A 57,671-nucleotide genomic window follows, 5' to 3' on the forward strand; every position below is an offset into this window, starting at 1 on the left:
CATGTTGTTCGGGAAGTTGCCTGCGCTGAACCACGGCTGCGCCGCTACGCCCGGACCATAGTCATGCGTCGAGTAGACAACCTGATTCGGTACGTTCAGCACGACCGGGTAGTTTTGCACACCTTTCAGGTTGCCGCCCCACCAATAGTTGCTGGTCATGCCCTGCACGTTCGTTTCTACGCCCTCGACAATGATCAGCCAGTTCGGATTGACCGCGAGAATCGCGTTGCCTGCCCGCTGTGCGGCCAAGCGCCAGTCGGTGTTCACGTTGCCGGTGCCCCAGCTTGCCGGGCCGTGCGGCTCGTTGTGCAAATCTCCGCCGATAACGGTGTCATTGCCCTTGTAGCGATTGGCGAGCATCGTCCAGTCATTGATCCAGCGCGACTCGGGATACGCCGATGTGTACCACAGCTCCGACTGCGCATTGCCGTCCGGACGGTGCTGGTCAAGGAAAATTTTGAAGCCTTTGGCTCCTGCCTTTTGAATCAATTTATCCATGACCTGAATCGGGCTCAGCCCTTGCAGATCCGGGTTTTTGCTGAAGTCGATGCCGGTTGTCTGCGAGCCGGAATCAAACATCTGGTTGCAGTACGGCAGACGGATCAGGTTGTAGCCGTTCGCCTTCATCTGATCCAGCACGCTGTCCATTGAACGCGACCACAAGCCGTGCGGGGCGAAGTTGGTCGTTTCGAAGCCAAACCAGTTAATGCCGTTAAATACCGCTTGGTTACCGCTCGAATCGACGATTTTATTGCCAGACGTATGGTAATAGTTAGGTGCTGCCTCAGCGCCTGCCGCTGCCAGTCCCAAAGAGGACACGGTCAGCGACAGGGCGGCCAGCACTTGAAAAATCCGATTTTTTTTCAAAGCTCTCCATCCCTTTCTTTATTTAAAATTAAGGCGCGATGCCCCATTGCAAGGAACCGGAGATGTAGCCGGTCACCTTGTTCCAGTCCACGAAATTCGTAGCGCTGGCGTTAAAGGAGTAGTCATTCGATTGGTTGTAGTTCGACCAGTCGGATTTGTTCACGCGGGTCTGCACCTCAAGGGTTGCTCCCGGCGCCAAGGTGCCTGCGCTGCTGCTGAAGCTCAGCTCCACGTACGTATCGGTGTTCGTGCCCGATGCGGAGACGAAGCTGCCGCTTACGCTGCTGGTTGGAATCGCATTATTGCCATTGGCTGCCCAGTCAACGCTAAATGCCTGCGATTGCGAGCCGTCTTTCGTATAGTAATAGCGTACCTTCAGGTCCGTCAGATTGATGCTGCTTGTGCCGGTGTTGATCACGCGGAACTTCGGATACAACTGGTTGGACGAAGCGGCCGTGCTGCCGTTGACAAGCTGTACCTTAATCGAGCCAGAGCCCGGTGTTGGCGTTGGTGTTGCTGTCGGAGTTGGCGTTGGCGTCGGCGTTACAGTTGGTGTTGGTGTTGGTGTTGGTGTTGGTGTTGGTGTTGGTGTTGGTGTTGGTGTTGGTGTTGGCGTTGCCGTAGGCGTCGGTGTTGGCGTAGGTGTCGAAGTGCCGTTACCGTACACCTGGAACTCATACAACGAGTAGCCCCACTGTGTACCGCGTTGGGTGCCGTTCATTTTCACATAACGAGCGTTAATATCTGCAAACGAAAGCGTATCGGTGCCGCCGGTGCCATTGGTTTTCGTGGCGACCGTCGTCCAGCTGCTGCCGTCCGTCGACGTTTGAATTTGATAGTTTTTGCCGTAAGCCGTTTCCCAATAGAGCACAGCCTTGTTCACGCTCTGTACCGAGCCCAAATCGACCGTAATCGATTCTTGGTCCGTGTACGCCGAACTCCAGCGAGACGTCATATTGCCATCTACAGCCGCATAACCCGGGTTGCTGGCCATATCGGTGGAGCTGACGGTGACCGACTTGTTCAATGCCAGGTTCGTTCCGCTCGGCGGCGTCGATGTTGGTGTTGGCGTAGGTGTCGAGCCGATGTTGATTTCCCCGCGGTTAACCGTCCAGGAATCGTTCATCAGGTTGTTGGCGCCTTGCGAATTTTGTGTCGGCGACCAGCTGTCATTCCAGGCGAAGAAGTAAACGGTTTGCGGGAACTGCGATTTGATCGCGTTGATCCATTTTGTGTAGTCGAAGTTGCCCGTAGTCCGCGGGCCGATTTCAGTAAAAGCAAACGGCTTGCCAAGTCCCGTCACTTCCGAATAGCCGCTGATCGAGCTTGGGTCGTCGCTGTAAGCGTCAAGGCCCACAATGTCGACATAGCTGCCGCCCGGATAGTACGCGGTTTTGTTGCCGCGGCTGATGTCCGGTCCGTACACCCAGATCAGATTGTTCAAGCCCTTCGTATTTTTAAAATAGTTGAACATGTCGATCCAGACGTTTTTGAACGTGTTGGCATCTTGATTGCCCCACCAGAACCAATCGCCGTTCATTTCGTGGAACGGACGGAACAGAACCGTAACGCCAGCCGACTGGAGATCGGCAAGACCCGCTGCCGTTTTATCCAGATAAGCTCTCCATCTTTGACCCGTAGATGTGCTCGTATTCAACAGGTCGGAGAAATTGCCGAGCTTCGTGTTCAGGTTGCCGCCGTTGGACGGGCCCGGGCTCGGATAGTGGATGTCGATGGTCACCAGACCGCCGTTATTCCAGTACGTCTTCAAGGCGCTGTTGCAGTTGTAGTCGATCAGCGTCGTCGGATCATTCGCTGTCGCCCAGCCGGAGCCGTAGTCGCAGCCGAAGATGCCCGGATACTGGCCTGTCATCGACTTCAGCGATTCCATTTGCGATGTGCTGAAACCGCTGTTGCTGTAGCCGCCGAAGAAGCCGGAGACAACGCGATTGCTGGAGTTGTTCGGCAAGTTGCCGAGCCAATTGTAAACATCCTTAGTTTTTTGATTCGCATTGGAGTTGGCTGTCGAATACGTAGCGGCGTAACCGCTTACATTAAGCATCGATAAAAGCATGGCGCTCAGCAACAAACCGATTAGCGATTTTTTCACTTTCATATCAGTTCACCTCATTTAGTTTAGGTAGCGCTTACAAATATGCGGGATCAAGCTGACTTGCATGGTCAAATAAAACCGGCAACCGCCTCCTTCCGGAACGTTGTGCGGGCTCACCTCCTTATAGAGTTTACTAGATTTAATATAACTAATATTACAATTAAACCACTTATTTTTCAAGTTGATTATATGATATATTTTTTAGAAATAAAAAAACCGCAGTCTCTCTGGACCACGGTTCCTTCGCTTCTCATAAAGTGCGAATCGAATTGCGCAAAATCAGGGTCGTTGGAATTACGATCCGCTGCTTCTCTCCTTCAGGATCGCCGATTTGCCGCAGCAGCTGCTCGGCAGCCGCTCGCCCGACGGCAACCGCGTCCTGAGTGACGACCGACGGCGGCACCTTGGAAAACTCGGCAAAATCGTAATCGTCAAAAAACAGCAGCGACAAGTCGCCGGGAATCGAAATCCCGAGCTGCTCTGCCGCATCCATCACCAGCTTACCGGCAAAGTTCACCGCTCCGAAAATCGCCGTAATCCCCTTGTTCGCCAGCAGAAACTCCCGGATACTGGCAGCATCGAAATCCATCAGCACATGCTGATTCCTGTAGGGAATTCCGTGGTCGGCCAGCGCCTTCTCATAACCGGCCAGCCGTTCCTCCAGACTGGTCGTGCCGTTAAGCTTGGACGAGATGAATCCGATTTCCCTGTGCCCCTGCCGGATCAAATACGTCACCGCTTCATACGCCCCGCCGATATTGTCGGACACGACCAGGTTGGTCTGACAGCCGCGCAAATAACGGTCGATCAGCACGAGCGGATACTGCCGCAGCGAAAGCTCCAGCAGCTTCTCGTTGTACGTCGTTCCTTCCGTCGGATAGATGATCACGCCTTGAATCCGCTTATTCTCAAAAACCTCCTGCAGCCGCATCTTCTCATTGTTGATATCAAATTGCGTGGCAATGAACATCAATTTATAGCCGCTGGCGGACACGACCTGCTCGATGCCGGTCAACGCCTTCAAAGCGAACATGTTGTCCAGACTCGGTAGCAGGCAAGCCACCCAATTGGCCCGGTCGCTGGCCGGAGCTTCGGCAGCGTTTAACAAATACGTGCCGCTGCCGCGCATGCGGGAAACGACACCGTCGCGGACCAGCGTTTCCAGCGCTTTTTTGACAATGATCCGGCTGACCTGGAATTGCTGCGCCAATTCGTTCTCGGACGGGAAGCGATCCTCGGCCCGCCATTCGCCCGAATGGATTTTTTCCGAAATATACGCGCGCAGTTGTTGATAAAAAGGGACCCGTTTCGTACTCATCGGCTTTCCCCCCTTGTAGGCGTATGCAAATCCAGCACCGAATCTCCCTCTTGAAAGCGCGTCGCCAGCTTCAGCTGCGCTTTGCTTTCCTGTCCGTTTATCGCCTTCATCAGCAGCTCCACCGCTTGCAGGCCAATCTGCTCCGCATCCTGCACGATTAAAGCCGGCTTCACCCGCGTCAGGTCGGAATACTCGTAATCATCGAAAAAAATCACCGATAACCGCTCGGGAATCGCGATATCCAGCTCCGCCGCGGCCTTCATGACCCGGTGTCCGATGCCGTTATGCGCCGCTAGCACAGCAAAACGCCCCTGTCTGGCCGCCAAAAACCGGCTGATCTCATCTTCATCTGCCTGAAACAGCTGGTAGTCGTAATTCAGCGGCAGCCCATGCTGCAGCAGCGCCTGACGGTAGCCCTCAAAGCGCTCCTCCAAACTGGTCGTCCCCTTCACCTCCGACGAAACGAAGCCGATCTCGCTGTGGCCGCGAGCAATCAAATACGTCACTGCGTCATAAGCAGCCTGAAAATTGTCCGTGCCGACAAAATTCGTATTGATGCCGGGCAAATACCTGTCGATCAGCACAATCGGAAAATTGTGCAGCGAAAGCTTGAGAATCTCCTCATTGTAGTTCTCGCCTTCGGCCGGATAAATGATCAAGCCTTTAACGCCATCAGCCGCCATTTCCTGAAGCACCTTGCGCTCCAGATCCTGATGGTCCTGCGTGGTCATAAATAACATCCGGTACTGGTAGCGGGCCAGCCGGCTTTCAAGACCAATCAACACATTCCCGATGAACAGATTGTCCAGCCGCGGGACGATCACCGCTACAACCGGCAGACTGGCGCTTGTTTGAGTGCCTTCATATAGAGCCGTTTCCTTCTTCTCCGCGCCGGATACGAACGTACCGCGGCCCTGAATACGGTAAATAACCCCTTCCTCGGCCAAATCCTTCAGGGCGTTTTTCACCGTAATGCGACTCACCTTGAACTGCTCGGACAGCTCCTGTTCGGTCGGCAGCTTGTCGTGCGGCTTGAGAACCTGCTGTTGAATCTGATCTGAAATATAAGCGCGCAGTTGCATATATAAGGGAACACGTTTATCGGATTTCACCAGATACATCTCCATGCATTTTATAATAAATATACAACTTTGCAGAGGACGAGTAAACAACCGTTTTCTTACAGTCTTCATGAACAAGAAAAAACCGCCAACAAGCCCAAGGCTCGCTGACGGTTTCTCGGTTTACACGGCTGGATCGACTTCTTGAATCGATTTGACCATTTGGGCAAAGCCCCGGTCGGTTTCTTGCGCGGGGTCCGGCGGCGTAATGCGCGGAACATCCTTTTTTCTCACCACATAAGTACTCGCGGCCATATCGCCGAGACGTTGACGTTTTTTGGTCAAAAGCACAATGACCGCCGCTACCAAACCGCTGAACAGCATCGGATTGGCTTCGATGATTTTAATCAGGTTTCGGACGAACGCCCTCAGCAAGCCCGGTGGTTTACCTTCGCGGTTGACCACCCGAATGCCAAATAGCCATTTGCCCAGCGTCCAGCCCAGCAGCCCTTCCATAACAAAAAGATAGGAGAAGAGGCAAAACACCCAAAGAATAATTGTTTGTTGATACAAGTCCTGTCCTAACGTAAACACCGGGATCGCGGGCAACGCCCACAAAATAGCGCCGTCCACCCACAAAGCCCCCCAACGTCGAGCCACGATGCCGAAGCGGTATTGGGATACGATTTGTTCGATTTGCATGATGATCTCATACCTATCTATAAAATTTTAATATAGAGCTTTTAAGTTATGAAGTAACTATTTTATTTCTGCTCTATCGAAAATTCTATATTCCCTTCGATGCGTAATTGTACAGATATAATTCCAAACTTAGGCTGCACCTCATCATGTTTATCCCAAATCCAAAATTGAAAATATGGTTTTTGGATTATTTTGGAATACTGGATAGTATTACTCCCTAAAAATGTGAGATCCATTTTATAGATTGCACTGAAATCTAATTGCTGGTCATAAAAGCTAACCACATCTTCAAAAATCAAATTGGCTTCACTCTTCTGTCTTTCATTTCCACTTAAATTTATCATAAAACATCCTTGATTGTAGCTAATTTGTGAAATATAGGTTTGGCTCTCAAACTTCAATTCATAGGTTTCATTTCCCTTTAGAGAAGATATATCAAGAGGATTCTGTCCTAAAGGTAATATATTTACATCAAAAATAATATTTTTCATTATTCACCCTTCTAAAAAGTTTTTACGTGGACAATGTAATTTTGTAAGTATCTTACATTATTCACGCGTATTCTATTCTAATTTGATTTGATCTAATACCTCTTTAAGCGGCCTTACTGTCCCTTCCTTGTAAAAGACGGTCTTCAAAGCAAATGCAAGATTTTGCTTAATTAGCTTTAATTCAAAGTTGGTAATATCTTTGGAGGTGGGTAATGTATCTTTGGTTATTCTGGTAAAATCAATATCATCAACGATAAATCTAATCGTTGGCACATCTTCCATAGCTGCTTTAAGCCCAATTTCATCTACAGAAAAGCTCGTTTGTCCAATAATCTTCCCACCAAAATCCATTCTGGCTTTTAATGTAATGATTTTGCAGCCCCATTACCAAATCATCACCAAATCGATCAAGCCCGGCTACAAGTCTATATCCTGGCTTAGAGTTGGACACCAACTGTTATGCGTCAAGATTTTTAGATTTGAAACATAATAGGTATGAAAATCGGCAACGGCAAAATTATACACGATTGCATGTTGAGTTTTAACTTCAATCTTATCAACCGCGAGATATGAACCATCACTAGTCTCAACCATATCTCCAACAGATAAATCTTCAGCAATTACCCAACCTTTGCCCTTAATTCAGAACGGATGCTGAGCCGTTGTGGTTATTGTTTCATTACCTACAACGGCATTCCAAGATTCAAAAATCTCCTTATTAAACAACTGAATAACTGCTTTGTACGCCATCTCGCCTGTATCTGGATTTTTGGCAAGCACCATGTCTCCAAGCGCTACTCGTTCAATTGTTTTTTCCCCGTGGTCCGTCAATACACTTGTCCCGCAGTAAAGCAATTGCAAGCAAGGACATCAATATCTTTACTGACATTTTTGGTATCACTAACTACTTTTTTCAATGAAGATAGTGTACTCCCTGCCACTGAAGTCAATGCTTTTATGGTGGCATTACCAAGCACATTTCCAATTATCTTCCCGATTTGCTCAGTTACCTTATTAGGATCATGCATATTTATTCCAAAGTTCTTGAATTTGTTCACCTAGTCCATCTGCCAACAAATCTAAAATGTCCTTCCAACCCGCCTTCCCTTGAACCAAATCGACAAATGGCTGGATGAATTGCTTCAGAGCATCGTATGCTTCGGACCAGTTTTTCAACATGTTCCATAACGCTTTTATTGCGTCCCATGCTCCTGTGAAAACACCCTTAAATCCGTTCAACAAACCTTCAAGGAAATGCGCAGTCAACGACGAAAGATCCCAATCGGTGCCAGGTGTTGATACACTATCAAGAGTTGCCACTACGCCACTTAACGTAGCTGCACGTTCGGATGTTGTATACTCCGTTTGCTGCTTATTCAATGCCTGATCAGCATCAGCAAATGCAGGAGCAAAGAATGTCTCACATTCCTGCCTTGGAGGCGATCCCGGTACTCCTGCTCTTTCACAAATTTTCTGCGGAGGTTCCGTTGTATTCACAAACTGGTTAAAAGCCGCATCTCCGACCGCATCAACAGCCTGGCGACACGCACTACTTGTACAGCCACCATCGCTGAAATCCCATTGTTCACTGACCGGAGCCGGCAAGGAACCCAGCGTTAAGACGTAAGCATCCTCTGGTGCGGTTCCGAAGTAACGTCCGCCGCTTCCTTTAAGCGATAACAATCCACATCGCCTTGGGTGAAGATATAGGAGCGAATCGTCCGCCCGCCATCGATCGGAACAGCTGTGTCTTCCGTATCATTAACTTCAAAAGAGTCAATAGCATTAGGGGCCGGGCCGGTCGGACTTTCCCCGTATTGGTCAGTTCCTACGGACAAGGTATACGGGTCGTTGTAGCTGAATTGAATCGGCAAGCTTTTGCCGAGCGCCCCGTAAATTTTCATAACGTAGGTCGTGTTTGGCTTGACCTGCATATTGGCGACTTCCAATTGCCCAGAAGCGTTACACGAACCCTTCATCTCCGAAGTATCGTATTCCCTTCCGGATAGACCTGCAACTCGTAGTCAAGACCTACGGGCGACTTCAGGACAAACACGCGATTTCCGGATTCCAGCGCTCCTGTTTTGTACTTCCAGTACAAGTTCGTAAAAACTATGCTACTTAACCACCAATAAGAATAGGGTTGTCCAAAAATCCGCGTGAACGGATTTTGGGAACAACCCTTTCTTTACAACATGGTTATCGCTGTAACTTGCGCTTAATCATTCAGTGAACAGTAGCCTTAGCTGCTTGTGCCTCAAGGCCCGTCCACCCATTTCTCACTGCCATCGGCTTGAACGGTAAAGCTGTGAGCCACAGACGCTTCGACGATATCGTCATACGCCCAATTGCTGGCATCCACATCTTTCCACGGCGCTGTCACAGCGCCACCAGACGGCTTGCGTCCGAGCGTTTTGTTGATGATCGCTACAGCCTCGGCACGTGTGATCGCTTGCTCCGGCTGGAAGCTGCCGTCCGGATAACCTTCGATCAGTCCGGCGCCTTGCGCTTTGAGAATAGCCGCTTGCGCCCAATGTCCGGCTATATCGCTAAAGCCTGCTCCGTCACTGTTAGCTGTCGCCAGCAGCGATACGAGGCTGGCCATCTCAGCGCGAGTAATCGGGCGGTCCGGTCCGAACGTGCCGTCCGGGTAACCGCTCATCAGCTTCATCGTGGTCGCTTTGGAAATCGCTGCAGCCGCCCAATGTCCGGCCGGCACATCACTGTAGGCGATGTCAGTCGCCGTGCTTTCTTGTTCCACAACACGCGTCAGAATCGTCGCCATCTCGGCGCGAGTGATGGCACGCTCCGGACGGAACGTACCGTCTTCGTAGCCGTTCACATACGCGCTATGCGTTTGCGTTACCGGCTCCATGTGAACAAGCGTAAAGGTACTGAATTTGTTGACCGAGAATTGCAGCCCTTGACCGCCGTCGCCATAGTCGACCAGCTTGCCGTGCAGCAGTTCCTTCGTGCCGTCGCTATGCTCCACGAATACGGCCAGATTCGCCAATTCCTCCTGGCTCAGCTGCACATCTTTAAGCGGCATGGTCAAATCGACCTTGCGGCTTTGCAGATTCGTTTCAATCGTCATCGGGCGTCCTACGACCGTAACGCCTTGACCGCCGGAAGCCTTTTGCACGATCTGCTCCTGATCGGCCCGCACCTTCACCTGCTGCTTTTCCGAGTCCGTTTTGATCGGTACAAAGTGGAAATACAGGTCTTCGTCAAAATTTTGCAGCGAATCGTTCGGAATGCTGACTTTCACATTGTCGGTCACAATGCCGATATCGATTTGGGCATCCTTGATCAGCTTCGTGGAGTCCTTGGGCACCGAAACATTCACTTCGGAAACCTCATCTTGGGTATCCGGGATGACAATATCAGCCGATTTGGATTTGGAAGCGAGAATCAAATCGACGGCTTGTTTCGTCTGATCGGACGTCAGGACAACCTTATCGCTTTTCGTACCGTCCGGCTTGCTCGTTCTTTCAATTTCAGCTTTGGAAACCGCGTCTGCCGAATTGCCGTCGCGATTCTTGACCGGAACGGTGATTTTCTCGACATTGCTTGGCGCTGACGCCTTTGGCGTTTTGATAATCACACGTCCGGCTTGCAGCGTTTTGACCATTTCCACTGCCTCAACGTCGGTCAGCGTAAACTGCTGAATGTTCGTTGTATCTTCTACTGTCAGCGGGACAATTCCATCCTGCGCTTTCGGCGCCAGACTGAAGGTGACCTTGAACATCTCCTGTCCCTTCTGGATCAGACTGTCGCCGCCGCTCAAATCGGCCCAGGCCACTTGCAGATAGCCGTCTGTGTTGTTGTAGGTGCTGTCGAACATACTGCCAGTGGAGCCGCTGATCGAATCCACCTGCAGCACGGCAGGATCAAACTTGATGCGCATGCCGTAGGAGCCGACACCTGCAGTTGCATCTGTCAATGTGACCGGCACCGTCACCTTCGAGCCCGGACGTCCTTCGCGCGCCGCGATGGACACAGAAGCCGATTTCGGTGCGCTCAGCACCGTCACCTTGCCGGAAACAAGTGAAGTCGCCAGCATCTCCGTTGGATCTGTATCGATCGTATACGAACCGCCTGCCAGCGTGATATCTGTATCACCTGCCGGCGCATTCGGTTTGATTGTAAATTGCAGGGTCATTAATTTTTGCCCGTGGTCAATGAACACACCGCTGTCAAACGTATCGGCCGTGACGTAAACACTGCCCGTCACCGATTCCGACGTGTCAAAATGAGCGGCATTCGCGTTATCAGTTGGCGTGCCTGCCAGTGTCAGCACGTTTGAGTCGTAATTCAACTTCATTGTATATTTCCAAAAGCTATCATCGACCATAGATTCATGTCCTGGCGTCATGTAAACCGATACAGACACCGTCTCGCCTGCATGACCGGAAGCGCCGTTAACCTCGACTTTCAACGCGGAAGCCGGTCTGGCCTGCGCCAGCGGCAGCAGAGCAAACATCATACACACTGCCAGCAGCATGGAAACCGCGCGGCGCAGCGAACGCTTTGTCAACAAAAAATGGCTATTGTTCAAGGTTTTCACACTCCTTTTCCAAGATAGATATTCAGAATCAGCTGCGCGTCGACTGCATCGACATAGCCGTCATTGTTCATGTCCAGCGCTTTTTTCTGCTCATCAGTCAACGTGATTTTTCCTTGCGTATATTTGGTGACCATCAGCGCATCTGCAGGCGTAACGAGTCCGTCGCCGTTAGCGTCGCCTTTCAACACGCCAACCGTGCCGTATGCCAGGCTGGAGACCGCATTACCCGGCGTTGTGCCGCTAGCTGCATGCGGTGTGACTTCAAAAATAATAAATTTGCCGAACTGCGCCGCTTTGAGCGTCAGCGTAGTTGTCGTCGCGCCGGAAATGGCCGTTTTGTTCGTTCCGTTGGCATCATCGGCTGTATACCATTGGAAGGTTGTACCAGATTGAGCTTCGCCTTCCTCATCGTAATAATCATAGTGGCCGGTCAACGTGATATTCAGCATGAGCGCACCCGAAATCGACACATTGCTTGCTAACGGTGCGGCGTTGGCTGCTACTGCCGTCGAACTTGTCGAGGTTGCCGGCGTTCCGTTCAACGTACCTTGCGTCGCCACAGGAGTGACTTCAAAGATGATGTACTTGCCCACTTCCGCGCTCGTCAGGGTGAACGTAGACGAGGTTGCGCCGGAAATTGCCGTTTTACCTGTTCCCGCGTTATCGTTCGCCGTATACCATTGGAACGTCGTCGTGCCTTCCGGATTGCTTTCTTCGTCGGCATACGTATAAGTTCCTGTCAGGGTATTACCTTCCTTCAATATACCCGTGAAGCTGACTGGGGCCGCCGTCGGCCCAAAGTTGGAGACCACAGCGCTTGCGCTCGTATAGGTCACCGGCGTACCGGACAAGGTGCCAGACGTTGCCACAGGCGTGACTTCAAAAATGATGTATTTGCCCACTTCCGCGCTCGTCAGGGTGAACGTAGACGAGGTTGCGCCGGAAATTGCCGTTTTACCTGTTCCCGCAGCATCATTCGCCGTATACCACTTGAATGTCGTCGTACCTTCCAGGTCGCTCTCCGTGTCGCCATACGTGTACGTGCCTGTCAATACAGCGTTCTCCTTCAGCAAACCTGTATTCGAGCTGAAGCTGACGTTCGATGCCGTCGGCGCCGCGTTGTCCGGTCCCATCTGCGCGACGCGCACCTGATTGGATCCGTTATTTTCCAAAAAGATATTATACAAGCCGTCATCAAACACGGCCAAAAATCCGAAGATCGCGTTGGCCGTAGCGCTCTTATTCAATCCTTGCGCCCCGCCACTGTCGGCAGACGTCCAGGAAGCGCCGTCGTATTTTTTGACGCGAATTTGCTTGTAAGGATTGCCTTCGGACCAGGTAGCATATAAATTCCCGTCATATTCGGCAATTCTGACTGTGGAAGCGGCTTTTGTCGTGCTGTAATTAATGCCATTAACCGAGTCTCCACCATCGACTGACGTCCAGGAAGTGCCGTTATACATTTTTACACGAACCTGATCAGCAAAATTGTCATTCGCCTCGGTCCATGCGAGATACAGTGAACCGCTATACACCTCCAGACTCGGAGCACCGGCCGTTTTAGCAGTATTGATATTCATGCCCGTTGTGGCGTTGCCGTCTACGAAGCTCCAGCTTGTGCCGTCGTAAGCTTTAACGCGAATTTGCGTCGCGCTGCCGTCCGACTCGCACCAGGCCAGATACAGCTTGCTGCCGTAAACCGCGACACTGGCGTTTTGCGCTGCTTTGCCTGTGTTATAGTTCAGTCCGGCTCCGCCGTCGGCAAATGTCCACGAAGAGCCGCCACCGTATTTTCTTACCCTCATCTGATTAATCCCGCTGCCGCCCGCCTCGTCCCAAACGACATAAAGCGAGTTATTGTAGGCGATCAGCCTGGAGTTTTTGGCATTCGTGTTCGCCCCCGTATTCAGGCCGTCTGCTCCGTTGCCGTCGATGAGGCCCCATGAAGTACCGTTGAACTTGGCGACCCGCAGCTGCCAGTATGGCGCATTTTGCTCTTCCCAGGAAGCGTAAAGCTCATTGTTGAATACGAACAAATAAGGATTCACCGCATTTTTCGCAGCGTCCTTGTTCATCGCGGCATTGTTGTCCGCTGTCACCCATGTGCCGCTATCATACTTTTTGGCGCGGATTTGGCTGGTAGAGCCGATCGACTCCGCCCATACGGCAAACAATGTACCGTTAAAATCGATAAGCTTGGGATTGTTCGCATTTTTCGTTGCGTCAATGTTAAGCCCGTTCGTGCCATTGCCGTCGATCAAATTCCACGTTTGGGCGAACGCAATCGAGCTGTGCAGCGTGAGCAGCACGATGAAAATCGCCGTGACCGCAGCGATGCCTGAAAACCTTTTTGAAACCTTCTTCAACCGGAAGCCCCCCTTAAGATGTGACTACGATAGCGCCTTCTGCTAACGTTGTTGCAATTAGGCATAATGACCTACTACCCCATCTATTCGCCGTGACTTTCGATTTATCCTGCAAGCTTCGACAAATGACGTCACACTCCATTTTACTTTTTATTTGTAAAATTGACACTACTATACATTGCACTAAAACCTCCGCTTCTTTCGAGGTATAATAGAGGAATCAGCCACTGTGGAAATCCGACTGAAAGGAGTTTGATCATGTTCATCCAGTTCCCGCCGCCGCTGCGCTTGAGCGCGTATGTAGACAGCCTGCTGCTGCAGGAAGAATGGAGCCCGATCAACTATGCCAACCGTAGTCCGGTCAAGGTGCTGCCCTCGGCAATGACGGTTATCGGCATCCAGTACGGAGAGCCGATGTCCGTGCTCGCCGACGGCGAAGCAAAGCTATTGGGGAGCAGCGGTCTGACCGGCATGCAAACAGCCCCGCGGGAATATGTCAGCACAGGTCGAATCGGCACGATTATCGTCCGCTTCAAGCCCGGCGGTCTCACAGCGTTTACCGCCTATCCGATCCACGAATTTCTTGACGCCAACGTCGACCTGAAGCTGGTATTCCCCCCACATGCCGTCGATGAAATGGAACAACGCCTTCGCGAAGCGGCAGATGCCGCAGGCCGCATTGCGGCCGTTAACCGCTTCCTGCTCGCAGTTTGCCGCGACAAGCCCGCTGTTGGTCTGCCGCTCCATATCGCCGAACAGATCGACCAGGCCGCCGGACAAGTGTCCATTGAGCATTTGGCTGCGCAAGCCTTTGTCAGCAAGCGGACGCTGGAGCGTCATTTCAATGAAGCGATCGGCATTTCACCGAAAAAATTCGCCGGGATTCTTCGCTTCCAGCAAGCGATTCGGCTGCGCAAGGCGGGCTGCAGCTATCTGGATATCGTCGAAGCTTGCGGCTATAGCGACCACGCGCATTTCGCCCGTGATTTCAAGACGTTTGCCGGCTGTACGCCGGAGCCATTTTTTCGCGGCGAATCGCAGCCCGAGTTGGCCCGACATTTCAACGATTATGAAGCGCGCGCTTCTTTTCAAGCTATCATGTATCAGTAATGACAGGCATTCCATGCATTTTCCGGTTGAACCGGGGAATGCTTTTTTTTGTCGCATTTATTCAATGAGCCGCAGCCAAGGCCTGTTAAGATAAAGACATCAGTCAGACATGACTTCAAATCAAACCACTAACAAGGAGCGATAAAAACCATGACGAACCCTCGCGAACTGCCCATCCGCGCCGACTTCCCCTTTGAAGGACGCTATCTGGAGGTGAACGGCCACCGCCTGCACTATATCGATGAGGGCAGCGGCGACCCGATTGTTTTCTTGCATGGCAATCCGACCTGGTCGTACGATTGGCGTAATATTATTCCGTACCTGACGACTGCCTCACGCTGCATCGCCGTCGATCTGATCGGCATGGGCCGCTCGGACAAGCCGGACATCGGATACACATACGTGGAGCATGTTGATTACATCACGAAATTTATCGAGCAGCTTGGCCTCAGCCGGATTGTGCTGGTCGGCCATGACTGGGGCACTGCCATCGGTCTGCAATATGCCGCGGCTCATCCCGACAACATCAAAGCGGTGGTGATGATTGAGCCGCAGGCACTCACGCCGTTTGCCGACTGGTCCGCATTTTCACCTGCCGAGGCGGTCGGGCTGTTCCAGACGCTGCGCGACCCCGAGCAGGGCTGGCCATTCATGCGCGACAATAGCGTATTCATTGAAGGCATGACGCAAACGATTATCAGCAGAACCATTACGCCCGAGGAGCATGACTACTTCCGCGAACCGTTCCGGGAAAAAAGCTCACGCAAGCCAATGTGGGTGTTTCCGAATCAACTGCCTATCAGCGGTCATCCGGCCGAAGTGGTAAGCGCAGTCGAGGAGCGCAATCGCTGGTTCACGTCGACACCAATTCCCAAGCTGCTGTTCTATGCCACGCCTGGCTGCAACGTTCGCGAGCCTGAGCTCGCATGGTGCCGTAACGATCTGGATAATCTGACGCTGCACTCCATCGGCGAAGGTTTCCATTACTTGATGGAAGAGAATCCGCACGAAATCGGTCAAGAGCTGGCTCGCTGGCTGCAAAACGTGTGAATACTTTCGGAACCGCCTGCCGTATAACCGCGGCTTGACTCACGGGGCTCCTGGTGTACTGCCAGGGCCTTTTTGCTGCGCTTTTTTCACGATTTTTTCCCTGGAGGGTGACTCGCAATGACGATGACAACCATTTCTATTCAACAAAAGCCAAAGGAACCGCTGTGGACCCAACGTTTTATTATCCTTAATTTTTCCTTCATGAGCTTGAGCTGCGGCTTCCAGATGCTGCTGCCGACACTCCCGCTGCGCGCATCGACCTTGACCCATCAGACGCTCATACTGGGCCTGCTCGTCAGTATTCTTTCGGCATCCGCCGCGCTGATCCGACCGTTTGTTGGCGCCAGGCTGCAAAATAGCTGGCCCGACCGCATGAATCTGCTCGGCTGGCCATCTGTCTGGCCGCTACGTGCGGCTATTTCGTTGAATCGACCGTTGGGCTGCTGGTCATGAGACTTTTGCACGGTATCGGCTGGGGCATCTCAACAACTGCTTATGGCACGATGGCCGCTGTGCTGATCCCGGCGGCGCGCCGGGGCGAAGGCATGAGCGGCTGGGGCTTCGGCATGGCCTTGACGATGGCCTTCGGCCCCTTGCTCGGCAACGCCTTGCTCAGCGCGTACGGCTTCGGCGCAGTCGTAACCGTGTCGGCAGCGCTTACGTTGCTCGCGTTGCTGCTGGCGCCGCTGGTCGGCACGCCACCGCGCAAGCCCGTTATCCTTTCATCAGACGAAATGACTGGGGAAGCCGGTTGGCGGCGCTGGCTGGAGCCCGTTACGCTGAAGCCGGCGGCGCTGCATGCGCTGCTCGGTTTTTCCTATGGCGGCGACTAGCGGCGACTTCACCACCAAGACGCGCACATGCAAAAAGCTGCCCAAGGTCAGAGGGGGGACTGACCGGGCAGCTTTTTGGCGTTCTTTTTCAGGAATAAGCTTATATTACCAGCCTACGTATACGACCATTGCTTGCGGAACCGGCGTGTGCAGCAGCGTGCTTTGCTCACGAACGTCGTCATAGCAGAAGCCGTAAGCAAGGTTGTTGATGCTGTGATTGTGCCAGAATTCCACGTATTCGTTGTACGGGCCTGTTTGGAAGAAGCTCGATGGATGGCTCCAGTTGGCTTGGTTCTCCGTCAGCAGCAGATGGCGGTTGATAGCCGCGCACAACTGAGCTTCAATGGCCAGTTCTACGTCTGTGTCGTCGTTGTCGATACCGCCTGTTCGTTTGTCGAAGTTGCCTTTGCCTTCCAGCGCATCTTCTGTCGTTGGTTTGTTGACGAAATACTTGTACGGACCAAAGCCTTTACCGTCATTGAAATCAGCTTTGAATTCGAATACGCCGTCGCCGCGAACGTGGCCGCTGTATGTGCGTTTTGCGCTTGGATCGTAAGCATCAGGAACCGTGAAGACGAGCTCTTGCGTTTTGTACGTGTTCCAGATGGCATTGATGTAATCGTCAAAGAAGCTCGTGTAATCTTCATGCGGAATGTTTTGAGTCGTCAGGTAGTTGACGGTTTCTTTGCCAAAGTACCCTTTGCCCGGCGCTACGATCCGGTAGATGTTGTCGGTGTTGCTCAGGTCGGAATTCGCCTTGCTGTTCAGCGTAGCCAGATGATCGAATTTGTCGGACACTTCGTTCGTGAACGCTTTGATAATTTCGTCGCGGGTGCCGACATCGCCTACTGTTTTGTAGTAACCGTCGCCTTTGCCCAGCAGGGTCAGCTTCACTGGGAAACCGAACTGGTCAACGCGCGTTGTATTGCCGTGGTAGCCGTATGGCCCCAGGTTAAATTCGATGAAATCGAAATACGTATTGCGGTTCGGATCGTCCATGTTACCGATGTTCGGACCGCCGTAGCCCATTTCAGGCGTACCGTCTGCGTTGAATTTTTGCGTGACGCCGTCTTTCTCAAATACTTTCTCAATGCTCACCAGAATCGGCTGACCGTAGCTGACATATAGACGTGAGGATTCGATATCGGCAATCGAGACCCAATTGACATCGGACAGCTTGTGCGTGTAGTTCACATACGTTTTGGGAACGCCGGAGCCCCCCAGCGGTTTGCTGACCGCCAGATTCGGATCGTTATTGTCATTGAACGACATTTCTTTTTGTGAGCCGTCCGCTTGCACCCATACGAATTTGCCGCGATTGGCCGTCATGTACGATTTACCGACGATCATCCAGTAAACTTGATCATCTCTATATTTACCGTTGCTGTTGTTTTTGATTTCAATCGTCATTCTTCTGTCGCCGATATGAATATCCGGCATATTCGGGTCAATCGTGAGCGTAGCGGTTACAACCCCGGAATTCGGTTTGCCGGCTTGAACAGCCATCGCTTTCAGCGTCGTCGTAGTCGCCACCGGAATGATTTGGCCGTTCGTGTACAGGCTCGTGTTCGCAGCGCCCACTACCGGCTTGCTGCCGTCTGTGGTGTAGTAAATTTGCGCGCCGCTGTCAGGATTGCTGATCGTCACGTTTTGCGTTGTTTTAAATACGCCGCCTGCCGGGCTAAACACCGGACTGCTTACGCTGCCCACTACGTATTCGAACCAGCCGAACATATCCTTGGAGCTGTGCTCCAGATTGGCGTATTTGCTTACGAAGTAAAATTTCACCGTATCGCCCAGTTGCGGGCCGTTCAAGCTCAAGGTGAACTTTTTGTCGGTTCCCGGTCCCGGGTTGGTGCTGCTGTATTCCACATTGTTTGGTGTACGCATGTAGTATCCGGCATCGCCATTCACCAATGCGCCATTTCTGTAAACTTCTACGTGAGCAAGAATATAGTTGCTGCCTGTGCCGGATTCGTAGGTGAATACGACTTTACCGCCTTCATATTTCTCTGTGTGGATAAACGAGCCGTCGTCAGGCAGCGGAGGCGTCGCTGTTGGTACTGGTGTCGCGGTTGGCGTTGGTGTTGGTGTCGCGGTTGGCGTTGCCGTCGGTGTTGCTGTTGGCGTTGCCGTTGGTGTAGCTGTCGGCGCTGCGCCGTAAATGATCGAAGCAAACACGGTATCGTTGGGTCCCGGATAGAACACTTGTCCGCTCGAAGGCGAGAACGTGTAGAAACGGGCCTCCACTTTGTCCCCGGCTGCATACGTACCGGTCGGCCGCGTTATAGAATACGTATAAGTACCGTTCGCGTTCTGAACGCCTTTCGCGCCAAGACTTGTATCGACAAAATCTTGAATGTTATTTTTTCTGGCAAATACATAAACTTCGGTTTTGGAGCTGGATAACGTGATCGCAAATTTGGCTGCACCCCCGCCCAAATCGCTAATGACCACTGTGCCAAGGCCCGCTGTTGGTGTCGGTGTCGGTGTTAGTGTTGGTGTTGGTGTTGGTGTTGGTGTTGGTGTTGGTGTTGGTGTTGGTGTTGGTGTTGGTGTTGGTGTTGGTGTTGGTGTTGGTGTTGGTGTTGGTGTTGGTGTTGGTGTCGCCGTCGGCGTTGCTGTTGGCGTCGCCGTCGGCGCCGTTCCATAGGTCATCGAAGCGAACGTGGCATCGCTTGGTCCCGGATAAAAGACTTGTCCGCTGGACGCCGTAAACGTATAGAACCGCGCCTCTACCAGATCTCCGGCAGCGAAGGTGCCTGCCGCACGCGTTACCGAATACGTGTAGGTACCATCAGCGTTTTGTACGCCTTTGCTTCCAAGGCTTGTATCCACGAAGTCCTGAATTCCGTTTTTCCGGGCAAATACATAGACCTCTGTTTTCTTCTCCGTCAAAGTGAGCGAGAATTTCACTGCGCCCCCGCCCAGGTCCGTCATCACGATGCTACCGGTTGCTGCAACCGCCGCGCCTGCCGGCAGAGCCGCCAGAATCACGATGGAGAGAGTCAAGAGCGTTATCCACATTCTTCTAAACATTAATTATCCTCCCCTAGCTTAAAAATGAGTGCGCTTGCAACAAGATTTCACCTGCCATCTTGTTTTTTTCAGCAATTCCCTCTCCAAATAATGGCCATTTATTCGAAAATTTTTTCGTACAATTCATTGCACAACTTCATTATATCACCTTTCAAACCGCTTACAAGACCTTATTCGACAGCATTTCACGAAAATTTACCGAAATAAAGTGTACAAAAATGAATTTTTTTCGTATACTTTCGCGAAAATGTTCGAATAACCAACCATTCATATCTCTCCCCTTCCCGGCAAAAAAATAAACAGCCCCCGGTCATCCGGAAGCTGTTTATTTGGCGTTTAATCAGCCGAAAACGTCATCGGCTTTATATGCTCGTATTGCGGCGACCGAAAATGAAGGAAATGACCGCCATAATCAGGAACAGTACGAACAGGACCTTGGCGATGCCCACAGCCGCCGACACGATGCCGAAGAAGCCGAACACCCCCGCAAAAATCGCAATAATCAGAAAAATAATCGCCCAGCCTAACATAAGCAACACCCTTTCTTGTCAAGTTATGTAGATCAGCTTGCTATGTTATCTATTACCCGTTCTCCCGCCTGGTTGAAACAGGTCCCTCCAGATCCATCAATCTGCGTTCTATCCGCTCCAGCACCAGCCGCAGCTCCAGGTTCTCCTGCTCCGCCCGGAAATTGATCGCAAAGTCCAGCATCGCTTCCTGCTTGTCCCGCGCCGTCTGCCGGTTCTGGCTCATCAGAATGATCGGCGCCTGAAACGCTGACAGACACGATAAAATCAGATTCAACAAAATAAACGGCGGCTTGTCAAACGCCAGCCAGGACGCCAGCGTATTCAGACACATCCACACCACCAGAAACCCGCTAAACAACACGATGAACGTCCAGCTGCCGCCAAACGTCGCAATGCGGTCGGCCAGCCGATCGCTCCAGCTCGTGGTCTTCTTCTGCTGCTCGGTCAAATGCGCCTTGATGCTTTGCTGGTACTCGTTCACCATCGTCGTCACCCGCTCCAGCTGCTCGTCGTTCAAGCCTCCGGACGGCTCGCGGTCCAGCTCCTCCAGCAACGGATCGCTTTCACACTTCCGCTCCTCCATGCTTCTCCTCCTCCCCTTCCCGCCAAACGCCGCTCAGCTCCCGCTTCAGATGCCGCCAACGCTTCTACTTACGCGCACCCAAACGGGCCGACGCCCGGCATTATGTAATACATACACGCGATCTGGGGCATTGAAACAGCCGAAAATCCGACTTTTCTGCAAGCAAAAAAACGCCCTAAGCCTGCACCGGCAGGTCCTCGGACGTTCTGGAGTTACGGCGTTCCGGGCAGCGGCGCCCGGTCGGTCTTGCGGTAAATCCGCTCATGCGGAACAAAATCCTCATAGGTTACGCCCTCGGGCGCAAAAATAATCGACTCCTTGCTGCCAAGACCGATAAAGCCGCCCTTGATCAAGCTGCTGTAAAGCAAGCGATGGACCTTTTGCTGCAGCTCGCTGTCAAAATAAATCATCACATTGCGGCACAAAATGACGTGAAATTCATTAAACGAGCCGTCCATCACCAGATTGTGCTGGGCAAACGTCAGGTTCGCTTTCATCGGCAGCTGAAAAAACGCAAATTGATGATCCGTGCTGTAATATTCGGAAAAAGCCTGCGTACCCCCCGCCTCCAAATAGTTCTTGGTGTACGCCTGCATCTGCTTGAGCGGAAACGCACCCTTGCGCGCCGACTCAATCGCTTTCTCATTCATATCGGTAGCATAGATCTTCGTCTTGGCGCCAAGCCCTTCCTCATGCATGAGAATCGCCATCGAATACGCTTCTTCCCCGGTAGCGCAGCCGGCGTGCCAAATGCGGATTTCCGGATAATCGCGAAGCAGCGGCACGACCTTGCTGCGGAATTCGGCAAAAAATCCCGGATCGCGGAACATCTCCGTCACCCGGATTGATAAATCATTAAGCAGCCGCTCCAGATAGCCGGACTCGTGCAGCACCTTGTCGAGCAAAGCCGTAATCGTCGGCAGCTTCTCGGCTTTCATCCGGTTCAGAATGCGCCTGCGCAGCGAAGAGCGCAAGTAGAAACGGAAGTCAATGCCGAACATTTGATATAACCCTTCGAGTAACAGATTGATTTCGATATTTTGCAGCTCGTCGTGCGGCAAATCCTCAAGCTCGGCAAACGCCTCGGGGTCGTAGATCGTCAATGTCTCACCTGCTTTGTCAGCCATACCCGCATCAGCGAAAACAGCTGATCCATCTGGATAGGCTTCATAATGTAGTCCGAAGCGCCGGCCTCCATGCACTTTTCGCGCTCGCTTTTCATCGCTTTGGCGGTCAGGGCAATAATCGGCAGGTCGCGCAGCAGCAAACCGTGCCGGATGATCTTCATCGTCTCATAGCCGTCCATAATCGGCATCATAATATCCATCAGCACCAGATCAAAATTCGGCTGCGCCTTCAACAGCTCCAGCGCGTGCTCGCCATGCTGCGCCACCTGCACCTTCACGCCTTTGAGCTCAAAGGCCGAGACCAGCGCGTATACGTTGCGCGCATCGTCTTCAACGAGCAGAATTTTTTTGCCTTCAAAAATTTGCGCATCCGACTGCACCTCGGAATCCTTCGGCTCCTCGACGCTTTTGCCGGCTGCTTGCTCTTCGACAGCCCGTTCGTGCGCGACGGCATGCTCCCACTGGGCCACAACATCGGTTCCCGCCGTCTCAGGGCGGAGTCCGCTTTTGCCCGTCTCTTCTTGCTCCGGCTGCTTGATGCACGGCACGTACAGCGTAAACGTGCTGCCCTTGCCGACCTCGCTGCGCACAACGATAGCGCCGTTCAACAGCCGCGTAAACTCTCGGCAAATCGACAAGCCCAGTCCGGTTCCGCCGTATTGGCGGTTGGTCGTGCCGTCCACCTGACGGAACGCCTCAAAAATAATCTGCTGCTTGTCGATCGGAATGCCGATGCCCGTATCCGTAATCGAGATCGCCAGCACCGGCGTATCCCGGCCCACGGTCAGCAGCTCCTCGACGCGATCCGCACCGGCCGCAGCAATGCGCATCGTCACCGAACCGTCCTGCGTAAACTTGAAGGCATTGGACAACAGATTTTTCAGAATTTGCTGCAGCCGCTGGCCGTCGGTCGATATCAGATCCGGCACGCCTGGCTCCATGATCACCTCGAAGTTCAAGCCCTTCTTGTCGGCGACCGGACCAAAGATCGCTTTCATCGACTGCGGAATTTCCGTAACGTTCACATCGTCGACCATGATCTCGATTTTGCCGGCCTCCACCTTGGACAAATCGAGAATATCGTCAATCAGCGTCAACAGGTCGCGACCGGCGGCATTAACGACGCGGGAATATTCCTCGATCTCGCTCATCTGCATCTCGGCATTGTTCTCCATCAGCATTTGCGACAAAATCAGGATGCTGTTGAGCGGCGTCCGCAGCTCATGCGACATGTTGGCGAGAAAATCGGATTTGTACTGCGAGCTCATTTGCAGCTTGGCCGAAAATTCTTCCAGCTCGTCTTTCGCTTTTTTCAGCTCGCGGGCTTTTTGCTCGGAGAAATGGTTCTGCTCCTCCAGGAATTCGTTGGTGATGCGCAGCTGCTCCTGCTGCATTTGCAGCTCCTCCGACTGGGCCTGCAGCTCCTCCGACTGGGTTTGCAGCTCCTCGGTCATCATTTGCGACTCACCCAGCAAACGCTCGATCTCCATGCGGCCAAGCACGCTGTTGATCGCCGAACCGAACTTCTCCTGCAGCTGATCCAGCAGCGTCAGGTGATGCGACTGGAACACCTCAAGCGAGGCAAATTCGACAACCGCCTCAACCTTGCCTTCGGCCGTGATGGGGGCCACCAGCAGCGAGCGGGGCTGCGAGAAGCCCAGTCCCGAGGTGACGCGGATGTGGTCGTCCGGCAGATTGGTGACGAGAAACATCCGCTTATCGGCGGCACATTGGCCAACAAGCCCCTCGCCAAGCAGAAAGCTGGCGGCTGCGTGATCTTGACCGGAAGCGGCGTACCCGGCAATGCGCACATAGCGGACCTCGCTGCCCGTTTGCTTACGCAAATACACAACGCCGTATACAGCGCCAAGCAGCGGCGCCAGCTTGCTGGCAAACGCCTGCCCCAGCGCAGAAACGTCTGTAATGCCTTGATACAGGGTGGTCACTTCTGTAATATTCTGCTCGACCCAGCGCCGATGCTCCAGGTTCTCCAGCAAGCTGTTCGTAGCCTCGGCCAGCTCCTTGATTTCGTCGTTCGAATTGACCTCGATGCGCGTGCCAAGCTGACCGTCTGCGCCGGAAATGCCCTGCATCGTCTGCACCACCTGACGAACGGTGCGTACAATGGAATTGGACAAATACATCCCTGTCATCAGCGCAATGGCCGACACAATGGCGACAATCGTGAACAGCACAATCTTGAGATTGCGATTGGCTTCGTCCAGCTTGACGATCCGCTGATTCGTCAGCAGCTTCTCGGAGCGCAAAAAAGAATCGAACTGCGTGCGCAGTTGATCCATAATATTCTTGCCTCTATTCTGGCTGTAGTACTGGGCAAGCCCAGCTTCATTCTTGTCGCGCTTGAGCTGAATGGCGTACTCGCCGGCGTTTTTCGACCAGTTCTCAATCGACGTCTTGATCAGCTCCAGACTGTCCGATTGCGCCTGATTGTCAGCAATCAGCTGCCGCAGCTTGTTGTAATCGTCAATCCATTGCCGGCTCCCCTCTACATATGGCTCCAGATAGGACTCATCGCCGGAAATAATAAAGCCGCGCATGCCTGTTTCCATATCCAGCGTATTTTTCTGAATCTGGCCAAGCAGGTCGTGCACCTCGATATCGTGGGTGGACACGAAATCAACCTCCGCTTGCAAAGAGGTCATCCGGCCGCTGATAATCAGCAGCGCCAGTCCCAAACATACGATAACGAGCAGGTAGCCCGTAAACACCTTTGCTCTGATGTTAAAGCTCTTGAATTTAAACATGACTGCCTCCCGTACTGTGTAGAGAATCTGGGTAGAGAATGATTTCGGTTCTCATTCTACCACATTTTGCGTGGTAAGTTCATCCTGCGCGGCTTCAAGAGCTTGGAGCGTATCGGTGTCCGGGCTGCCTTCAAGCAATTTTGCGTAGGTGGGGTAGCATGGCGCTGCTGCTCACGAGTCTTCGTCCAGCACTTCCTTCAGCTTGTCAATCGCCCTTTTCTGAATGCGCGAGACGCTCATCTGCGAGACGCCCAAGCGACCGGCGATTTGCCGCTGCGACAGCCCTTCGTAGAACACCAGACGCAGCACCTGCTGCTCCTCCGGCTTGAGCTCCGCCATCGCTTCATCCAGATCGAGCTTGCGTTCCACGGCCTGATAGTCATTGCCAGGCAAGGCAATGAAGTCGGCAATCGTTGCACTGTCTCCTTCGTCGGAAAGCGGCGTATCCAGCGAGGTATAGTGATACATATCACGGCCCGCCAATATTTCGATCGTCTCCTCCGGCGTCAGGTCCAGCTTGGCGGCGATTTCCTCAATTTTGGGCGAGCGCTCCAATTCGACCGTCAATTCGTCGACTGTGCGTTGCACCAGCGCGCTTTTTTCCTTAATGCGCCTAGGTACCTGCACGTACCATGACTTGTCGCGCAAATAATTTTTCAAATGGCCGATCACGCTTTTCATCGCATACGCTTCGAACGGTATTTCACTCGTGCAGTCATACTGCTTGAATAGGCGCAGCAGCGACATGCGGCCAATCTGAAATAAATCCTCATAAAGATCGGGACGGCTGCGGGCGATTTTGCCAACGGCCATGCGTACGATCGGTTCATAGTGAAGGAGCAGCGCCGTCGCGGTTTCCTTGCACTCGTATTCGCGGTAAATCTTCATCTTGGAATAGATTTCATAAAGCGGCATGGAGGAAGGGTTCGCACTCATACCATTTCCTCTTTTCTCTCCAGCCTTTTGCGCATGACAATTTCGGTTCCGCTGCCGGCATCCGATCGCACTTGCACATCGTCCATCAGCGCCTGCATCAGATAAAGCCCCAGCCCGCCGACGCTAACCTCGCTCAAATTCGTTTCATATACCGTCGTCGAGCTGCCGTTCAGCTGCGTCGGATCAAAGCTTAGCCCGTGGTCGCGAATCGTAATCGTTAACTCGCCGCCGTCAATCTCCAGCCGCAGCTCGATCGTGCCTTCGTCTCCGTCCGCATAAGCGTGCAGAATGGAATTGTTGCAAGCCTCGGCCACGGCTACCTTCATATCCTCGATCGCTTCGTAGTCGAAGCCCACCTTCGTGGCGAAGCCATATAACGTCAATCGGACAATATCCAGATATTCGGCTTTCGCGGGGATCGTCAGTCCAATGTATGGATTCATAAGCTCTCTTCCCTCTTCAGTTGGGTATTGGTGTTAAAGCTTCCGGTCAGGTAGCGGCCTACGCCGGTCAAATCCAGCAGCCGCCGAATATGATTCGGAATATGCTGAATATGGAAGGGACGTTTCATTCCCGCCCGTGCCTTCAGCATCGACACAAGAATGCCGATTCCCGTGCTGTCTATGTACTTGAGCTCGCGCAGATCGAGCACCAGGGCCCGATCCTCGTCCGCCACCAGCGTCTCGACCGTAGCCGCCAGCTCCGGGGCCGCGAAGAGATCAAGCTCGCCGCTCAAGTATACCTTATTTTCTGTTTCATCGGATTCCTTGAAAATATAAAACTTGCGTAATGTATTCACTTGCCTCGTCCTCCTAATCTAAGCCGCTCGTGCGGGCCGTCCGGTTCGTCTTCCATGAGCGCCACAGCTCCATTGCCGCGCCCGCTCCTTGGGCAATCGCATTCAATTTGGGGGCAAGCCGCGCAGGCTGCGCTTGCTGCGAGCCCGATCCGGGCTGCGCCGCTTGAGCGCCGAGCTTGACCGAAGCCATCAGGCCGGCCGCCGATTGTTTGAACGCCGAGGTCAGCTCATGCGCAACCTGGCCGACATCGTTGACCGAGCTGAACAAATGATTCAGCTTGGCGAGCTTATTGCGCACGTCCAACGCCATCTCGTTCGTATTTTGAATCACGTCTTTCACTTCATTACTGATTTCGTTCGCTTCGTTTTTCATATCGCTCATCGTCGCGGTGATTTCATCTAAAGAAATCTTCAACGCCTTCAGCGTCTGGATCAAATAAAACGCCAGCACGGCAAAAGCGACAGCCACGATCGCGGCACTGATTTGCAGCAGCATGGGACAACCTCCTTCAGCATCATGTACCCATTAGTTACCCTGTCCCGATTTCTTTGAAACAGCTATCGACAAAAAAAATCATTCCTGCTTCGGACTGTTTCATCCCTTGCCCTGCCGGGTAACAATGATCATGCTCGACGCAACACCAATCACGAATATTGAAGGAGGCAATTCTCATGGCAAAAGTCGCTGTTAAGGAACAACCGATCGCTAAAATGTTGAACAAGCAGGTCGCTAATTTCTCCGTACTGTACATGAAAATTCACAATTTTCACTGGTACGTGAAAGGCGAGAACTTCTTCACCCTGCATGTGAAATTCGAGGAGCTGTACAACGAAATCACCTTGCATCTCGACGCTATTGCCGAGCGGATGCTGGCGACAGGCAGCCAGCCTGTCGCCACGCTCAAGGAACAGCTGGCCACCGCTTCCATCGAAGAAGCGAAGGGCAATGAAGATGCCAACGGCATGGTGCGGGCGCTCGTAGCCGACTTCGGCCGCGTATGCGACGAACTGAGCGAAGCGATCGAAGCGGGGGAAAAAGCGGGCGACGAGCCTACAGCCGACCTGCTGATCGGCATTCGCAGCTCACTGGAAAAGCACGGCTGGATGCTCAGCGCCTTCCTCGGCAAATAATCGGGCCCAACGGCCCGCACAAAAAAACACGGCAAGGACGGATTCCCCGTTCCTGCCGTGTTTTTTATATATATTTGACCAACATGACCTCTGTACCGCCCGGCTCGCTGTGAACCTGCACTTCGTCCATCAACGCCTCCATCAAGTACAAGCCAAGTCCGCCGACTTCAAGCCCGCCGAAGTCTGCTTCCCCGCCGAGAGGCGTCATATCGTCCATTGGCCGGCGCGTGTCAGCCAACGACTCCTGTCGGACGCCCAGGCCCTCATCGCGGACGCGAATGGTCAGCGCGACGTCCGACAGCTCGAACGACAGCTCCATGCTGCCTGGCGCTTCAGCCGGGTATGCGTGCAGCACGGCATTGTTGCAAGCCTCCGACACCGCCACCTTCATATCCTCAATCGCCTCGAAGGCAAACCCCAGCTTGGAGGCGATGCCGTACAACGTCAGCCTCACGATCTCCAAATATTCGGCTTCAGCCGGTACACGCAATCGGACGACGCTCATGCTCTATCCTTCAACTCCTCATTCAAAAAAGGCGAAATCCCCGTCAAATCGAACAGCCGTTGGATGTTCGCGGGTACGCTGCTGACCAGCAGCGGCGCTTTCCGCTCATGGCGGGCCTTGATGGCCGACACCAGAATCCCGATGCCCGTACTGTCAATATAATGCAGATGCGCAAGGTCGAGTATCAGCGTCTTGTCCGTGCGGGGGATGACAGATTCCAGCGCCGCCTGAAACGAAACAGCCGCCGCCAAATCCAGCTCGCCGTGAAGATGCAGGGTTACCGCACTGCCCAGCTCGCTTTGTTCAATCTGAAATTTACCTGCCGACATAAGTCACTCTCCTCTTCATTAAGTAAAATGGGCCTACCTCCATAGTAACAAGCCGCGCTGCCAAAAGACAAGTTTGGCGGCGGGCAGCAGCTGCGCCGCAATGGCAAGAAAGCCGGCATTTCGCCAGCTTCGCTCCAATTATGCGCTTGTAATATGGTAATAAGAAACGGACAATAGCTCCTTCGTCGTCGGATCGACAAACAGCTTGATCAGCGTTTCGCGCCGTTGATACACCAGACCGTCTTCAGCCGTGTAGTCCGGCTCCCCGAGCCGCTCGCGCAAAGCCTCCAGCGTAAGCGCAACGCGCTTGCCGTTGATGTCCAGCGATCCGACCTCGACCGGAACCGAGACATACCACACTTCGCCGTCCATAAAGCCTACATCCATCGAAGGATAACGGTACGTATACAGTCCTGGCTCCGGATCTTTCTGAACATCATATGGCATTCCCTTCTTCGCTACAACCTGCTCATAGCGATCGCTCAGCGTCAGCCCCTCCACGCTGGAGAAAACCGCAGCGTCGTCGGACGCCGCCGTGGGCTCGCTGGCGCCCGCTGCGCCGGCCTGCGCGGAAGCCGGGCCCTCCCGGGCCGGGGCCCCGCCGCCGCCAGCTGCGCCGTTCGGACCGCTGGCCGCTTGACCCGCGTCGCCCGCGTCGGCGGCTTCGGCGGCGGCTGATCCGGCCAGGCTCGCTGCCGTCGCTGCACCGCCGGCTCCCGCGCCTGCGGCAGCTTGTCCGCCGCCGGCAGAGACCGGCTGCGCTGTGCCAGCGACCGCTGCCTCCGCCTCGGCCCGCGCTGCCTCCGCCCAGGCTCCGTGCGTATCGCTCGCGCCGTCCGCTTGCACCGCCAACTCGCCGAGCACCGCCGGCGACAGCTCCGTCCCGGCAACCGCTGCGCGCAGCGGTTGCTCCGGCATCAGCTGTACGATGGCCAGCGTCATTGCGCCGACGAGCGTCACGCCAGCCGTCACCAGCAGCGCGTTCATCCGGGAGCGCCCCGGCCACACCGACCGCGCTTTACGGATCGTTTCGCTTCCATTCATCACGTTGCCCCCTCTCGTACCGGCCGTCTACACGACCTGATATTTGGCCGCCACATAAGGCTGGCGCATTTCCCCCGTCAAGACCGATCCAGACTCAACCTGAACCAGCTTGTCCAAAATCACCCGATCCAGCGTGGCGCTGGCGGCAATTTCACAATCATTCATCACAATGCTGTTGCGGACGACCGCGCCCTTTTCCATGCTGACGCCGGGAAAAATAATGCTGTTCTCCACCACGCCCTCAATCCGGCAGCTCGGCGCGATGAACGAATTGCGCACCAGCGCGCTGTCCGGACATGCCGTCGGCTGCTCGTCTCCAGGGCGCGTATGCAGCCGCTCCCGGTTATGCAGCAGCTCCCGCCAGCCCTGAGGATGCAGCAGGCCCATGCTGTGGGCATAGTAGCTGTCCAGAGAGTCGATGATGGCAAAATAACCGTGGGACGCGCACCCGCGCACATCCAGCTCGTCAAGACGGCTCCAGACGCTGTCATGCACCTGCGCCGCTCCCGTTCCCCGGCTTGTCCCCAGCAGCTCCAGCAGCAGCGTTCGTTTCATCAGCATCGTGCCCAGATACAGCACGTCGTGCTCACCGGGCAAGCTCAGCGTCCGCCATTGCGCCGCTGCCACCCGCCCCGTTGCGTCCAACTCCAAATGGAACGCCCCGTTAACAAACGACTCCCGCTCCTTGGGCGTCAGACGCTTGTACAGCACGGTAATGTCCGCGCCGCTTTGCTCGTGATGCTCCAGCATCGTTCGGAAATCCATCCTGTACAGCACACCGCTGGGCGCCAGCAGCGCATACGTCTCACTACGGCCCCGCAAATAATCGGCATGGCTGGCCAGCAGCTCCAAGCCGCCGGCTCCCGGCGGTGCGGACGTGTGCGGCAGAACCGTCAACCCGCCGCTGCCTCCGGCCTCCTCAGCCGCGTCCAGCCCCCAGGAGCCCCCGTCGCCGATATGGGCGAGCAGAGACCCCGCCTTCGGATGAGACAGCACGGCAACCTGCCGGATGCCTGAATCGCACAGATTCGATAAAGCAAAATCGATCAGCCGGTAACGCCCTGCAAACGGGACCGCTCCCAGACACCGATTGCGCGTCAATTCGTCCAGACCTCCGGGCTCTTCCATCAAATTGATCAAGCCAAGCATAGGTTCCATCATCCGCACCTCCTTTATGGGGCTGTCCGCCAGAAGCGGATGCCGTTAAGCAAATGTCCAGCGCGTCCGCGCCGAAGCAGCAACCATCGGCTGTGCAGCCGGACGACGGGCAATGACGCGCTTCGGACCGATCAGCGTCACTCCAGCGCCGTCCGGCTCGCCGACCGTAACGCCGTCCTGCAGCACTGCTCCGGCGCCGATGATCGCGTTTTGCACGACGACGCCGTCGCCGATGCGCGCGCCCGGCATGATTACGCTGTTCACGATCCGGCTGCCTGCGCCCACCTTTACGCCATCAGACAACACCGAGCGCTGCACATGGCCGTGTACGCGCACGCCGTCGCCGATCCGCGAAAGCACCAGCGCTGCTTGCGGACCCAAGAAGCTGGCCGGCTGCTTGTGGCGCTTCGTCGCCACCGGCCACTCGTATTCATCCCACTGCAGCTTGGGCGTCGGACCGAGCAGGTCCATGTGCGCAGCCCACAAGCTTTCGACCGTGCCGACATCCTTCCAGTAGCCGTAGAAGCGGTAGGCCGCAAGCGGCGCTCCCTCGCGCAGCAGCGCCGGAATGACATCGCGGCCGAAATCGCGCTGCGAGCCGGGCTCGCGGGCATCGCGCTCCAGACATGCCTCAAGCACGTCGCGATTGAAAATATAGACGCCCATAGAGGCGAGATTCGAAGCGGGCCGCTCCGGCTTTTCCACGAAATCGGTCACCCGTCCGTCCTCGTCCGTGCTCATGATACCGAACCGGCTTGCTTCCTCCGGCCGCACCGGCGTGACCGCAATCGTCACATGCGCCCCTGACGCTTTATGGCGCTCCAGCATCGGACGATAGTCCATCTGGTAAATATGATCGCCGGAGACGATCAGCACATATTGGGCATCCAGTCGACGCAAGTAATCGAGATTCTGATAAATCGCGTCAGCGGTACCGGCATAAGCGTCGGCCGCTCCCTGACGCCGTTCGAGAATTGTCGCGCCGCCTCCGGCTTCACCGAGTCCCCACGCTTCGCCTCTTCCAATATGCGCGTTCAGCACCTCGGGCCGATATTGGGTCAGCACCCCGATCGAGGTAATCCCCGAATTGCGGCAGTTGCTTAACGCAAAATCAACGATCCGGTATTTGCCGCCGAACGGCACCGCCGGTTTGGCCAATTGTGCCGTAAGCTCGCCGAGCCGTCGGCCCTCGCCTCCTGCCAGCAGCATCGCCACACATTCCTGCTTATTCATCATGCTCACCCTTTCTCCGATTGTCGTTTCAGCATCACCGCACCCAGCGGTGGTATCGTCAGACTCACGCTGTACGGCCGGCCCTGGCAGTGCCATTCCTCCGCCTCCAGCGGTCCCTCATTGCAAACGCCCGTGCCGCCGAAAGCCGGCCCGTCGCTGTTAAACGCTTCATAATAAGTGCCCGGTTCATTTACGCCCAAGCGATAGCCCTCGCGAGGCTGCGAACGGAAATTGCAGACGATGATCAAGAACTCCTCCCCGTCCGCCGCCTTGCGCACGAACTGCACCAGTCCGTCGCTCGTGTCGTCTGCGCCAATCGGCTCAAAGCCGGCGGGATCATGGTCCATCTCCCAAAGCGCCTTTTCCGCCAAATAGAAGCGGTTAACCTCTTGAACGAACGTCTGGAATTGCCGGTGCTCTTCATAATTCAACAGCTCCCACTCCAGCGAGCCCTCTGCGTTCCAATCGTCCATTTGTCCGAACTCCGTGCCCATGAACAGCAGCTTTTTGCCCGGATGACCCATCATATAGCTGTACAGCACGCGCAGGTTGGCAAAACGCTGCCAGTTGTCCGTGCCGGACATTTTGCCGAGCAGCGATTTGGTGCCGTTCGCCGTCTCGTCATGCGAGTAGGGCAGCACGTAATTTTCGTCCCAAGCCCGCGAGAACGAATCCGTCAGATCGGCTTCCCGATCGATCCGCTCCTCTTCCGGTGTTTTCATATATTCCAGCGTGCGGCAGCTCCAGCCCATATTCCATTTGTAGTTAAAGCCAAGCCCGCCCTGATCGACCGGCGTCGTCACGCCCGGATAATCGCTCGAATCCTCAGCCATCATCAGCGCATTTGGATAACGGGAGAAGACCACGGCATTGAGCTTTTGCAGGAAAGCAATGCCTTCCAGATTCTCGTCCCCGCCCATTTCATTCTGAATGCAATCCTCGGGAGCCCGGTCGAAATTCAGCGTCAGAATGCTGTACACCGCATCCACCCGCAAGCCATCTACCCGGTAAATATCCATCCAGAACAGCGCGTTGGAAATCAAATAGCTCAACACCTCAGGCTTGCTGTAATCAAAAACCTGAGTTCCCCAGGTGGCATGCTCGCCTTTGCGCGGATCGGCATATTCGTACAGCGGGGTTCCATCGAACCGCGTCAGCCCGTGATCGTCCTTGCAAAAATGCGCCGGCACCCAGTCCATAATGACCCCGATGCCTTCCTGATGGCAGCGGTCCACGAAATACATGAAATCCTTCGGCGAACCGAACCGGCTCGTTACCGAGTAGTACCCCGTCACCTGATAGCCCCACGAGGCGTCCAGCGGATGCTCCTCCAGCGGCAGCAGCTCGATATGCGTATAGCCCCGCTCCTTGACGTAGCTGACCAACTCGTCGGCAAGCTCGACATAGGTGTAGAAGCCGCCGTCCTCCTTGCGCTTCCAGCTGCCCAGATGCACCTCATAGATCAGCAGCGGCTGCTGGAGAAACTGATTCTCCGTCTTGGTCGCATGCCACTGGTCGTCATTCCACTCATACCCTTCCAGCGACGTCACTATCGACGCCGTGCCCGGACGCAGCTCCGAATGGAACGCATACGGATCGGCCTTCAAATAAATTTCGTCATCCGCCGTAACAATTTCATATTTATAAAGCTCGCCTTCGCTCAATCCCTCTATGAATAACGTCCAGATCCCGTCGCGCCGCTGCATCGCGTGCTGGCTGCCGTCCCAACCGTTGAAGCTGCCGGTGACGTTCACCTGCTTCGCATTGGGGGCCCATACCGCAAAATGCACGCCGCTTTGACCATCCCTCTGCGTCACATGCGATCCCAAAAACCGATAGCTCTGATATTGCGTCCCCTCGTGCAATAAATATAAATCGTCCGCACTTGCCGCTGCAGCCGTTGTCATCTTCAGTTCCTCCCCGTAATGGTTCATGTCTACTTGTAAATAAACGCTATCTACGGGATTGAAACAACAAACACGCAAGATTTTTCCACCCTGTGGAATCTCTTGCGTGTCCGCCTGTTTCGCCTGATTATACGGTTTTGATCAATACCAGACACATGTCGTCTTGCGGCGCGCTTGTTTTGCCGACCGGATATACATCCTCCAGTAGCCGCCCAGCATCGCCTTCCCCGATACGCTTCAAACCGCGCATCAGCCTGCTGTACGCCGTCTCGTCGCTGTCGCCGAGCCATTCCGTCAAACCGTCCGTGAACAGCGCCAGTTGGGCTTCCGTCTCATACGTCAGTGTCCCTTTCTCCATCTCGATCGTTTCAAAAAAACCAAGCGCGCAGCAGCCTTCCTCCAGCAGCGTCACATCGCCGTCCAGCACAGCGATGCCCGCCGGATGCCCGGCATTGACGTACTCAATCGTGCGCGCTTCCGTATCCAGCACCAAATAAATCGCCGTGAAATAATAATTGATCAGGCTATCCGATACGTGCAGCTGATTCATCCGCCGATTCAGCTCCTGCATCACCCCAACCGGATCGCCAATGCCGACAATCGTATCCTTGAGCGCAGAATAGATATACATACAAACCAGCGAAGACGAAATCCCATGCCCCATCATATCGAGCAAAATAATCCCGTAACGCCCGTTGCCAATCGGATACCAGGCGTACAAATCGCCGGCCAGCTCCGAGGACGGACGATATACGGCCGTAATGCGCGTATGCGCGTCGTCGACCGGATGGCTGAGCATCGTGCGCTGCACCTGCCGGGCCAGCTCCAGCTCGTATTTGATCCGCTCGTCGCGTTCTTTATGCCAGTCCTTCTCGAATTTCAGGCGCAGCGTGGACCGGATCCGAGCCAATAGCTCCACCTTATTGATCGGCTTCATCACATAATCGGTCGCCCCGGCGTCCAGCGCCTCGGCCAGCTTGTGCGAATCGCCGACAGCCGTCACGAAAATAATCGGGATATCGCGAAAGCGTTCATGGTTCTGAATCGTCCGGCACGCTTCAATTCCGTCGATTTCCGGCATCATCAAATCCATCAGAATCAGATCGACCGGCGCTTCGCCGCCCACAGCGTCGAGATCGAGATGCGTGTACAGCCCCTTCGCCGACGTAAATTGCTTGAGACGCGAATAACCGGCTTTTTGCAAAATCTTCTTTATAATCAACAGATTGGTTTCATTATCGTCCACAATGGCGATATTCATATGCAGAAAATTCATAATGCCTCGCCCCTCCAGGGAAAAATAGATCGGTCCTCCTCATGCTGTATCCATGCAGGTGCCTATCCTTTCTATATTAGCACGAAAAGAAAAACAGTTCCTTCTTTAACTACCCGCATCGCCGAAAAATGAATCAGCCGGGACCAAAGGATTTCAGTCCCCCGTTCCTTCCGCCGCCTGAGCGGCTCCCCGAGGGCCATACTTTGCGCATGTCCGCGCCCCAGCGCCGTCTTGCGACCTGCTGCAGCCCTGCAGCAAGCCCCCTGCTCGCTGCCCCTTGCTATTCAGCCTATCGTCTGGCTGATGGCCTTGTTTTTGCTCATCTTGTCGCCCTGCTCACTGCTCATCTTGTCGCCCTGCTCACTGCTCATCTTGCCGCCGAATCCGCTTGCCCCTGTTTCAAACATGTCTTGTCCGGTTACAAATGGGTAGGAACGATGAACCACCTCAAACAAAGGAGAGATGACTATGAATGAGACGATGACGACGGGAAATACAGGCAAAAGCGGACTGTGGACGGGACTGTTGATCGGAGGCGCCGTAGGCGCAGTCGCTTCCCTGCTGCTTGCCCCCAAATCGGGCCGGGAGCTGCGCACGGACTTGTCCGAAGCTTGCAAGGAGCTGAGCGGCAAAGCCTCGAACCTGGCCGCCACAGCCGGCGAAAAAGCAGGCCAATTGATCAACGCTGCCAGCGATAAAAGCGGTCAGATCGCTTCCGCCGTGAGTGCCACCACGCGCAAGCTGGCTGACGGCATCAGCCGTCAAGCCGGAGACATCGCCGAGCAGGTGCAGGACGGCAAAGAACGCATGTCCGATGCGCTGCACACGGCGAAGGACCGTCTGGAAGACGCCGCACAAGGCGGCGCAGCCGAACACAACAAGCCGCAAAGCCGGCTGTAAGGGAGGGAACTGCCATGAGCTGCAGTGAGCTGCACGATCAGTTGAACGAGTTGGGATTGAAGCGCATCCAATATCTGGAGAAGTCCGTGTACGAGGTCGACATGACCGATGAAGCGACCGACAGCGCGTACACCTTTACCGTCAGCATCCTCCGCTACGAGGACGGCGAGACGGCTGTCCAGCTGGAAGAAGCCGGCATGGACAACACGGTCATGGTGCCACTGCACATCCGTTGCGCCGCGCTCAACAAACTGCGTGAGATCGAACAAATCTGCCGTAATAGCAGAACCGATCCCGCGGTCGAGTCGGCAGCGCACGCCACCAACGGCTCCATGGCCCCGAACATGGACGAGATGAAGAAGCTGGGCAACGAAATGAAGCAGATGAAAACCAACAGTGAACTGCTGGAAGAGAATATGATTCCCGATCCGATCCAGTAAGGGAAGCTGTCGCGTGACAATAACAAGCCAAAAGCCCGATTCGCAGGAGTCGGGCTTTTGGCTTGTTGTTTTCATGTTTTGCCTACGGTGTGCGGGCTTTCTCTTAATTCACGCATCCCATACGGGATGCGACTGGCTCGCCGTCGGCTTCCATCCCGCTGACATTATTTCAATTCACGCATCCCATAAGGCATGCGACGAGTAACAACCAGTTGACACTTACTACTGATCCTGATTTCAATCCACGCATCCCATACGAGATGCGACCACGGATCTTTTCAAGCTCTCCTACGGACAGATGCGCATTTCAATCCACGCATCCCATACGGGATGCGACCTCGCCGCCAATGTAAATCCAAAAATAGTTCAAATTTCAATCCACGCATCCCATACGGGATGCGACACATGGCGAATGGGCTACTTTGGATGACATATTATTTCAATCCACGCATCCCATACGGGATGCGACTCGCACTGGCCAAGTAACATTGGATCAATACACATAATTTCAATCCACGCATCCCATACGGGATGCGACTCAATCTCCTCTTTGGTTGCATCGCGCACCGTTAATATTTCAATCCACGCATCCCATACGGGATGCGACTATTATTCTTCGGGTTCTTCTGGTGGGCTATCATCATTTCAATCCACGCATCCCATACGGGATGCGACCAGCATAGACAGCGTTTTTGATAATGTTCAGAACAATTTCAATCCACGCATCCCATACGGGATGCGACGGCCAATTTTCGTATTTCGTCTACGGGATTGGGCATTTCAATCCACGCATCCCATACGGGATGCGACTGGGAACACGTTTAACAGCACGGGTAATCAGGCTCTATTTCAATCCACGCATCCCATACGGGATGCGACCGTATAAATCGCATGCGACACGTCTGGGTGAACCATTTCAATCCACGCATCCCATACGGGATGCGACCGGAGCTCTTGAATTTCATCAAATACAGCAAATTCATTTCAATCCACGCATCCCATACGGGATGCGACGTGGAGCGTGATCGAGGAAGTCGATTTAATCGTTATTTCAATCCACGCATCCCATACGGGATGCGACCGCTGAGCAAATCAACATGCTCGCGCGGTCGGAAATTTCAATCCACGCATCCCATACGGGATGTGACTCGACATTCAGCCAGAGGGGGGTATGGGTATTTGTATTTCAATCCACGCATCCCATACGGGATGCGACTGTCGTTTTTGATAGAGTAAGTATCAGTTAGTCGGATTTCAATCCACGCATCCCATACGGGATGCGACAGCATACCACGACAAAACATCGTTCGACAAGAGGGATTTCAATCCACGCATCCCATACGGGATGCGACTGACGACTTTTCTTACATTATAAATTCGGATCATATATTTCAATCCACGCATCCCATACGGGATGCGACCAAACTGGCCAGCTTGTGTTCAAACATTCCGATTTTATTTCAATCCACGCATCCCATACGGGATGCGACGGAAACCGTTCAAGGGAGATTAGACTACAGATGAATTTCAATCCACGCATCCCATACGGGATGCGACTGACGGCTCCTGCCAGATTGGGTGCTTTCCAGCTATTTCAATCCACGCATCCCATACGGGATGCGACAATCGAACACAAGGATGCAAAAACTGTATAGGGGAATTTCAATCCACGCATCCCATACGGGATGCGACATTGGGGCAATCTCGATTACGGCGTTATGGAGCTTATTTCAATCCACGCATCCCATACGGGATGCGACCTCAACAAGAGCAAAGTATTTTTCTTTAAAAGCTTATTTCAATCCACGCATCCCATACGGGATGCGACGATAACTGGTCGTGGAGACGGAACCGCCTTGCCTATTTCAATCCACGCATCCCATACGGGATGCGACGACCCATCCCCATCCTGCCGCGTATGCAACAGTAGATTTCAATCCACGCATCCCATACGGGATGCGACTTACCTGTCTTTACACGGCGGCTCCGCGCTTTTTGGGATTTCAATCCACGCATCCCATACGGGATGCGACGCCATGCGAGCAGCAGCGGCAGGAGCGGAAGGAGATTTCAATCCACGCATCCCATACGGGATGCGACGAAAAATTACAGCTCCAGTCGATACGGTCGTTGTATTTCAATCCACGCATCCCATACGGGATGCGACTATTTGTTTGATCGTCAGCTTCCTGTTACTAAAGCATTTCAATCCACGCATCCCATACGGGATGCGACCACGTACATACGCGCAGTTTTCGTTGAACGACGATTTCAATCCACGCATCCCATACGGGATGCGACCGCTCATGTTCACTAATCCGTTTTGGGCTAAGTTATTTCAATCCACGCATCCCATACGGGATGCGACAAAAAAAATAACATGAGAGGGGTTCTTTAGATTGATTTCAATCCACGCATCCCATACGGGATGCGACTTGGAGCTTTGCTCGGCTGCGACACGTGAAGAATTTATTTCAATCCACGCATCCCATACGGGATGCGACTGATTCAAAAACTCTATTTCTGTATCTGATTTTTATTTCAATCCACGCATCCCATACGGGATGCGACTTTTCTTGAAAAAATGGCAGAAACCTGGCAGGAAAGATTTCAATCCACGCATCCCATACGGGATGCGACTGTTTTGATTATTCAGCGGGATCGTCCTGCTCAAATTTCAATCCACGCATCCCATACGGGATGCGACCTTCTTTGTCCCATCCATTCAATACGGATTCAGCATTTCAATCCACGCATCCCATACGGGATGCGACGCAACCAGGATTACCTGGATGCAATGGCCGTCGTATTTCAATCCACGCATCCCATACGGGATGCGACAGCGGTTTTAGGCCAAAAAACAACCAAAAACGCACATTAATTACAAAAAACAACCTAACTATTCATTACAAAAAGCAATTCAAAACCTCTTAGCCTAAAAAATAGAAGTATTTGTAAAATTAGAGGTGCGAATCTCTTATAAAGGTATGTGTACTTAACTTCCGCACTACAGGATGAGAGTCCCTTCCAGATCAATCGATTCTTTGACACCGAAATGCTCAACTTTGTTTTTGAAATGGTTTCCAAGTTGATAAAAGCGCAGACTATCTTGCTCTTGATCAATAATAGCAAGCAGTCTGATTTTTAAGCTTGCAAACTGAGTCGCATCCACTACACATTCAAAAACGGAGTTTTGCACGCGTTGACCTACATCTTGACAAGCTTTGGATACTTGACGTAATCTCCGCTGGCCTGCGCTATCCATCGTACTTACATCGTAAGTCACCAACACAAGCAACGCCGCTCACCTACTTCCATAAAAAAGGGGGATATTCATCCAGATCATTTCTCAAGTGCCGGGCTAACAACAAGGCTTGCGCATATGGCACAAGTCCCCACGATATCTTCTCGCCCAAATAAGGGTGGGTAATTTTGTCCTGTTTCTTATTTTGCCAAGCCGTAAGGAAATTTCTTCTTGCTTCATCTTTCATCATAACAGCGCCATTTTCTTTTTTCAAAAAGTCTTCCTTTTTGACGATTTTTTTGTTGATCAGCGACAATACAAACTTATCTGCATATACGCCACGCAGCTCCTCCATGACATCTAACGCCAGAGAGACGCGCCCCGGCCGGTCGCGATGCAGAAATCCAACATAAGCATCCAAGCCCACCCCCTCCAGTGCAGCTGCAACGTCATTTGCCAGGAGAGAGTACGCAAACGATAACATCGCATTAACATGATCAAGCGGAGGTCTTCTTGATCGGGAGCGAAAGTAGAAATCTTCTTTGTTCTGTAAAATCATTGCATCGAACAATGAATTATATCCTACAGCGGCTTGCCCCTCAAGTCCTCGTAGCCTCTGTAAATCTTCACATTGCCTGACTTCCAATAGAAGATTCGACAACTGCTGAGATACCATTTTGAATTGATTGACATCGATACGTAATGGATAATCCCGAGTCATGCGCTCCAATAGCCATTTGTGGTTGTAGATTTTTCCGATAATAAAATTTCGCGCAATTCTTGCTGAGTAAACCTCATTCTCTGACACGGCATATTGCTTCTTGCGTAACACCACATTTCCCCGACTTTCTCCAATAACCCTGGCAAGGAACCTGCCGCTGGATGTGTAAAAGACGATTGAAATGTTTCGTTCGGCACAATAACCCATTAATGCAGGACTTGCCCCGGTATACCCGAACGAAATAATCGATTCCAGATTATGCAGAGGCAATCTGCCTAGAGTCTCCTTCTCTTTCAAAACGACAATGTTGTCGCCATCCAAAGAAAGATACGCCTCAGGTTGAGTAATAAACAACGTATTCAGTAATTTCCTCATCTTCCGATAGTTCCTTCAATATAATTCTTAACGCTTCGCTTGTTCATTAACTCAGGCAAGCAAATATGCTGCAGAGAGCAATTTTGGCAGAAAGGACCTGTTTTTACTTTAGGCGTATATCTACGACCATAGTAGTCCTGCATCTCACGAACGATGATTTTGACTTTATCCTTCAAACTCGCTGTTAACTGAACCTCCACCCGATGCTTGATCTCATGGTAATAGATGGCTCCGACCTCAATCTCGCAAAGTAACATTTCTTCAAGACAAATGCTTTGCGCTACAAGCTGCATAATATCTTCATCTTTTAACTTGGGTTTGCCGCGCTTGTATTCCACCGGATAAACGGCATAGCTTCCTTCAGCATCATGAATAGGAACTCCCTGATCGCTGCGTATAAATTCCACCACGTCACAAATCCCCGAAATACCCAGCATCTCTGATTTGACTGGCATAGCGCGAACAATAAGCTTATCTCCCCGTTTTTCGCGAATAAAGGGTTGGTCGGCCTTCTGGTGAAGATGCGAACCTTCGATGGTTTTTACATTTTCCTCCCATTGCTGCTCAATATGAATAAGCGCCCACTGACGCTTGCAAAATTGAAAATGTTGAATGCCCGATAGCATCAAATAATCGGCATCTTCACTAATTTCCATTCAAAACCTCAACTTCCAAACCGTCCAAGGGACTCACCGTAAAGCGGTAGTCCTGAATTTGTCTAGGTTCCTTAACCAACTTCTCCCATACTAAAGAGCGATGTACTTTGGCTGACGAATGTTGTCCCATTTTGGATTTGTGTACCCACCAATACACGTGATGTACCTCCATGCTGCCTTCGGGTCTTGCAGAAGAGGCGTCATTTTCAAACAACGTCACCAAGGCTTCCTGAATCTTACTCGCATCCTGTTCGGTAAATCCGGTTTTTTCAGCCAATTGCGTATTGATGCTTCCGTAGAAAATATAAACGCCCCATTCCACGCGATGCTTCATGCCCATCGTATCAGAACCTCGGGATGCGCCCGGTTCGGAATTAACACTTTTGGTAATCTGCATACTTGTAATGTCAACAGGTTCGATGCTGGTTGCTGTATGAATGGATACCGGTCCGCGAATCCCTACCGACACGCCTTGACCTTTATCTTGTCCTTTAAAAGCAAACACTTGGCCGAAGCTTCGCACATCAAGCCACTCCTCACAAGCAATTCCGGCGAATTCCTCGGCAGTCGCAGACTTCGCTTTCAGCGCCTTTTCTAACCGGGCGTTCCCGTCGGCACGTTCTCGCAAGCTGCCAAATGCATCTGATTTCCGATCATTAGACTGAACGAAAATCGCTTCGCCCATATCCTGCAGCCGATTTCTTATTTTCCGTTTCAAAGCCACGTCCGAAATCTCACCGTAGCCATCATAGTTTTGTCGCGGCCGGTTTCCGTTCAGGGGGTCGCCGTTCGGATTAGCGCGAGTTACCGACAAAACTACTGCAAAATCAATCTTTCTATCCAAAATGGTCATAACGCTCTCTCCTTTTATTCAGCTGCTTCTTCGGCATCTGATGATTGTTTATGAACGTATCTCAATTCATGTCGCTGACTGGAAAAGCCCAGTAAGTAAACGTCAGCTAGCCGTTCGTTATTAAATTGATCCGCGGGAATATGAGAAAGAATTTCATCAATCAAATCATTATACGATTTGGCTTTTCTTCCGAGCTTGGCTTTGTAGGGCAATAAGCTGTCCTGAATCGTTCTCCAGGTTCTTGCCGGATGCATCGAGAACGCATGCATATACCGAGCTGCATTCGTTTCCCGGTCTTCTTTGCCCAAAGCCCATTTTTCCAGCATGTCCGCCACTGCCAACAAACGGCCGAACAAATAGCTTCGATCATAATTCGTAGTATCCAAGGCCACTGAACATTTCTCCTTTCGGTTTATAAGTGCGCAAGCAATACTTAGCGTCTTCTCCCATTCCCAGCGTTCCATCGAGACCGGGTTGGATGCTCGTTGTCGAGCGCTTACTATAATATCTCTGGGAATATCTCGCCCTTCGTCAATAATACAGGGCAATATACGTTCCATAAGTCCTTTGACCACTTTATCGCCCGCCTTTGTTCCATAGGCTGCAAATGCAATATCCTTCGTAGCCGGAGCCCCGAGAAATTGTACAAATTGTCCATCTTTATCCTTACGGTAACGATGCAGCCATATACACGTGGAATGCCAGTCCACGAGTCTGTCCAAATAAAGCTCCTTTTGCATGTTCCGATAATACAACACAGCCATTCGCCCTGTGGTAGCCGAATCAACGATCAGGATATTAACGTTGGCTTGACTGGATAAATTCCCTCGGAACCCGTCAAAGGCTTTTGCAATTTCCCGAGCAAACTCTTTATTTGTAAAAGCGACTCGCTCGTTAATTACCGACTGAGAGGGAAAGATTGCAAATAAATCCTCGGAAAACTCAGGAACATCAAGATCCTGATTGCCCCATACCAGAAAAACGCGTTGATCGAACGTTTTCGCTTGGCGATTAATCAGCCATTTCAAGGCATTATGCGCCTTTTGTGAAACCTCGTAGCTGATGCTTGCTGCGTCCTGACTATTTTGAAATCGCCCCCGGAACGTAAATCCACTCGTATCATTGGCAGAGATCAGCTTCGCTTTGTCTCCTGCATGTCTGATTTTATTGGCATGCTTGTCTGTGGAAGGAAACCACTGGCCCGTAACGTAACAAAAATCCTCTGCACCCAATTGACTGCTGTAAAAATGGATAAACGAATCGTACATCTCGGGATCCTGCCATACTTTAGTCAGCCTGGAATCCGGCGAATAGACAGTAAAACGAACAAACGCGCTGGACTGATCAGAACTAATCGCAGTGAATATGGACGGCTTGACGGCGCCGCTGGCTTCGGCACTCTTATCCCACTTATCAACAAGCTGCCCGTTGCCATCCACGAATAAAATTCCTTCAGCAACAAGATCCTGAATCAGCCTTCTCTTGTTCAAGTAGTGATAAATACTTTTCACTTGGGGTGTTGAATAGGGAGAAGCAGCCCAGCTTTCCAATTGCTTGATGTAATAAACAAACGGTTCCTCTTTTTTGATTTCTCCGCCATAGGCCACAAAATCACCTGCGACGTAGCTTAGTTTATCGTGCAAAGGGTATGGAGCGATCTTGGATCCGGCCCTATTGGCAGAATCCTCTGTACAGGGTATTAATGTATTCATATCACTCTTATCAATCACATTAGCCGAGTGAAATTCTCCCTCCTCTGTGACCCTCACTTCAATATGAGCCTGTTGTGTCGTGTGCGAGACTGGTAATAACGTAAACTCTTGTTCGTTATGCTTGATCTCAATTTTCCCGACTTGATTTTCATTCAGCTTATAGGTTTCATAGAGATTTAATAACCAACTCATGAATGCCCTCTCTCCTCCATCTGCTCCCACAAAGCATCAACAGTTTCAATGGCAGCAGGATCAAAATGTTTGGGCAGCATATCTGCAACCTTACGTACCTTCGTACACGTCTCAGGTCGATCAAACTCAATCACGCCGTTCCTCATCACCGGATTCCACAGCCGAACCTCCAACTGGTTCCTGCCTGTTTCATCAGGATAGTTTAGGCCATGAACCATCGTCCCAAAATGAATCTCACCTTCGTAATGGTCATAAAAGCCTGCCGCTTCGCCAAATACGCACGGTTCCACATAAGCCTGGCATTCTCGCGCACCTAGAAAAATATCCCTGCGCCCGCCAGCTTTCAACGCCCGCTTCATGACATTATGATGCTTGTGTTCGTTCCGATCATGAGCCAAATCAGGGCGGTTCAAGTTGAATTCAAAATGAGCTTGTACCTCGTAGGCAACATCTCGCAAATAGGTAGCATAAGCCAGACTATTCCCGCCTCCATAATCCATAGGCCGCACACCCTTGGACTCCATACGAATCGCCTTCATCACGCGAATCTTGTCCACTACAATGGTAATGGTCGGTTTCCAGTATAAGCTTTCGACAACCCCTTTAATCGCGCTGTATGTAGGCACCGAATAAGTCAATTTCTCCCCACCAAGTTTGGTTAACGGGTCGGTAAATAATGCATAGGGCCCGCTAACGACGAATTCAATACTATTCCTCACAAATTCACCTCCTTATTTATCCAAAAAACCCTATATCTATATTACACAATATGTTTATTTCTGTAAATACTTAAAGCATTATATGAATTATATATTTTTGTTTACATTCATAGTATAATGAATCGTCGCTAATCTTATAGCGTGGATTGAAGGATATAATGCTTGAAGTTGAAGAAAAACCTGTCACATCGACAGGTTTTTTCCCTTTAGATCATATTCATCTCCATGCTTCCATCATTTTCTACAGCCAATCCGTATTCGTCGCTGTAAGCAGACTCTTTTAGCGCCCAAATCTTGCCTTCCGCTAAGCTGACCAAGCCGCCATTTCTTCCAAGCTCCCTCCACTCGTGGTCGAACAATTGAATCGTGTATTGCTGAGCTTGGCGCAATAGCCGGGAAACAAGCTCGATACACTCTTCACCGTTGAGAGCCACGATGATGTCTTTGCCTTTATCTCCAAACGGCACGATCACCGATTTGCCTTGTTGATCAATCACATCAAAGTTCTCCGCAGCAGTTCTGTAGCTATTAACAAGACATAAGGGTAGTGCCTTCCTTTTATTGTCCTTATAAGCGAGATTATATGAACTGTTATTTCTGTTGGCTGTTAGCAGCTCCGTCATATTTAATTCTAAACCGGGGATGAAATATTCCAACGATGAAGTCAGTTCCCCGTAAAACTCCATGAAGTACCGCTTCATTGCCTGTCCGGACAAAATATTACCTTGATGCAGGCTCGGGTCTCGCTGTAAATCCCGAAGCAATTTCCCAGCACACTGCTTTCCCCTTGAAATTTCTTTCAACCGACTTAATTTCTCCTCTTCATGATCAATCAGGTAGACGTTCCTGCTCTTATCCTTGCCATGACGATTACATCTTCCCGCAGCTTGAGCTAATGAATCCAAGCCGGCCAAGGAACGAATCACACATTCAAAGCTGATGTCTACCCCCGCTTCAATTAACTGCGTACTGATACACAGTACCTTCTCTTTGCGCTCCAAATGAGTTTTCACTTGCTGGAGGATATGCTTGCGATGCGCAGCGCACATAGCGGTACTAAGATGATAAACTGGAAAATCACTCTCTGCCAATTGGCGGTACAATCGCTTCACGACGGCTTTAGTATTCAAAATAACAAGCACACTTTGCAACTCAGTCATTTGTTCATGTATGAGTTCAGCCAATTGATTCGTATCGAACGGTTTCCCCTGCACCCGATCCACGATTTCTACCCTTTTAAAAGCTTTTTCTACGCGATCCAGATCAGGAATGATCTCCGCATGTTCGTCGATCTCCAACTGATATTTAACCGAATCTAACGCAGGCTGTGTAGCCGTGCAAAGAATAAGACTGGATTTACCAACCTTATTCAAAAAATTCAAAGCAAGATTGAATAAAGAAACACAAGAAGCAGGAACCTTCTGTACTTCATCGAAAATAATCACGGATTCGCATAGATGATGCAGTCTGCGAATATTTCTGCTGCCCTTGGCATAAAACACATTTAAAAATTGCACCAACGTGGTAAAAATAATCGGTGAATCCCAATTATCTTTTGCCAGCTTTAATTTCTGTCGAACTTGGACAAATCCATCTTCATTTTCATCATCGTCGTCAACATCGTCAACTACGTTCGAATGATGCTCCAGAATATGCTGGTCATCCTTTAGAATCCTCCGCACTTCTTCTGCATTTTGTTCAATAATCGTCGTATATGGAACGACATAAATGATATGCTTTTTTTGATATTTACAAGCATGCTTGAGCGCATATCTCAAGCTGGCCAGCGTTTTACCGCCCCCTGTCGGGATGGAAAGCGTATATATGCCTGAAGGCTTTTTTGCAAATTGCTCGCATTGCTCAGACATTTGTCTTCTGAGTACGTCAATATCTGTTTCTATTTCAAAAGAATCGAGCCTGTCCAACAATCTTTGATAATAGGAGTCAAACAACTCCCCTCGGCACGGCACAACCTCCTCTGATTTGTTTTCTTCAAACAGTCGCGTATTGGTACGATCAGCATCAATCAATGCACTAAAGACAAATTTGCTTAAAAACATGAGCTGGCTTTCTGCTCCAGCTGAGCCGAACCGATTCAGATATGCTTCCAGCTCCGCAAGCGCCTTAGCTACGTATTTTCGTAGTTCCTCTTCATCTAACATATACTGAAAAAAACATGCCTTGGAGCGTTCAAACTCTTTCAATTCGACTTCTTTCACACGTCGCAAATAGGGAGACTCCAGATTCGGGCTCAAGAAATCATGGAGATACGAATGATGAGATAAAATCGCATTGCCCACCAACTCCGCAAGAACCCACTTCATTGGCTCAGGCGGCCACGTGTGAAGCATTTGAAAGAGCAATCTGGCTCCAGCTGTGGAATGGTCGACGCTCCCGCGCCTTGGAGGAGCATCAGGATTGTTTACTGCCTCAATAATATAAGTTTGAAAGGCTTCCGTATATTTACCCATATCATGAAGCATGCCTGCAAGACCAGCAACGTACTTGACTCCAATTTTTTCACCATATACCTCCGCCAACTTTTGAACTCCACGCAAATGCTCTTCAACACTTTGAATTTTTTTATCGCTTGCACGAATATGAGCAATGTATGTCATCTCAGCCCCTCTTTTACCATGTTTCACGTTGTTTTTCACACATAGTTTCCTCATCATCATAACACAATTTCTTCCAGAGCGTCCCGAATCCACAGCAAAAACACACCTTTACCCAATGGTAAAAGTGTGTCCTTGGCCTGTCGCTTCCGCGCACCCTAGTCTCCTGCCCTTATACCCCCACCAGCGCATACATCGACTTGAGCGGGTACAATTGCAGCTCCACCGCGCGGCCCTCGCCGCCCTCAGCATACAGCGCAAGCCCTGTGCTGGCCGGGTCGGGGAAAATCTGATCGGTCAGCACGATTTCTCCGTCATGGACGAACAGCTCGACCGACGATTGATCGACGAACAGCTGCAGCCGCAAGCGTCCCTTCCGCAGTGGGACGCGCAGCTCATGCCGGCAGGCAAAGCCGTCGTGAAAGCTGCTTTCGCCCGACCGGCGGCGATCGACGATCAGCGTCTGCTCGGCAGCCCGGTAGCCGATCACGGTCTCTTCCTCCGCCGAGGTCCGCAGCTTGAAGCCGATCTCGGCGGCTGTCCCCGGCTCCAGCTCGCACACCAGCTCGTAGACATCACCGCAGACGCCGGCGAGCAGGTTCTCGCCCGGCTCGACGGCAGCGTCCCGCAGCAGCACCTCCCGTCCGGCTTGCCGCAGCCCCTGCAGCTCGGAAATCGGGCGCTGCACCAGCCGCAGCCCCTCCGGCGTCTCGCGCAGGCTCAGCTCGCGCGGCAGCGTCATCGCGCTGCGCCAGGTGCTGGTCGGCGTCTGGTTGGCATATTTCCAGTTGCTCATCCAGCCCACCGCCACCTTCCGCCCGCCGTCTCGCGGCGCATCCGCCCACGTCACCCCGGCGTAGTTGTCGCGGCCGTGATCGAGCCACAGCACCCTTTCCGCCGACGCTTCGTTCACAAACGCCAGACCGTCGAAGCTGCCGACGAAATACTGCGTCTTCGATCCGTCGGCCAGCTCCGGATGATCGCCGATGCTGACCAGCAGCGCCCACTTGCGCTGCCCCGCGCTGCCTTCCACCGGCAGCTCGATCAAATCCGGGCACTCCCAGACGCCGTCGTGCGAGCCTTCGTCCGCGCCAAATTCGCTGGCGAACGTCCACGCCTTTAAATCGCCGGACGTGTACAGCCGCACCCGGTCACCCGCCGCGAGTACCATCACCCAATATGCGCCCGGCTCGTACCAGATCACCTTAGGGTCGCGAAAATCGGTGAACCGCTCGTCGCTCAGCACCGGATTGCCGGCGTACATCGTCCACGTCCGGCCGCGGTCCGTGCTGTACGCCAGGCTTTGCCGTTGGCGCGGACGCGTCGATCCGGGATAGTGGTCGGCGTGCGTGAACAGCGCCACCAGCCCGGGCCGGCCGCCGAGCAGCCCGCAGCTGTCGGTCCAGTCGACCACCGCGCTCCCCGAGAAAATCGCGCCGTTGCCGTCCGGCGCCAGCGCAATCGGCAAATGCTCCCAATGAACGAGATCGCGGCTTACGGCATGGCCCCAATGCATCGGCCCCCAGGTCATGCCGTCCGGATGATGCTGGTAAAACAAATGGTATTCCCCTTCAAAATACACCATGCCGTTCGGATCGTTCATCCACATGGTCGGCGGCGTAAAATGGTACTGGGGCCGATACTTTTCCCTGTATGCTCCTGCATTTGCTCCTGTCGTCATCGCTTGCTCCATCCTCCCGCAGTCCAAGAAATCCTCCGCCTGCCCGTACACAACTCAAGCCGGAACAAGGATATCTTCGTCCCGGCTTGCACAGTGTCGAAGCGGCTTTTTATTGGCCGGCCTTTTTGAATTCGTCATACGCCTTCTGATAGATCGTCAGGTAATCCTGCAGGCCGATTTGATCCAGCTTCTTCAGATAGCTGTCCCATTCGGCATCCACGCCGCCTTCCATCAGCCATTTCGCCTTCATTTGCTTCGTATATTCCTTCAGCTGCGTCTCAATCTGGTTGACCTTGTCCAGATCGTCGGCGGACAGGAATACGAACGGATAGTTTTCCTTCACCTGATAAGGGAAGTAATATTGCTGCAGCTCGTCCAGACGCTGCTTCGCGCGCGGCTCCATGTCCACCAGCGTGCCGAATTGCTCCTTTGTCACCGCCAGCGGCCCGTTTGGCGCGACCTTGATCCGGTATTCACCGGCTGTCGTCCCCTCCGGCACCGGCAGGTTCACCAGCTTGCCGTTCTCTTCCTTATACACCTCGCCGATCGGCCCCCAATGCGCCTGAATGCCGGTTTTGGCCTCGTAGAGCTGGTCGGCCCAACGCGCCGTGACCTCGGGGCTTTTGTTGGTTTTCGTAATGACGAAGGAGTCGCGGGAATACTCCGAGTAGTTCGTTTTGCCGATGACGATGTTGCCATCCTTGTTTTTCAGCGGCGGCAGCAGCGCGTAGTCCTTCATCCGATCCTGACCGACGATTTCAGGGCCTTCCCACCAGATGAACGAGCCGAGCGTTTCGTCGGCCGTTTTGCCCTTGGCCTTCAGCTTTTCACCGTCAACCGTGGCGATTTCCGGATCGATCAAGCCTTCCTCATACCATTTGTGAAAATAAGCAATCGCCTCTTTATACTCGGGAATCGCCACCGCATACAGCACCTTGCCGTCCTTGACGATGCGGTGATCGTCCATCGACACGTCCGGCGCGCCGAACATGCCGAGCAAATCGCCTTCGTTGCCGCACCAGCCCTGGAACCAGAACGAGAGCGGAATGACCGTGCCTTTGCCGTTCGGATTTTTTTCCTTGAACGCCTTGAGCACATCGTGGTACTCCTCCAGCGTCGTCGGCATCTTCAGACCGAGCTGGTCGAGCCAGGTTTTGTTGATGAACATCTGGTTCGGCATGTTGACCAGATTCATTTCCTCGGCATACGGCAGCGAGTAGATATGGCCGTCCGGCGCGGTCACGATCGCCTTCAGATCGGGCCGTTTTTCCAATAACGCCTTGAGGTTCGGCATGTATTGATCGATCAGCGTCTCCAGCGGGATAATCGTGCCTTCGCTGCCCAGCTTGGTCAAGTCGTAATCGCTAAAGCCGGCGTTGTAAAACGCGTCCGGCAAATCGTTCGTGGCGATCAGCAGGTTTTTCTTCTCCTGATAGCCGTCTGACGGTATGTTGTTCCATTCAATGTGCACATTGGACTGCGCTTCGAGATTTTTGAAGAACGTCATGTCGCCGAAGGCCGGCGCCAGCGGATTTTTGGGCGAAACGAATTTGAGCGTCACCTTATCTTTGACAATCGGGTAACCGGCTGTGTTGACTTGAGCCGCTGCCGGCGTCGGCGCGCTACCGGAATCGGAGCCCGAATCCGAGCATGCCGTGAATACCATCCCTGCGGAAACGACTACCATGAATGTAGTTAAGCTTTTTTTCATATCTGCAACCTCCCTGTTATGAATAAGAAATCTCGTATGATGCCGTGATGCTCTCCCTGATCGTCCTGCCTCTACCTTCTCCCTGGCAAGCACCTCCTTGCAGAATCGCCTTCCTGCCGCTTGGGTCAGCCCGGCTGACGGGCTTTATGGCCCGTTCCCGCCGTCTCCGCTTAGCCCTTCACGCTGCCGATCATGACGCCTTTGACGAAATACCGCTGAATGAACGGATACACGACCAGCAGCGGCAGCGAAGCGACGATGATCACCCCGTATTTGAGCAGGCTGGCAATGCGCTGCTGCACGTCCGCCGACTGCACGTCGGAGACGAATTGGCTGGCCATTTCATTTTGCACGACCAAAATATTGCGCAGCACCAGCTGCAGCGGGTACATCTTCTCATCGCCGAGATAAATCAGCGCGTCGAAGAACGAATTCCAATAGCCGACGGCGTAGAACAGCGCCAGCACGGCAATTATGGCTTTAGATAGCGGCAGCGCCACGCGCAGAAAAAATTTGACGTCCGAGCAGCCGTCGATTCGCGATTGCTCCAGCAGCTCCTGCGGAATCGTCTCCTGAAAAAACGTCCGCGCAATGATGATGTTGAACAGCGACACCGCCTTAGGCAAAATCAGCGCCCACATCGTATTGACCAGATGCAGCTTCTTGACCACCAGATACGTCGGAATCAAACCGCCGGAGAAGAACATCGTAATCAGCAAATAAATCATGATCGCCTGACGGCCGTACAGGTCGCGGCGCGACAGCGCATAGCCCGCAAGCAGCGTCAGCACAACGTTGATCGTCGTTCCCACAGTCGTGTACACAAGCGTATTGCGATAGCCGGTCCAAATGCTCGTTTCCTTAAAAATCCGCGCGTACCCTTCCAGCGTGACCCCCTTGGGTACAATCCACATCTCGCCGTTAATGACAGCCGACGGATCGCTGAATGAAGCAATAAACACGAAATATAACGGGTAAATGACCGCAAGCGCCACCGCGGCGAGAACCGCGTAGTTGATCACATCGAACCAGATGTCGCCGCGCGAGCGCAGCTTCGATTTCGACAGCAAATCGTTCATCGTGCTTCCTCCTAGAATAAGCTGGTGTTGGACAGCTTCTTGGCGGCCTTGTTGACCGTGACCAGCAAAATAAGATTAATGACCGAGTTAAACAGCCCCACCGCGGCCGAAAAGCTGTATTGCGACTGCTTCAAGCCGACCTTGTACACATAGGTGGATATAATCTCCGCAGCCGGCAGATTCGTTGGCGTTTGCAGCAGGTACGCCTTCTCGAACCCGATGTTCATTACATTGCCGACAGCGAGAATGAGCAGAATGACGGCAGTTGGCATAATCGAAGGCAGGTCTACGTGCAGTACGCGCTGCCATTTCGTCGCGCCGTCCATAATGGCCGCTTCGTGAATTTCCGGATTGACCCCGGCCAGCGCCGCCATGTAGATGATTGCCCCGAACCCCGTGCCCTGCCACACATCGGATAAAATATAAACCGCTTTGAAATATTCCGGCTTGGACATGAACAGGATCGGCGAGTGGCCCGCCAGATGCACAAGCGCCTGATTGACGATGCCTGTCGGCGACAGGAAGACGAGCACCATGCCCGACAGAACGACCGTCGAGATAAAGAACGGCGCGTACACCGTCGTTTGCACGAATTTTTTGAACCGCAGATGCGTCACCTGATTGAGCGACAACGCCAGAATGATCGGCAGCGGGAACGTAATCAACAGCCCCAGCAGACTCAAACCAAGCGTATTGCCCATCAGATCCCAAAAGTTAAACGAATCGAAAAAGCGCTCAAAATGCTTCCACCCGACCCACGGACTGCCCAAAATCCCCTTGGAGACGGAAAAATCCTTAAAGGCAATCGTCACCCCGTACATCGGCCAATAAGCAAAAATCGCAAAAAACACCAGCGTAGGAAGCAAAAATAAATACAATTGATAATTGCCGGCAATCGCCTTCAAGCGCCGTCTCCGGCCGCTGCTGGCTGCCTGGGCGTCCGACGGCTTCAGAGCCGCTGCGGTTGGCTTCATCATCGGTGGGCCTCGCTTTCTTTAAGCTAGAATAGAAACGTTTCCAAAATTATAAGTATGCGTTGGTTGATTTTGGATTATGCAGAGGAGCGGCAGGATTTTTTTGAAACGTTTCCAAAATACCCTGCAGTCCCTTCCTTCGCCCGAGTCTGCCCCGGCTCCGCGCACCTCCTCGCTCGGCGCGGCGGCCTAGCCGCAGCCCGGACCAACGACGCTTCACGTCGTCTCGCCGGGTCTGAATTCCACAGGCAGCCGATACGTCAGCTCCTCTGGCTCCTGGCCGTCGATCTTGCGCAGCAGCAGCTGCACCGACATGCGGGCCATCTCTTCGACCGGCTGGCGGATCGTCGACAGGATCGGATGGAACAACGCACTGTTCTGAATGCCGTCATAGCCGATCACCTTGACATCCTCGGGAACGCGAATCCCGTAGCTGCCGACCTGATCGATGTACTGCGCCGCGAACATGTCGGTAATCGCAAACACGCCATCGGCCTCGCGATGCTCGGCCCGATTCAAGAAATTGCGGAAGAATTGCCCTTCGTCGGCCACAGGGTCCGGCTCCTCGTAGACGAGGCAGTCAACGCCAAGCGCCGCGGCTTCATCGACGAAGCCCATCTTGCGCAGCATCGTTTCGCTGTACACAGAGGTCACGACACCAACAAATGCCGGCTTCTTCGCTCCGGCCTTGACCAACTCGCGCAGCGCCATCCGCCCACCGGCATAGTTGTCCGACGTGACGCAGGTGATCGATTTGGAGAAATGGCGGTCAATGCTGACAATCGGAATCTGGGTGTCGATGCTGCTGTCGATATCGTTGTAGGTAATGCCGAGAATGCCGGCGACCTTGTTCTGATTCAGCACGTCAAAATAATAAAGCTCCTTGGACGGCTTGCCGCCGCTATTGCACAGCAGCAGCTTGAAGCCGGCGTGGTCCAGCTCATCCTCGATATAAAACGCCAGCTCGGAGAAAAACGGGTTCCAGATCGTCGGCAGCAGCAAAGCGACCATATTGGAGCGCTGCATCTTGAAGTTCCGGGCTACCTCGTTGGGAATATAGTTCAGCGCCTTGATCGCTTCCATGACCTTCTCCCGCGTTTTCGGCTTGACCGAAACGTGGTTGTTGACCACGCGCGATACCGTTCCTACGCCGACGCCGGCCAAATCCGCGACATCCTTCAAGCTCGCCATGACTTTTGCCTCCTGCCTTTCTTGCTGATGAATGTATCTTATCACGTTTTTGGAAACGTTTCAATTCCTATTTTGCAGGAAAAATAATCCTCCCCGCGGCCGCACAACAAAAAAGCAGGCGGGCCCTGTCCGGGTCCCCCTGCGCGATCGCTGCGGCTTCCTGCCGCCGGTAACTGCCGCTTATTTTTTGCTGCTCAGCCAAGCTGCCAGCGCCTGCACGTCCTGCTCCTTGAGCGTCGACTTGAAAGCCGGCATCCCGCCGCCGCCGTTGTTGATCTTGGCCGCGATCTTCGCTTCGTCGAGCTTGCCGCCGACCTTGGCCAGCGACGGGCCGATCTTGCCCTCCAGATTCCCGCCGTGACAGGACAAGCAGTTGCTCTTGTACAGTGCTTCCGCGTCGGCCCCCGCGCCCGCTTGCGCAGTCGGCGCAGCCGTCGTCGTCGCTTGCTCGTGATCTGCAGGCTCGCTGGCCGAATTGCCGCCGCAAGCAGCCAAGCCGCAAGCGAGCAGGGTCAGCCCGCCGAGAGCCAGAATCTTTTTGCGCCAATGTCGTACTTGGTTCATCGTCATCATTCTCCTTATGCTTGATTGATTAAAGCCGGGCAGCCGCCCCTCAGGACAGGGAATACTTCTGCGGAGGCGAAGCAGGCTCGTCATCCTCGCGTTTTTCCTCACGGTACCAACGAAAGAACACCAGCCCCAGCACCGTGCCGTAAATGATCTCCTGCGTAATTTTCATCACGACGCCGCCCAACTGCTGATCCTCTACAGGCGTCAGAAAATCGATCAGCCCGGTCGTGTCGAGCTCCGACGTATAGAACGGCGTACACAGCGTGTGCGTGCCGGCCGTATACAGCTCGTACAAAGCCGTTCCGGCAAACGTGATGCAGGCGCAGGCCGGCGTCAGCAGGATGCCGTTCATAAAGATATACCCCACCTTCTTGAGTCCTGAAAACCCCGGATACCACGCAGTCGGGCAAAAGATCGGCCACCACAAGCATATCGCGGTGAACAGCAGCGCCAGATGAGCCGTATTATGCACCCAGAAGTTGGACATCGCCAAATCAAACAGCGGCGGCCAGTGGTACACCGAGAAAGCGAAATTGAACAGCAGCATCGCCGGAATCGCCCGCGTCAGACCGCGGATCACCGAGCCCAGCACGCGCTTGCCCAATACGTAGGCATAGAACGACTCCGGGAGCCCGGCCAACAGCAGCGGCGGCATCAACAGATATAATAGCGCCTGCTGGAGCATGTGAACGCTGAACAACAGATGGCCCATCACGTTCAGCGGACCGCCGAAGCCGATATAAAATATCACACAGCCGGTCGTAAAAGCCAGCCGCTGTCCAACGGTAGGACCGGCTCCCTGCAGCTTGCCCGGGCCCGATGGGGTAACGGCTACCCAATAATACAAAACGAGCAGCCCCGATACAATCAGCAGCTCCGGCGTAAACATGGCGTCGATCCCGACCAGCTTGATCAGATTGGAAAAGGTCACTAGCAGCCCCCTCTTTCCTAGATTGTCCTTCTTACTATAAGCAATTCATCCGATTTCTAAATGACGCGAAAGAGCTATATCCTTGCGAAATTTCGGCACCGTCCCGCCAATTGTCACAAAGTAGTCAATAACCGCCGGACAACGCCGCCAACGAGCCCCAATCGGCCCACCGGTTAGCCCGTTTGCGTCATGCCGAACACGGCGCGAAGCGAGTATAGTTAGGAAAACACCGTTGCAAAAAGGAGACTCATCATGCAAAACGAAGCCGGCTACCGTATTCTGATCGTTGACGACGAGGATCGCTTGCGCAGTTTGCTGCGCATGTATTTGGAGAAGGAGGGCTTCGCCATAGAGGAAGCGGCGGACGGACGGCTGGCGCTGATCAAGGCCACGCAAGCCGACTACGACCTGATCGTGCTCGACTGGATGCTGCCCGGCATGAGCGGGCCCGAGCTGTGCCGCGAGCTGAGAGCGACCAAACGCACTCCCGTACTGATGCTGACCTCCAGAGGGGAAGAGACGGACCGCCTGGTCGGCTTCGAGGCCGGAGCGGACGATTTCGTCAGCAAGCCGTTCAGTCCGCGCGAGGTCGTCCACCGTGCGAAAGCGATTTTGCGGCGCTCGGCATCGGCTGATTTTTTTGCCATGCCGGCTGCGTCGAACTGCATTTTGTACCCGAACCTGCTGATCGACCTCTCCGCCCGCCAGGTATTTGCTGACGGCATCCCCGTGTCGCTGACCTTGAAAGAATTTGATTTGCTCGTCTATCTGGCCGAAAACCCCGGCCGCGTCTTCACGCGCGCCGAGCTGTTCGATCGCGTCTGGCGCAACCTGCCCAGCGGCGATTTCCGCACGGTCGACACGCATATCAAGCGCATCCGCGAGAAGCTGCATGCCGTCTCACGCGCAGCGGCGGCGCTGGTGGGCACCGATTGGGGCGTCGGCTATTTGTTCCGGGGCAGCTTTACGTGAACACGCATAAAAAAGGATCGCTGTCCCATCGGGGACACGATCCGCGAGCAGGCGCTGTGCGCCTATCTTTTTTTATCCTTCAGCCAGCCCTGTTCAAACACATAACGCGTCAGCTGGACGCGGTTTTCCATTTGCAGCTTTTGCATGATATTTTTCAAATGATTTTTGACGGTGTGCTCGGAAATGCCAAGACCTTCGGAAATTTCCCGGTTCGAGTTGCCGCCGGCCACCCATTCGAGAATTTCCCGCTCGCGTCCGGTAATCGGGCTCTGCACTGCTTCAGGCTTCTCCTGCTGCTGGGAGAACTCCTGCAGCAAGCGGTACGCCAACTCCCGCGACATCGGCGCCTCGTCCAGCGCAATCGCACGCAAATATTCATGCCAGGATTGCGGGTTGAGGTTTTTCATCAGATAGCCCTGCGCGCCTTTTTTGAGCGCCTCGAACAGATGGGTTATATCATCCGATACAGTAACCATCACAATTTTGACATAAGGAAACTTGTCCTTGATCCGTTTGGCCGCTTCAAGCCCGTCCATTGGCGACATATTGATGTCCATCAGAATCAAATCCGGCATCCATTCTTCCGTCAGGCTCATCGCTTCTTCCCCGCTGCGCCCCTCGGCTACCACCTCGAACGAAGGGTCCATGCTCAGAATCGCCCGCATTCCTTCCCGGGCATGATGATGATCGTCCACAATCAGCACGCGAAATGGCTGCATCACTTAGCCGCCCTCCTTGCGAATTTCCAGTATCGTCTTGCCATCATCCCGTCCAAAACGCAGCTGCCAGCCCATTTCCGCCGCCCGCTCCCGCATGATCTTCAAGCCGTAGCGTCCCGATTGTTCCTCTCGCGGCTCCTCTGCCCCCTGCCCGTCGTCAATGACGGAGCACGTCCAGCCTCCGGGCTGTTCGCTGCTGCGGATCCATACGTGCTGCGCCTTGGCATGCTTGCGCACGTTCAACAGCGCCTCACGGATCGATGCGTACAGCTCCACCTTCTCTTTGGCCGTCAGCTGCTCCTCTGTCAGCTGCCAATCCCACTCGGCCGCCAGCCCCGACTCGCGCGACAGATCGGCCACCATGCTTTCCAGATACTGCATCCACGGCAGCGCCGCCGGATCGGTCGGATACCGCAGGTTGGAGATTGCTTGTCTGACGTATTCATTGACCTGGTGGACCGTTTGGCGCAGCTCGCCGGTTGCCGCCGCCTGCTCGGTCTGCTCCAGCTGATCCATGCGAATCGACATCAGGAACAGCGACTGCGCAATGCCGTCGTGCAGCTCTCTGGCGATTTT

At 53.1% G+C, this 57,671-nt stretch carries 53 protein-coding genes, 1 pseudogene and 1 CRISPR repeat array (1 of these 55 running past the window's edge); of the genes and pseudogenes, 8 read left to right on the plus strand and 46 right to left on the minus strand.

The genetic code is table 11. From position 1 onward, the window contains the following. The 13 genes and pseudogenes from B5M42_RS20470 to B5M42_RS20525 all read right to left on the minus strand — a co-directional run. Positions 1 to 867: glycoside hydrolase family 5 protein (locus B5M42_RS20470; RefSeq protein ID WP_230633074.1), on the minus strand; the 867-nt coding region annotated here is incomplete at its 3' end. A 28-nt stretch (positions 868 to 895) separates the two neighbouring features. Then, positions 896 to 2,983, minus strand: a complete 2,088-nt coding sequence (locus tag B5M42_RS20475; protein WP_230633076.1) for a glycosyl hydrolase — start codon at positions 2,981 to 2,983, stop codon at positions 896 to 898. A 247-nt stretch (positions 2,984 to 3,230) separates the two neighbouring features. Then, positions 3,231 to 4,298 (minus strand): GntR family transcriptional regulator, encoded by a 1,068-nt coding sequence (locus B5M42_RS20480; RefSeq protein WP_134757486.1) that lies wholly within the window; start codon positions 4,296 to 4,298, stop codon positions 3,231 to 3,233. Then, positions 4,295 to 5,410, minus strand: coding sequence for a GntR family transcriptional regulator (locus B5M42_RS20485; RefSeq protein WP_209280804.1), 1,116 nt, complete (start codon positions 5,408 to 5,410; stop codon positions 4,295 to 4,297). The genes B5M42_RS20480 and B5M42_RS20485 overlap by 4 nt, the downstream gene beginning before the upstream one ends. A gap of 132 nt (positions 5,411 to 5,542) precedes the next feature. Further along, positions 5,543 to 6,061: an RDD family protein gene (locus B5M42_RS20490; RefSeq protein WP_134757482.1), complete on the minus strand. Its 519-nt coding sequence runs from the start codon at positions 6,059 to 6,061 to the stop codon at positions 5,543 to 5,545. A gap of 62 nt (positions 6,062 to 6,123) precedes the next feature. Further along, entirely contained in the window at positions 6,124 to 6,552 is a 429-nt protein-coding gene (locus B5M42_RS20495; RefSeq protein ID WP_134757481.1) for a hypothetical protein, read from the minus strand. Positions 6,553 to 6,624: 72 nt separating this feature from the next. After that, the gene (locus B5M42_RS20500; protein WP_134757479.1) at positions 6,625 to 6,903 is read right to left on the minus strand and encodes a hypothetical protein; all 279 of its coding nucleotides are present in this window, start codon (positions 6,901 to 6,903) and stop codon (positions 6,625 to 6,627) included. Between the two features lie 66 nt (positions 6,904 to 6,969). Further along, positions 6,970 to 7,335 (minus strand): annotated as a pseudogene (locus tag B5M42_RS25775) (polymorphic toxin-type HINT domain-containing protein). Positions 7,336 to 7,379: 44 nt separating this feature from the next. Further along, positions 7,380 to 7,610 carry a hypothetical protein gene (locus tag B5M42_RS20505; protein ID WP_230633078.1) on the minus strand — a complete coding sequence of 77 codons (231 nt, stop codon included), beginning with the start codon at positions 7,608 to 7,610 and terminating at the stop codon, positions 7,380 to 7,382. Continuing rightward, complete coding sequence (locus B5M42_RS20510; RefSeq protein WP_134757473.1) at positions 7,573 to 8,235, minus strand: hypothetical protein; 663 nt, start codon at positions 8,233 to 8,235, stop codon at positions 7,573 to 7,575. The genes B5M42_RS20505 and B5M42_RS20510 overlap by 38 nt, the downstream gene beginning before the upstream one ends. After that, positions 8,169 to 8,486: a hypothetical protein gene (locus B5M42_RS20515; RefSeq protein WP_134757471.1), complete on the minus strand. Its 318-nt coding sequence runs from the start codon at positions 8,484 to 8,486 to the stop codon at positions 8,169 to 8,171. The genes B5M42_RS20510 and B5M42_RS20515 overlap by 67 nt, the downstream gene beginning before the upstream one ends. A 323-nt stretch (positions 8,487 to 8,809) precedes the next feature. Beyond that, on the minus strand, positions 8,810 to 11,110 hold the full coding sequence (locus B5M42_RS20520) for an S-layer homology domain-containing protein (RefSeq protein ID WP_134757469.1): 2,301 nt from the start codon (positions 11,108 to 11,110) through the stop codon (positions 8,810 to 8,812). A 5-nt stretch (positions 11,111 to 11,115) separates the two neighbouring features. After that, positions 11,116 to 13,485 carry a dockerin type I domain-containing protein gene (locus tag B5M42_RS20525; RefSeq protein ID WP_134757467.1) on the minus strand — a complete coding sequence of 790 codons (2,370 nt, stop codon included), beginning with the start codon at positions 13,483 to 13,485 and terminating at the stop codon, positions 11,116 to 11,118. A 258-nt stretch (positions 13,486 to 13,743) separates the two neighbouring features. Between B5M42_RS20525 and B5M42_RS20530 the strand changes: the two genes are divergently transcribed. The 4 genes from B5M42_RS20530 (at position 13,744) to B5M42_RS20545 (ending at position 16,478) form a co-directional block, all read left to right on the plus strand. Beyond that, positions 13,744 to 14,595 (plus strand): AraC family transcriptional regulator, encoded by an 852-nt coding sequence (locus B5M42_RS20530; protein ID WP_134757465.1) that lies wholly within the window; start codon positions 13,744 to 13,746, stop codon positions 14,593 to 14,595. A gap of 150 nt (positions 14,596 to 14,745) precedes the next feature. Further along, positions 14,746 to 15,645, plus strand: coding sequence for a haloalkane dehalogenase (locus B5M42_RS20535; RefSeq protein ID WP_134757463.1), 900 nt, complete (start codon positions 14,746 to 14,748; stop codon positions 15,643 to 15,645). A gap of 117 nt (positions 15,646 to 15,762) precedes the next feature. Next, positions 15,763 to 16,098, plus strand: coding sequence for a hypothetical protein (locus B5M42_RS20540; RefSeq protein ID WP_134757461.1), 336 nt, complete (start codon positions 15,763 to 15,765; stop codon positions 16,096 to 16,098). After that, the gene (locus tag B5M42_RS20545) at positions 16,095 to 16,478 is read left to right on the plus strand and encodes an MFS transporter (RefSeq protein WP_230633080.1); all 384 of its coding nucleotides are present in this window, start codon (positions 16,095 to 16,097) and stop codon (positions 16,476 to 16,478) included. The genes B5M42_RS20540 and B5M42_RS20545 overlap by 4 nt, the downstream gene beginning before the upstream one ends. A gap of 105 nt (positions 16,479 to 16,583) precedes the next feature. Here the strand turns inward: B5M42_RS20545 and B5M42_RS20550 are convergent, their stop codons facing one another. The 9 genes from B5M42_RS20550 to B5M42_RS20590 form a co-directional block, all read right to left on the minus strand. Beyond that, positions 16,584 to 19,517 carry a beta-1,3-glucanase family protein gene (locus tag B5M42_RS20550; protein WP_230633083.1) on the minus strand — a complete coding sequence of 978 codons (2,934 nt, stop codon included), beginning with the start codon at positions 19,515 to 19,517 and terminating at the stop codon, positions 16,584 to 16,586. A 362-nt stretch (positions 19,518 to 19,879) separates the two neighbouring features. Continuing rightward, positions 19,880 to 20,047 carry a DUF1328 domain-containing protein gene (locus B5M42_RS20555; RefSeq protein WP_134754126.1) on the minus strand — a complete coding sequence of 56 codons (168 nt, stop codon included), beginning with the start codon at positions 20,045 to 20,047 and terminating at the stop codon, positions 19,880 to 19,882. Positions 20,048 to 20,099: 52 nt separating this feature from the next. Further along, on the minus strand, positions 20,100 to 20,630 hold the full coding sequence (locus tag B5M42_RS20560) for a DUF1003 domain-containing protein (protein ID WP_134754128.1): 531 nt from the start codon (positions 20,628 to 20,630) through the stop codon (positions 20,100 to 20,102). Positions 20,631 to 20,842: 212 nt separating this feature from the next. Further along, positions 20,843 to 21,727 carry a CheR family methyltransferase gene (locus tag B5M42_RS20565; protein ID WP_407946134.1) on the minus strand — a complete coding sequence of 295 codons (885 nt, stop codon included), beginning with the start codon at positions 21,725 to 21,727 and terminating at the stop codon, positions 20,843 to 20,845. A gap of 2 nt (positions 21,728 to 21,729) precedes the next feature. Then, positions 21,730 to 24,522: a CHASE3 domain-containing protein gene (locus B5M42_RS20570; protein ID WP_134754131.1), complete on the minus strand. Its 2,793-nt coding sequence runs from the start codon at positions 24,520 to 24,522 to the stop codon at positions 21,730 to 21,732. A 171-nt stretch (positions 24,523 to 24,693) separates the two neighbouring features. Continuing rightward, positions 24,694 to 25,458: a sigma-70 family RNA polymerase sigma factor gene (locus B5M42_RS20575; protein WP_134754133.1), complete on the minus strand. Its 765-nt coding sequence runs from the start codon at positions 25,456 to 25,458 to the stop codon at positions 24,694 to 24,696. Beyond that, positions 25,455 to 25,901, minus strand: a complete 447-nt coding sequence (gene rsbW / locus B5M42_RS20580; RefSeq protein ID WP_134754135.1) for an anti-sigma B factor RsbW — start codon at positions 25,899 to 25,901, stop codon at positions 25,455 to 25,457. The genes B5M42_RS20575 and rsbW (B5M42_RS20580) overlap by 4 nt, the downstream gene beginning before the upstream one ends. Then, the gene (locus B5M42_RS20585; protein ID WP_134754137.1) at positions 25,898 to 26,257 is read right to left on the minus strand and encodes an STAS domain-containing protein; all 360 of its coding nucleotides are present in this window, start codon (positions 26,255 to 26,257) and stop codon (positions 25,898 to 25,900) included. Before B5M42_RS20585 ends, rsbW (B5M42_RS20580) begins: the two co-directional genes overlap by 4 nt. 13 nt (positions 26,258 to 26,270) lie before the next feature. Then, positions 26,271 to 26,753 carry a DUF948 domain-containing protein gene (locus B5M42_RS20590; protein ID WP_134754139.1) on the minus strand — a complete coding sequence of 161 codons (483 nt, stop codon included), beginning with the start codon at positions 26,751 to 26,753 and terminating at the stop codon, positions 26,271 to 26,273. Positions 26,754 to 26,929: 176 nt separating this feature from the next. Here B5M42_RS20590 and B5M42_RS20595 point away from each other — a divergent pair, with 176 nt between their 5' ends. Continuing rightward, a complete protein-coding gene (locus tag B5M42_RS20595) occupies positions 26,930 to 27,388 on the plus strand; it encodes a Dps family protein (protein WP_134754141.1) in 459 nt (152 codons plus the stop codon). Positions 27,389 to 27,452: 64 nt separating this feature from the next. Here B5M42_RS20595 and rsbW (B5M42_RS20600) read toward each other — a convergent pair whose 3' ends face one another. The 8 genes from rsbW (B5M42_RS20600) to B5M42_RS25400 all read right to left on the minus strand — a co-directional run bounded on the left by rsbW (B5M42_RS20600) (position 27,453) and on the right by B5M42_RS25400 (position 35,247). Continuing rightward, entirely contained in the window at positions 27,453 to 27,893 is a 441-nt protein-coding gene (gene rsbW / locus B5M42_RS20600) for an anti-sigma B factor RsbW (RefSeq protein WP_134754143.1), read from the minus strand. Next, entirely contained in the window at positions 27,890 to 28,222 is a 333-nt protein-coding gene (locus B5M42_RS20605) for an STAS domain-containing protein (RefSeq protein ID WP_134754145.1), read from the minus strand. Before B5M42_RS20605 ends, rsbW (B5M42_RS20600) begins: the two co-directional genes overlap by 4 nt. 138 nt (positions 28,223 to 28,360) lie before the next feature. Beyond that, positions 28,361 to 29,266, minus strand: a complete 906-nt coding sequence (locus B5M42_RS20610) for a hypothetical protein (RefSeq protein ID WP_134754147.1) — start codon at positions 29,264 to 29,266, stop codon at positions 28,361 to 28,363. Between the two features lie 27 nt (positions 29,267 to 29,293). Further along, a complete protein-coding gene (gene glgD / locus B5M42_RS20615) occupies positions 29,294 to 30,427 on the minus strand; it encodes a glucose-1-phosphate adenylyltransferase subunit GlgD (RefSeq protein WP_134754149.1) in 1,134 nt (377 codons plus the stop codon). A 42-nt stretch (positions 30,428 to 30,469) separates the two neighbouring features. After that, the gene (locus B5M42_RS20620; RefSeq protein ID WP_407946135.1) at positions 30,470 to 31,657 is read right to left on the minus strand and encodes a glucose-1-phosphate adenylyltransferase; all 1,188 of its coding nucleotides are present in this window, start codon (positions 31,655 to 31,657) and stop codon (positions 30,470 to 30,472) included. Between the two features lie 5 nt (positions 31,658 to 31,662). Continuing rightward, positions 31,663 to 33,564: a 1,4-alpha-glucan branching protein GlgB gene (gene glgB, locus B5M42_RS20625; protein WP_134754154.1), complete on the minus strand. Its 1,902-nt coding sequence runs from the start codon at positions 33,562 to 33,564 to the stop codon at positions 31,663 to 31,665. A 127-nt stretch (positions 33,565 to 33,691) separates the two neighbouring features. Continuing rightward, complete coding sequence (locus B5M42_RS20630) at positions 33,692 to 34,825, minus strand: SpoIIE family protein phosphatase (protein WP_134754281.1); 1,134 nt, start codon at positions 34,823 to 34,825, stop codon at positions 33,692 to 33,694. A gap of 299 nt (positions 34,826 to 35,124) precedes the next feature. Continuing rightward, positions 35,125 to 35,247 carry a hypothetical protein gene (locus B5M42_RS25400; protein WP_268999297.1) on the minus strand — a complete coding sequence of 41 codons (123 nt, stop codon included), beginning with the start codon at positions 35,245 to 35,247 and terminating at the stop codon, positions 35,125 to 35,127. Positions 35,248 to 35,308: 61 nt separating this feature from the next. On the opposite strand from B5M42_RS25400, the gene B5M42_RS20635 reads away from it, so the two are divergent. Further along, positions 35,309 to 35,740 (plus strand): YtxH domain-containing protein, encoded by a 432-nt coding sequence (locus B5M42_RS20635; RefSeq protein ID WP_167690012.1) that lies wholly within the window; start codon positions 35,309 to 35,311, stop codon positions 35,738 to 35,740. Positions 35,741 to 35,754: 14 nt separating this feature from the next. After that, positions 35,755 to 36,180, plus strand: coding sequence for a hypothetical protein (locus B5M42_RS20640; protein ID WP_134754158.1), 426 nt, complete (start codon positions 35,755 to 35,757; stop codon positions 36,178 to 36,180). Positions 36,181 to 36,280: 100 nt separating this feature from the next. Next, positions 36,281 to 39,021: direct repeats of the CRISPR family, unit length 33 nt; unit sequence ATTTCAATCCACGCATCCCATACGGGATGCGAC. A gap of 166 nt (positions 39,022 to 39,187) precedes the next feature. On the opposite strand, the gene cas2 is transcribed toward B5M42_RS20640, so the two are convergent. The 14 genes from cas2 to B5M42_RS20710 all read right to left on the minus strand — a co-directional run bounded on the left by cas2 (position 39,188) and on the right by B5M42_RS20710 (position 55,404). Continuing rightward, positions 39,188 to 39,478 carry a CRISPR-associated endonuclease Cas2 gene (gene cas2 / locus B5M42_RS20645; RefSeq protein WP_134754160.1) on the minus strand — a complete coding sequence of 97 codons (291 nt, stop codon included), beginning with the start codon at positions 39,476 to 39,478 and terminating at the stop codon, positions 39,188 to 39,190. A 10-nt stretch (positions 39,479 to 39,488) separates the two neighbouring features. Next, on the minus strand, positions 39,489 to 40,520 hold the full coding sequence (gene cas1c, locus B5M42_RS20650; RefSeq protein ID WP_134754162.1) for a type I-C CRISPR-associated endonuclease Cas1c: 1,032 nt from the start codon (positions 40,518 to 40,520) through the stop codon (positions 39,489 to 39,491). After that, complete coding sequence (cas4, locus tag B5M42_RS20655; protein ID WP_134754164.1) at positions 40,517 to 41,176, minus strand: CRISPR-associated protein Cas4; 660 nt, start codon at positions 41,174 to 41,176, stop codon at positions 40,517 to 40,519. Before cas4 ends, cas1c begins: the two co-directional genes overlap by 4 nt. Beyond that, complete coding sequence (cas7c, locus tag B5M42_RS20660) at positions 41,166 to 42,029, minus strand: type I-C CRISPR-associated protein Cas7/Csd2 (protein WP_134754166.1); 864 nt, start codon at positions 42,027 to 42,029, stop codon at positions 41,166 to 41,168. The genes cas4 and cas7c overlap by 11 nt, the downstream gene beginning before the upstream one ends. 14 nt (positions 42,030 to 42,043) lie before the next feature. Further along, on the minus strand, positions 42,044 to 43,933 hold the full coding sequence (gene cas8c, locus B5M42_RS20665; RefSeq protein ID WP_134754168.1) for a type I-C CRISPR-associated protein Cas8c/Csd1: 1,890 nt from the start codon (positions 43,931 to 43,933) through the stop codon (positions 42,044 to 42,046). Continuing rightward, positions 43,930 to 44,652, minus strand: a complete 723-nt coding sequence (gene cas5c, locus B5M42_RS20670; RefSeq protein ID WP_134754170.1) for a type I-C CRISPR-associated protein Cas5c — start codon at positions 44,650 to 44,652, stop codon at positions 43,930 to 43,932. The genes cas8c and cas5c overlap by 4 nt, the downstream gene beginning before the upstream one ends. Before the next feature lie 206 nt (positions 44,653 to 44,858). Beyond that, on the minus strand, positions 44,859 to 47,270 hold the full coding sequence (gene cas3 / locus B5M42_RS20675; RefSeq protein ID WP_134754282.1) for a CRISPR-associated helicase Cas3': 2,412 nt from the start codon (positions 47,268 to 47,270) through the stop codon (positions 44,859 to 44,861). A 169-nt stretch (positions 47,271 to 47,439) separates the two neighbouring features. Beyond that, a complete protein-coding gene (locus tag B5M42_RS20680) occupies positions 47,440 to 48,948 on the minus strand; it encodes a glycoside hydrolase family 32 protein (protein ID WP_230633087.1) in 1,509 nt (502 codons plus the stop codon). Positions 48,949 to 49,057: 109 nt separating this feature from the next. Then, the gene (locus tag B5M42_RS20685) at positions 49,058 to 50,614 is read right to left on the minus strand and encodes an ABC transporter substrate-binding protein (RefSeq protein WP_407946136.1); all 1,557 of its coding nucleotides are present in this window, start codon (positions 50,612 to 50,614) and stop codon (positions 49,058 to 49,060) included. A gap of 215 nt (positions 50,615 to 50,829) precedes the next feature. Continuing rightward, positions 50,830 to 51,738, minus strand: a complete 909-nt coding sequence (locus B5M42_RS20690) for a carbohydrate ABC transporter permease (protein WP_134754176.1) — start codon at positions 51,736 to 51,738, stop codon at positions 50,830 to 50,832. 11 nt (positions 51,739 to 51,749) lie between these two features. Continuing rightward, positions 51,750 to 52,712, minus strand: a complete 963-nt coding sequence (locus tag B5M42_RS20695) for an ABC transporter permease (RefSeq protein ID WP_134754283.1) — start codon at positions 52,710 to 52,712, stop codon at positions 51,750 to 51,752. A gap of 216 nt (positions 52,713 to 52,928) precedes the next feature. Further along, on the minus strand, positions 52,929 to 53,903 hold the full coding sequence (locus B5M42_RS20700; protein WP_134754179.1) for a LacI family DNA-binding transcriptional regulator: 975 nt from the start codon (positions 53,901 to 53,903) through the stop codon (positions 52,929 to 52,931). A 180-nt stretch (positions 53,904 to 54,083) separates the two neighbouring features. Next, positions 54,084 to 54,467, minus strand: coding sequence for a c-type cytochrome (locus B5M42_RS20705; RefSeq protein WP_134754181.1), 384 nt, complete (start codon positions 54,465 to 54,467; stop codon positions 54,084 to 54,086). Between the two features lie 49 nt (positions 54,468 to 54,516). Then, on the minus strand, positions 54,517 to 55,404 hold the full coding sequence (locus tag B5M42_RS20710; RefSeq protein WP_134754183.1) for a cytochrome c oxidase assembly protein: 888 nt from the start codon (positions 55,402 to 55,404) through the stop codon (positions 54,517 to 54,519). A gap of 252 nt (positions 55,405 to 55,656) precedes the next feature. Between B5M42_RS20710 and B5M42_RS20715 the strand changes: the two genes are divergently transcribed. Then, positions 55,657 to 56,376, plus strand: a complete 720-nt coding sequence (locus B5M42_RS20715) for a response regulator transcription factor (RefSeq protein WP_134754185.1) — start codon at positions 55,657 to 55,659, stop codon at positions 56,374 to 56,376. A gap of 62 nt (positions 56,377 to 56,438) precedes the next feature. On the opposite strand, the gene B5M42_RS20720 is transcribed toward B5M42_RS20715, so the two are convergent. Together B5M42_RS20720 and B5M42_RS20725 are read right to left on the minus strand one after the other, a co-directional pair. After that, on the minus strand, positions 56,439 to 57,095 hold the full coding sequence (locus B5M42_RS20720) for a response regulator (protein ID WP_134754284.1): 657 nt from the start codon (positions 57,093 to 57,095) through the stop codon (positions 56,439 to 56,441). Between the two features lie 3 nt (positions 57,096 to 57,098). Next, on the minus strand, positions 57,099 to 57,671 hold the 3' portion of the coding sequence (locus tag B5M42_RS20725) for a sensor histidine kinase (protein ID WP_134754187.1). The gene runs 246 nt beyond the window's last position; 573 of the gene's 819 nt are visible here — the last part of the coding sequence; the start codon falls outside the window, past its right edge — the gene reads right to left on this strand; it ends in the stop codon at positions 57,099 to 57,101.

The sequence above is a fragment of the Paenibacillus athensensis genome (assembly GCF_004514475.2).
Lineage (GTDB): Bacteria > Bacillota > Bacilli > Paenibacillales > NBRC-103111 > Paenibacillus_AL > Paenibacillus_AL athensensis.

Coding starts and splice junctions, on each gene's coding strand:
- B5M42_RS20705 (WP_134754181.1), bottom strand. CDS start 54,467: ATGAACCAAGTACGACATTGGCGCAAAAAGATTCTGGCTCTCGGCGGG.
- cas4 (WP_134754164.1), bottom strand. CDS start 41,176: ATGGAAATTAGTGAAGATGCCGATTATTTGATGCTATCGGGCATTCAA.
- B5M42_RS20545 (WP_230633080.1), top strand. CDS start 16,095: ATGAGACTTTTGCACGGTATCGGCTGGGGCATCTCAACAACTGCTTAT.
- glgB (WP_134754154.1), bottom strand. CDS start 33,564: ATGACAACGGCTGCAGCGGCAAGTGCGGACGATTTATATTTATTGCAC.
- cas8c (WP_134754168.1), bottom strand. CDS start 43,933: ATGAGTTGGTTATTAAATCTCTATGAAACCTATAAGCTGAATGAAAAT.
- B5M42_RS20575 (WP_134754133.1), bottom strand. CDS start 25,458: ATGAGTGCGAACCCTTCCTCCATGCCGCTTTATGAAATCTATTCCAAG.
- B5M42_RS20620 (WP_407946135.1), bottom strand. CDS start 31,657: ATGAATAAGCAGGAATGTGTGGCGATGCTGCTGGCAGGAGGCGAGGGC.
- B5M42_RS20595 (WP_134754141.1), top strand. CDS start 26,930: ATGGCAAAAGTCGCTGTTAAGGAACAACCGATCGCTAAAATGTTGAAC.
- B5M42_RS20715 (WP_134754185.1), top strand. CDS start 55,657: ATGCAAAACGAAGCCGGCTACCGTATTCTGATCGTTGACGACGAGGAT.
- rsbW (WP_134754135.1), bottom strand. CDS start 25,901: ATGAATCCATACATTGGACTGACGATCCCCGCGAAAGCCGAATATCTG.
- B5M42_RS20610 (WP_134754147.1), bottom strand. CDS start 29,266: ATGAATGGAAGCGAAACGATCCGTAAAGCGCGGTCGGTGTGGCCGGGG.
- B5M42_RS20530 (WP_134757465.1), top strand. CDS start 13,744: ATGTTCATCCAGTTCCCGCCGCCGCTGCGCTTGAGCGCGTATGTAGAC.
- B5M42_RS20480 (WP_134757486.1), bottom strand. CDS start 4,298: ATGAGTACGAAACGGGTCCCTTTTTATCAACAACTGCGCGCGTATATT.
- B5M42_RS20700 (WP_134754179.1), bottom strand. CDS start 53,903: ATGGCGAGCTTGAAGGATGTCGCGGATTTGGCCGGCGTCGGCGTAGGA.
- B5M42_RS20695 (WP_134754283.1), bottom strand. CDS start 52,712: ATGAAGCCAACCGCAGCGGCTCTGAAGCCGTCGGACGCCCAGGCAGCC.
- B5M42_RS20680 (WP_230633087.1), bottom strand. CDS start 48,948: ATGACGACAGGAGCAAATGCAGGAGCATACAGGGAAAAGTATCGGCCC.
- B5M42_RS20590 (WP_134754139.1), bottom strand. CDS start 26,753: ATGCTGCTGCAAATCAGTGCCGCGATCGTGGCTGTCGCTTTTGCCGTG.
- B5M42_RS25400 (WP_268999297.1), bottom strand. CDS start 35,247: ATGTTTGAAACAGGGGCAAGCGGATTCGGCGGCAAGATGAGCAGTGAG.
- B5M42_RS20560 (WP_134754128.1), bottom strand. CDS start 20,630: ATGGAGGAGCGGAAGTGTGAAAGCGATCCGTTGCTGGAGGAGCTGGAC.
- cas7c (WP_134754166.1), bottom strand. CDS start 42,029: ATGACCATTTTGGATAGAAAGATTGATTTTGCAGTAGTTTTGTCGGTA.
- cas3 (WP_134754282.1), bottom strand. CDS start 47,270: ATGACATACATTGCTCATATTCGTGCAAGCGATAAAAAAATTCAAAGT.
- B5M42_RS20720 (WP_134754284.1), bottom strand. CDS start 57,095: ATGCAGCCATTTCGCGTGCTGATTGTGGACGATCATCATCATGCCCGG.
- B5M42_RS20630 (WP_134754281.1), bottom strand. CDS start 34,825: ATGAATATCGCCATTGTGGACGATAATGAAACCAATCTGTTGATTATA.
- B5M42_RS20515 (WP_134757471.1), bottom strand. CDS start 8,486: ATGCAGGTCAAGCCAAACACGACCTACGTTATGAAAATTTACGGGGCG.
- B5M42_RS20490 (WP_134757482.1), bottom strand. CDS start 6,061: ATGCAAATCGAACAAATCGTATCCCAATACCGCTTCGGCATCGTGGCT.
- B5M42_RS20685 (WP_407946136.1), bottom strand. CDS start 50,614: ATGGTATTCACGGCATGCTCGGATTCGGGCTCCGATTCCGGTAGCGCG.
- B5M42_RS20640 (WP_134754158.1), top strand. CDS start 35,755: ATGAGCTGCAGTGAGCTGCACGATCAGTTGAACGAGTTGGGATTGAAG.
- B5M42_RS20500 (WP_134757479.1), bottom strand. CDS start 6,903: ATGGATTTTGGTGGGAAGATTATTGGACAAACGAGCTTTTCTGTAGAT.
- B5M42_RS20495 (WP_134757481.1), bottom strand. CDS start 6,552: ATGAAAAATATTATTTTTGATGTAAATATATTACCTTTAGGACAGAAT.
- rsbW (WP_134754143.1), bottom strand. CDS start 27,893: ATGAGCGTCGTCCGATTGCGTGTACCGGCTGAAGCCGAATATTTGGAG.
- B5M42_RS20635 (WP_167690012.1), top strand. CDS start 35,309: ATGAATGAGACGATGACGACGGGAAATACAGGCAAAAGCGGACTGTGG.
- glgD (WP_134754149.1), bottom strand. CDS start 30,427: ATGATGGAACCTATGCTTGGCTTGATCAATTTGATGGAAGAGCCCGGA.
- B5M42_RS20605 (WP_134754145.1), bottom strand. CDS start 28,222: ATGTCGGCAGGTAAATTTCAGATTGAACAAAGCGAGCTGGGCAGTGCG.
- B5M42_RS20555 (WP_134754126.1), bottom strand. CDS start 20,047: ATGTTAGGCTGGGCGATTATTTTTCTGATTATTGCGATTTTTGCGGGG.
- B5M42_RS20690 (WP_134754176.1), bottom strand. CDS start 51,738: ATGAACGATTTGCTGTCGAAATCGAAGCTGCGCTCGCGCGGCGACATC.
- B5M42_RS20535 (WP_134757463.1), top strand. CDS start 14,746: ATGACGAACCCTCGCGAACTGCCCATCCGCGCCGACTTCCCCTTTGAA.
- B5M42_RS20570 (WP_134754131.1), bottom strand. CDS start 24,522: ATGTTTAAATTCAAGAGCTTTAACATCAGAGCAAAGGTGTTTACGGGC.
- B5M42_RS20540 (WP_134757461.1), top strand. CDS start 15,763: ATGACGATGACAACCATTTCTATTCAACAAAAGCCAAAGGAACCGCTG.
- B5M42_RS20550 (WP_230633083.1), bottom strand. CDS start 19,517: ATGTTTAGAAGAATGTGGATAACGCTCTTGACTCTCTCCATCGTGATT.
- cas1c (WP_134754162.1), bottom strand. CDS start 40,520: ATGAGGAAATTACTGAATACGTTGTTTATTACTCAACCTGAGGCGTAT.
- B5M42_RS20475 (WP_230633076.1), bottom strand. CDS start 2,983: ATGAAAGTGAAAAAATCGCTAATCGGTTTGTTGCTGAGCGCCATGCTT.